At 37.4% G+C, this 43,914-nt stretch carries 36 protein-coding genes and 4 tRNA genes (1 of these 40 cut by a window edge); 21 read left to right on the plus strand and 19 right to left on the minus strand.

Annotated elements, in window-relative coordinates; genetic code table 11:
- Positions 1-380: the 3' portion of a thioredoxin family protein gene (locus tag HCX49_RS23545; RefSeq protein ID WP_168128306.1), read on the plus strand. 850 nt of this gene lie to the left of the window's left edge; only the last 380 of its 1,230 coding nucleotides appear in the window; the start codon falls outside the window, past its left edge; the stop codon is at positions 378-380.
- A gap of 79 nt (positions 381-459) precedes the next feature.
- On the opposite strand, the gene HCX49_RS23550 is transcribed toward HCX49_RS23545, so the two are convergent.
- Both HCX49_RS23550 and HCX49_RS23555 read right to left on the minus strand, forming a co-directional pair.
- On the minus strand, positions 460-1,509 hold the full coding sequence (locus tag HCX49_RS23550) for an NAD(P)-dependent alcohol dehydrogenase (protein ID WP_168128307.1): 1,050 nt from the start codon (positions 1,507-1,509) through the stop codon (positions 460-462).
- Positions 1,510-1,589: 80 nt separating this feature from the next.
- On the minus strand, positions 1,590-3,704 hold the full coding sequence (locus tag HCX49_RS23555; protein WP_168128308.1) for a prolyl oligopeptidase family serine peptidase: 2,115 nt from the start codon (positions 3,702-3,704) through the stop codon (positions 1,590-1,592).
- Positions 3,705-3,853: 149 nt separating this feature from the next.
- Between HCX49_RS23555 and HCX49_RS23560 the strand changes: the two genes are divergently transcribed.
- From HCX49_RS23560 to HCX49_RS23600, 9 genes are all read left to right on the plus strand, one after another.
- Positions 3,854-6,028 carry a M1 family aminopeptidase gene (locus HCX49_RS23560; protein ID WP_168128309.1) on the plus strand — a complete coding sequence of 725 codons (2,175 nt, stop codon included), beginning with the start codon at positions 3,854-3,856 and terminating at the stop codon, positions 6,026-6,028.
- Positions 6,029-6,129: 101 nt separating this feature from the next.
- Complete coding sequence (locus HCX49_RS23565) at positions 6,130-6,879, plus strand: UDP-2,3-diacylglucosamine diphosphatase (protein WP_132772509.1); 750 nt, start codon at positions 6,130-6,132, stop codon at positions 6,877-6,879.
- Positions 6,867-7,445, plus strand: a complete 579-nt coding sequence (locus tag HCX49_RS23570) for a Crp/Fnr family transcriptional regulator (RefSeq protein WP_168128310.1) — start codon at positions 6,867-6,869, stop codon at positions 7,443-7,445. Before HCX49_RS23565 ends, HCX49_RS23570 begins: the two co-directional genes overlap by 13 nt.
- 61 nt (positions 7,446-7,506) lie before the next feature.
- Positions 7,507-7,836 carry a DMT family transporter gene (locus tag HCX49_RS23575; RefSeq protein WP_021189301.1) on the plus strand — a complete coding sequence of 110 codons (330 nt, stop codon included), beginning with the start codon at positions 7,507-7,509 and terminating at the stop codon, positions 7,834-7,836.
- Positions 7,837-7,928: 92 nt separating this feature from the next.
- Positions 7,929-9,002, plus strand: coding sequence for a peptide chain release factor 1 (gene prfA / locus HCX49_RS23580; RefSeq protein ID WP_132772513.1), 1,074 nt, complete (start codon positions 7,929-7,931; stop codon positions 9,000-9,002).
- Between the two features lie 73 nt (positions 9,003-9,075).
- A tRNA-Asp gene (locus HCX49_RS23585) sits at positions 9,076-9,152 on the plus strand.
- A gap of 48 nt (positions 9,153-9,200) precedes the next feature.
- Positions 9,201-9,277: transfer RNA gene (locus HCX49_RS23590), tRNA-Asp, on the plus strand.
- Positions 9,278-9,303: 26 nt separating this feature from the next.
- Positions 9,304-9,380: transfer RNA gene (locus HCX49_RS23595), tRNA-Asp, on the plus strand.
- A 14-nt stretch (positions 9,381-9,394) separates the two neighbouring features.
- A tRNA-Asp gene (locus tag HCX49_RS23600) sits at positions 9,395-9,468 on the plus strand.
- A gap of 413 nt (positions 9,469-9,881) precedes the next feature.
- On the opposite strand, the gene HCX49_RS23605 is transcribed toward HCX49_RS23600, so the two are convergent.
- Positions 9,882-13,925: a glycoside hydrolase family 2 TIM barrel-domain containing protein gene (locus HCX49_RS23605; RefSeq protein ID WP_206368680.1), complete on the minus strand. Its 4,044-nt coding sequence runs from the start codon at positions 13,923-13,925 to the stop codon at positions 9,882-9,884.
- Between the two features lie 339 nt (positions 13,926-14,264).
- Here HCX49_RS23605 and HCX49_RS23610 point away from each other — a divergent pair, with 339 nt between their 5' ends.
- Together HCX49_RS23610 and HCX49_RS23615 are read left to right on the plus strand one after the other, a co-directional pair.
- Positions 14,265-14,834 (plus strand): RNA polymerase sigma factor, encoded by a 570-nt coding sequence (locus HCX49_RS23610; RefSeq protein WP_132772517.1) that lies wholly within the window; start codon positions 14,265-14,267, stop codon positions 14,832-14,834.
- 26 nt (positions 14,835-14,860) lie between these two features.
- Positions 14,861-15,973, plus strand: coding sequence for a S1C family serine protease (locus tag HCX49_RS23615; RefSeq protein WP_232789350.1), 1,113 nt, complete (start codon positions 14,861-14,863; stop codon positions 15,971-15,973).
- A 70-nt stretch (positions 15,974-16,043) separates the two neighbouring features.
- On the opposite strand, the gene HCX49_RS23620 is transcribed toward HCX49_RS23615, so the two are convergent.
- The gene (locus HCX49_RS23620; protein WP_132772521.1) at positions 16,044-16,679 is read right to left on the minus strand and encodes a peroxiredoxin; all 636 of its coding nucleotides are present in this window, start codon (positions 16,677-16,679) and stop codon (positions 16,044-16,046) included.
- A 180-nt stretch (positions 16,680-16,859) separates the two neighbouring features.
- On the opposite strand from HCX49_RS23620, the gene HCX49_RS23625 reads away from it, so the two are divergent.
- A complete protein-coding gene (locus HCX49_RS23625; protein WP_132843885.1) occupies positions 16,860-17,999 on the plus strand; it encodes an acyl-CoA dehydrogenase in 1,140 nt (379 codons plus the stop codon).
- 97 nt (positions 18,000-18,096) lie between these two features.
- Here the strand turns inward: HCX49_RS23625 and HCX49_RS23630 are convergent, their stop codons facing one another.
- From HCX49_RS23630 to proB, 3 genes are read right to left on the minus strand one after another with little or no spacing between them, the layout of a single operon-like run.
- Positions 18,097-18,495, minus strand: coding sequence for a hypothetical protein (locus HCX49_RS23630; protein WP_168128313.1), 399 nt, complete (start codon positions 18,493-18,495; stop codon positions 18,097-18,099).
- 1 nt (position 18,496) lies between these two features.
- Complete coding sequence (locus tag HCX49_RS23635; RefSeq protein ID WP_168128314.1) at positions 18,497-19,744, minus strand: glutamate-5-semialdehyde dehydrogenase; 1,248 nt, start codon at positions 19,742-19,744, stop codon at positions 18,497-18,499.
- Position 19,745: 1 nt separating this feature from the next.
- Positions 19,746-20,780: a glutamate 5-kinase gene (gene proB, locus HCX49_RS23640; protein ID WP_021192437.1), complete on the minus strand. Its 1,035-nt coding sequence runs from the start codon at positions 20,778-20,780 to the stop codon at positions 19,746-19,748.
- Positions 20,781-20,942: 162 nt separating this feature from the next.
- Here proB and HCX49_RS23645 point away from each other — a divergent pair, with 162 nt between their 5' ends.
- Positions 20,943-21,365 carry a hypothetical protein gene (locus HCX49_RS23645; protein WP_168128315.1) on the plus strand — a complete coding sequence of 141 codons (423 nt, stop codon included), beginning with the start codon at positions 20,943-20,945 and terminating at the stop codon, positions 21,363-21,365.
- Between the two features lie 22 nt (positions 21,366-21,387).
- Here the strand turns inward: HCX49_RS23645 and uvrB are convergent, their stop codons facing one another.
- Positions 21,388-23,418, minus strand: a complete 2,031-nt coding sequence (uvrB, locus tag HCX49_RS23650) for an excinuclease ABC subunit UvrB (RefSeq protein ID WP_132772531.1) — start codon at positions 23,416-23,418, stop codon at positions 21,388-21,390.
- A gap of 152 nt (positions 23,419-23,570) precedes the next feature.
- Between uvrB and upp the strand changes: the two genes are divergently transcribed.
- The 4 genes from upp (at position 23,571) to HCX49_RS23670 (ending at position 26,131) form a co-directional block, all read left to right on the plus strand.
- Positions 23,571-24,215, plus strand: coding sequence for a uracil phosphoribosyltransferase (gene upp, locus HCX49_RS23655; RefSeq protein ID WP_021190634.1), 645 nt, complete (start codon positions 23,571-23,573; stop codon positions 24,213-24,215).
- 118 nt (positions 24,216-24,333) lie between these two features.
- On the plus strand, positions 24,334-24,807 hold the full coding sequence (locus HCX49_RS23660) for a ribonuclease H-like YkuK family protein (RefSeq protein WP_021190635.1): 474 nt from the start codon (positions 24,334-24,336) through the stop codon (positions 24,805-24,807).
- Between the two features lie 153 nt (positions 24,808-24,960).
- Positions 24,961-25,566, plus strand: a complete 606-nt coding sequence (gene pnuC / locus HCX49_RS23665; RefSeq protein ID WP_168128316.1) for a nicotinamide riboside transporter PnuC — start codon at positions 24,961-24,963, stop codon at positions 25,564-25,566.
- Between the two features lie 34 nt (positions 25,567-25,600).
- Positions 25,601-26,131 (plus strand): AAA family ATPase, encoded by a 531-nt coding sequence (locus tag HCX49_RS23670; protein ID WP_168128317.1) that lies wholly within the window; start codon positions 25,601-25,603, stop codon positions 26,129-26,131.
- Positions 26,132-26,417: 286 nt separating this feature from the next.
- Here the strand turns inward: HCX49_RS23670 and ahcY are convergent, their stop codons facing one another.
- The gene (gene ahcY / locus HCX49_RS23675) at positions 26,418-27,734 is read right to left on the minus strand and encodes an adenosylhomocysteinase (RefSeq protein WP_168128318.1); all 1,317 of its coding nucleotides are present in this window, start codon (positions 27,732-27,734) and stop codon (positions 26,418-26,420) included.
- 171 nt (positions 27,735-27,905) lie between these two features.
- Here ahcY and HCX49_RS23680 point away from each other — a divergent pair, with 171 nt between their 5' ends.
- Complete coding sequence (locus tag HCX49_RS23680; RefSeq protein WP_021190642.1) at positions 27,906-28,316, plus strand: BrxA/BrxB family bacilliredoxin; 411 nt, start codon at positions 27,906-27,908, stop codon at positions 28,314-28,316.
- Between the two features lie 110 nt (positions 28,317-28,426).
- Here the strand turns inward: HCX49_RS23680 and HCX49_RS23685 are convergent, their stop codons facing one another.
- The 7 genes from HCX49_RS23685 to lipA all read right to left on the minus strand — a co-directional run bounded on the left by HCX49_RS23685 (position 28,427) and on the right by lipA (position 34,846).
- Entirely contained in the window at positions 28,427-28,996 is a 570-nt protein-coding gene (locus tag HCX49_RS23685) for a hypothetical protein (RefSeq protein WP_237682880.1), read from the minus strand.
- 182 nt (positions 28,997-29,178) lie between these two features.
- Positions 29,179-29,418 carry a hypothetical protein gene (locus HCX49_RS23690; RefSeq protein ID WP_168128320.1) on the minus strand — a complete coding sequence of 80 codons (240 nt, stop codon included), beginning with the start codon at positions 29,416-29,418 and terminating at the stop codon, positions 29,179-29,181.
- A gap of 240 nt (positions 29,419-29,658) precedes the next feature.
- Positions 29,659-30,840: an ABC transporter permease gene (locus HCX49_RS23695; protein ID WP_168128321.1), complete on the minus strand. Its 1,182-nt coding sequence runs from the start codon at positions 30,838-30,840 to the stop codon at positions 29,659-29,661.
- 5 nt (positions 30,841-30,845) lie between these two features.
- Positions 30,846-31,817, minus strand: coding sequence for an HlyD family secretion protein (locus HCX49_RS23700; RefSeq protein ID WP_168128322.1), 972 nt, complete (start codon positions 31,815-31,817; stop codon positions 30,846-30,848).
- Between the two features lie 2 nt (positions 31,818-31,819).
- Positions 31,820-33,211 carry a TolC family protein gene (locus tag HCX49_RS23705; protein ID WP_168128323.1) on the minus strand — a complete coding sequence of 464 codons (1,392 nt, stop codon included), beginning with the start codon at positions 33,209-33,211 and terminating at the stop codon, positions 31,820-31,822.
- Between the two features lie 100 nt (positions 33,212-33,311).
- Positions 33,312-33,875, minus strand: a complete 564-nt coding sequence (locus tag HCX49_RS23710) for a Crp/Fnr family transcriptional regulator (protein ID WP_132772544.1) — start codon at positions 33,873-33,875, stop codon at positions 33,312-33,314.
- A gap of 89 nt (positions 33,876-33,964) precedes the next feature.
- The gene (lipA, locus tag HCX49_RS23715; RefSeq protein ID WP_021190648.1) at positions 33,965-34,846 is read right to left on the minus strand and encodes a lipoyl synthase; all 882 of its coding nucleotides are present in this window, start codon (positions 34,844-34,846) and stop codon (positions 33,965-33,967) included.
- A 148-nt stretch (positions 34,847-34,994) separates the two neighbouring features.
- Between lipA and HCX49_RS23720 the strand changes: the two genes are divergently transcribed.
- On the plus strand, positions 34,995-37,256 hold the full coding sequence (locus tag HCX49_RS23720; protein ID WP_168128324.1) for a family 20 glycosylhydrolase: 2,262 nt from the start codon (positions 34,995-34,997) through the stop codon (positions 37,254-37,256).
- Between the two features lie 227 nt (positions 37,257-37,483).
- Entirely contained in the window at positions 37,484-40,300 is a 2,817-nt protein-coding gene (gene carB, locus HCX49_RS23725) for a carbamoyl-phosphate synthase large subunit (RefSeq protein WP_132772548.1), read from the plus strand.
- A 79-nt stretch (positions 40,301-40,379) separates the two neighbouring features.
- Here carB and HCX49_RS23730 read toward each other — a convergent pair whose 3' ends face one another.
- From HCX49_RS23730 to HCX49_RS25470, 3 genes are all read right to left on the minus strand, one after another.
- Positions 40,380-41,348: a formylglycine-generating enzyme family protein gene (locus HCX49_RS23730; protein WP_168128325.1), complete on the minus strand. Its 969-nt coding sequence runs from the start codon at positions 41,346-41,348 to the stop codon at positions 40,380-40,382.
- 242 nt (positions 41,349-41,590) lie between these two features.
- Positions 41,591-43,000 (minus strand): Gfo/Idh/MocA family protein, encoded by a 1,410-nt coding sequence (locus HCX49_RS23735; protein WP_021190651.1) that lies wholly within the window; start codon positions 42,998-43,000, stop codon positions 41,591-41,593.
- Between the two features lie 560 nt (positions 43,001-43,560).
- Positions 43,561-43,914: hypothetical protein (locus HCX49_RS25470; protein WP_206368687.1), on the minus strand; the 354-nt coding region annotated here is incomplete at its 5' end.

Raw genomic sequence — 43,914 nt, forward strand, 5'->3', positions numbered from 1 at the left:
CAATCTTCAAATTGATGAAGGCACAGTATTATGTACAATCGCGTAATTGGTCTTCTTTAACAAATATTGTTGACAGCTATTTAACATCAGAAGATCTAAATTCAAATCAATTGAATAGTTATGCTTGGGAAATTTTTGAAAACAGTACCGATGCGGCATGTTTAGACGCAGCTTTAAAATGGAGCAAAAGAGCTGTAGAACAAGATGTAAAAAGCGCATACTTAGACACCTATGCCAATCTACTGTATAAAAAAGGAGATAAGATAAATGCTATAAAATGGCAAGAAGAAGCATTATCTCTGGCGACAGAAGGTGAACAAGATAACTATCAGGATACATTAGCTAAAATGAAAAGCGATATCCCAACCTGGAATCTATAATACTCTTGAACATAATTATTAAATAGAAAAAGGGTCGAAAATAAATAATTTTCAACCCTTTTCGATATCAGAGAAACTATTAACTGTTTTTCAATGATTTCATATCGATTACAAAACGGTACTTCACATCTGATTTAATCATACGTTCGTATGCATTATTGATATCTTGAATATTGATAACCTCAACATCTGAAACGATCTGGTGTTCACCACAGAAATCTAACATTTCCTGTGTCTCTTTGATACCACCGATCAACGATCCCGCTAAGTGTCTACGCTTACCGATCAGCAAACCACCATGAACTCCTGGTAATGGCTCTACAGCTCCCACAATACACATTGTTTTATCCAATTTTAAAAGACTTAAATATGGATTAACATCGTGACCTACTGGAATCGTATTCAATAAAAAGTCAAAAGTATTCGTATGAGCCTGTAATTGTGCTGCATCTTTAGAAATCAAAACTTCATCAGCTCCTAATTGCTTTGCATCTTCACCTTTTTCTGGAGAAGTTGTAATCATGACCACATGTGCACCCATCGCTTTCGCAAATTTAACACCCATATGCCCTAATCCTCCAAGGCCAATAACACCAACTTTATCACCTTTTTTCACATTCCAGTGACGCAAAGGCGACCATGTTGTAATACCGGCACACAATAGAGGAGCAGCTGCTTTCACATCAATTGTTGTCGGGATACTCAGAACAAAATCTTCCTCTACAACGATATTCTCCGAGTAGCCACCATAAGTAATACCACCATGTTTAGATTTAGCACTGTTATAAGTGCCGATCATCCCACTTTCGCAGTACTGCTCCAACCCTTCATCACAAGGATTACAGTGCTTGCATGATTCGACCATACAGCCTACACCAACAAGGTCACCGACCTTATATTTTGTCACATTTGGCCCTACGGCCAACACACGCCCAATAATTTCATGGCCAGGAACTACTGGGTAATGTGGCTGTCCCCATTCTGCTCTTGCTGTATGAATGTCACTATGGCAAACACCACAATATTCAATATCAATAAAAACATCTTTATCCTGCAAATCCCGGCGTTGAATCTGATGTGGTTTTAAATCTTCGGCCTCCGAAAAGGCTGCATATGCTTTTGTACTCATCTTAGTTTGTTTTAAGTAAAAGTAGCTCTTTTAATAAAAAATCCACTCTTGTCGGGAGTGGATTTACTTTGAAATGATATTTATTTTAGTGCTTTAATTCCCATATTCCACAGGGTAAAAGCATATTTATCAGCTGTTTCATTAATCACCACTTCTGTAGAGCGACCTGCCCCATGACCAGCTTTTGTTTCAATCCGAATAAGAACAGGACGATCACACTTCTGTTTTGCCTGTAATTCTGAAACAAACTTATAAGAATGTGCCGGCACTACACGGTCATCATGATCTCCGGTGGTAACCAAAGTCGCAGGATAACACACACCTTCTTTAACATTATGTACAGGTGAATATCCCTTCAGATAATCAAACATCTCTTTACTGTCATTAGCAGTACCATAATCATATCCCCAACCTGCTCCAGCTGTAAATGTATGGTAACGTAACATATCCAGCACTCCTACTGCTGGTAAAGCTACTTTTGCAATAGTTGGATCTAACGTAATGGTTGCCCCAACGAGCAATCCTCCATTTGAACCTCCAGATAGTGCAGTATAATCAGGAGAAGTATAGCCATTGCTCTGTAAATACTTTGCTGCGGCAATAAAATCGTTAAACACATTCAGCTTATTAAACTGACGGCCACCATCATGCCATTTTTGACCATATTCGCCACCACCTCGTAAGTTTGCGACAGCATATACGCCGCCATTTTGAATCCAATTGGCTGTAGATACACTAAAACCAGGAGTCAAACTGATATTAAAACCACCATAACCATAAACAATAGTCGGATTTTTACCATCCAGCTTCAATCCCTTTTTGTGCGTGATGATCATTGGAACTTTTGTTCCATCTTTTGATGTGTAGAAAACCTGTTTAGATTCAAACTCATCTGAATTAAACTTCACTTTAGGTTTAATATAAACCTCAGATTGTCCATTGTCTACATTAAATGTAAAACTTGTAGATGGGGTGATGTAATTGGAAAAACCATAATAGATTGTTTTTTCCTTTTTCTTACCCGAAAAACCTGCAGCAGTTCCTACACCCGGTAATTTGATCTCACGGATTTTTTTACCTGTATAATCGTATTGTTCAATAACTGAAATGGCATCTTTAAGATAATTGGCAAATAAATAACCACCACCAGTCGAAACTTCAAAGACATTTTCCGTTTGAGGAATTACATCAATCCAGTTCTTCGATTCAGGTTGACGAATATTCATCTTCACCAATTTATTATTTGGTGCATTTAAATTTGTTTGCACATAAAAAGTATCGCCATCATTGTCAATAATACTTGTGTTACTGTCAAATCCACTTAAGATATTGATGATCTTACTTCCAGGCTTAGATAAATCCTGTACATACAATTCATTGCCGGTCGTTGTATTTGCGGCAGAAATGATTAAAAACCGCTCATCATCCGTTAAGTTGGCACCGATATAACGGCGTTGAACAGCAGCTCCACCAAAAATCATTTTATCTTTTGCCTGAGCGGTACCTAGTTGATGAAAATAAACTTTATGTTGATCTGTTTTCTCCGATAATTCTGAGCCTTTCGGTTTATCATAGCTGGAGTAATAAAATCCAGTATTCCCCTTCCAGGCAATACCTGAGAATTTGATATCAATTAACGTCTCACCAATTTGTTTTTTATCAGCAGTATTCAAAATAATTACTTTTCTCCAATCCGAGCCTCCTTCTGAAATAGAATAAGCCATCAAACTACCGTCTTTTGAAAAACTTACATCTGACAAAGAAGTTGATCCATCTTTAGAAAATGTATTTGGATCTAAAAAGACCTCTTCCTTTCCACCTTTATTTGATTTTCTATATAGAACGGCGTGTTGCTGCAAACCATCATTTTTATAAAAATAAGTATAAGCACCCTCTATAAAAGGAGTTCCAACTTTCTCATAATTCCAAATATCTGTCAATTGATGTTTCAGCTGATCGCGATATGGAATCTGAGCTAAATAATCATACGTCACTTTATTTTGCGCAACAACCCAAGATTTTGTATCCGCTGCTAAGTCATTTTCCAACCAACGGTAGGGATCTGGAACTGATTCGCCAAAGAACTGATCAACTACCTGACCTTTTTTTGTTTCTGGATATTTCAATTCTTGTGCGTTTCCAAGATGTACGGAAATAGCTATTACTGTTAAAATTAAACTCAGTTTTTTATTCATGTTTTTTTCAAATGAGGTTATAAACAAATTTAATAAATTATAACGTGTTTCAGCGCCGCTTAAATAATTAGATTAGGCAAACATTTTTTCAACAAAATTCGTTTACTACAGAAAATATCGCAAATTGCCTAAGTATAAATTAACATCGAATGATTCATAAAATATTTTTAACGCTAAGTGTACTAACTGCTGCCAGCTTAACAACAGTATTTGCACAAAATAATCAAGCGTTACCGATCAATCAATACCGGGTCACAGAAACTAAAATCAATGATTTGGTACATACTAAACTGAATGTAAAATTTGATTACGGTAAACGCTACCTATATGGAGAAGAATGGTTGACGCTAAAACCTCACTTCTATCCGACCGACTCTTTACGCTTAGATGCCAAAGGGATGGACATAAAAGAGATTGCATTACAAGAAGGTAATCAAAAAACACCACTTAAATATGATTATGATGGCGAATCGCTATTCATTAAATTAGGAAAACCATTTCAAGGGAACGAGAAATACACCATTTATATAGCCTACACCTCTAAACCAGATGAATTAAAAGCCAAAGGCAGTGCGGCAATCTCCGATGCAAAAGGATTATATTTTATCAACCCGGATGGAAAAGTTCCAAATAAACCGATCCAGATATGGACACAGGGTGAAACGGAGGCCTCTTCGGCCTGGTTTCCTACCATAGATAAACCAAATCAAAAAACCACTTCTGAAATTTCCATTAGGGTCCAGGACCACTATACAACCCTTTCTAATGGAGCGTTAACAGCACAGCATAAGAATACGGATGGTACCCGAACAGATACTTGGGAAATGACCCAAGCTCATGCTCCATACTTATTTATGATGGCCGTTGGTGATTTCAAAATAACAAATGATCACTACAAATCCATTCCGGTGGATTATTACCTTGAACCAAAATACGCTCCATATGCGAAAGATATATTCGGCAAAACACCAGCAATGATGGCTTACTACAGTCAAATTTTAGGCGTAGAATATCCTTGGAATAAATATGCCCAAGTAGTTGCGCGAGACTATGTATCGGGAGCTATGGAAAATACAACCGCAACTTTACATGGTGAACCGGTACAAAAGACAACACGGGAATTACTGGATGATAATGAGGAAGGAACTATTGCCCATGAACTATTTCATCAATGGTTCGGTGATTTAGTAACAGCCGAATCATGGTCAAATCTGACCATGAATGAATCTTTTGCAACATTCGGAGAGGTGATATGGCGCGGTCACGATGGCGGACAAGATAAAGAAGATAAATCTCGGTTTGAAAAACTGCAAAGTTATTTAAGATCGACCAAAAATGGAATAAGCCCTACCTTAGCACGCTTTCATTATAACGATAAAGAAGATATGTTCGATAATATCTCCTATTCAAAAGGATCGGTCATTCTCTATGCATTAAAAAATCAGATGGGAGATGCTGCTTTCTATAAATCGTTACAAAAATATTTAACAGACAATGCCCATAAAACAGGAGAAACGCACCAGCTTCGACTTGCTATGGAAGAAATAACAGGTAAAGATTGGAGTCCATATTTCAATCAATGGTATTATCAAGGCGGTCATCCTATTTTAAATATCCAATATACTTATGAAAACGGGACGCAGAAATTAGCAATTAAGCAGATGCAGGATGTCAGCGTACAAACGTTCACTTTACCTTTAAGCATCGATTTTTATACGGCAAATGGAAAAGAGACTAAAACTATTATTATTAATCAGCGAGCACAGGAATTTAGTTTTCCTTTTGAACAAAAGCCTGATTTTATCGATTTTGATCCTGCTAAAATATTGGTTGGTGAGGTCATCGATAATAAAACAATGTCCGACTATACGTATCAATATCAAAATGTACCGACCTATTATAACCGTATTAAAGCTATTGGATATGCCTTACACAATAAAAATACGGAAACAACAAAATTGTTAATAGAAGCATTAAACGACAAAGAAGAAGATCTTAGAGCTGCTGCAATTCAAGGATTGGATTTAACAGACCCATCCGTTAAAAATAGTGTTGAAGCAAAAATTATCTCCATGGCGCAGCAGGATACTAAAACGAAAGTAAGAGCTTCAGCATTGGTCGCATTAGGAAATAGCGGTAATCATAAATACTTGCCTATTATTGAAAAAGGTCTAAAAGAACAATCCTATGCTGTATTAAGTGCATCATTGCTGGCCATAAAAAAAATCGCTCCTTCAAAATTGAATAAATCAATTGAATCATTGGATTCCGAAGCAAAAGCATATTTAGCACCATTCATCAAACAGATCAAAGAAAAACGCTGATGGTAATTTTTAATGGATGTTATTTCCATTAAAAATTAGAATTGTAAAAAACAAATTTATCGAAGTTTGAAATCCGAAGTGATTTAGGTAGTTTTGACCACATGTCAACAGGAAAAAATATCTATTTCGCTTCGGATTTTCATTTGGGATCTTATCCACAAAGTAAATCCAAAGAAAGAGAACGTCTTATTATATCTTGGCTTGATCATATTAAAGATGATGTTGCTGAATTATATTTAGTAGGTGATATTTTTGACTTTTGGTTTGAATACAGTACTGTTGTACCAAAAGGATATATTCGTTTTCTAGGAAAACTGGCAGAATTGGTGGATAAGGGAGTCAAATTAACCATCTTTAAAGGAAATCATGACATGTGGATGTTCGATTATTTTAAAAACGAACTGCAAGCAACTATTGTCGATGACGAACTACTCATAAACCGAGATCAAAAATCTTTTTATCTCCATCATGGTGATGGCTTAGGTGCGGGAGATCGTAAATATAAAATCTTAAAAAAATTCTTCCGAAGCAAGACCTGTCAATGGCTATTTGCAAGATTGCACCCAAATTTAGGAATCGGCATTGCCACACGCTGGTCAAAACATAGTCGACTTGCTAATAATGAAGATGAGCATTTTTTAGGTGAAGATCAGGAATGGCTCATTGGTTATGCAAAAGAAATGGAAGCCAAGCAGCACCATGATTTTTACATTTTCGGACATCGTCATTTACCTTATGACATCAAACTTTCGGATCAGAGCCGAGTGATAAACTTAGGTGAATGGATGAATTACCAGACCTATGCAGTCTGGGATGGTCATAAACTAAAACTTGAAAAATGGTCGAAATAAAAAAAAGTTTACGCGATTGCCTTTTGAGTTACTACCCATTAGAAGCAGAGGACATTGAGGCTATAGAAGCTATTACGACCGAAGTCCACATCCCTCGGAATACCATCATTATACAACAGGACAAACTGCAACATGATATCTACATACTATCATCAGGATTAGCACGCGTCTATTATGAAGTTCCTAATAGAGAAATCACACTTGATTTTAATGATGCAGGCTGTATGCTGATGTCGGTCAATACCTACGCCCGAAATGAGCCTGGATATGAAAACATTGCTATTGTAGAAGATGCTACTTTATTTAAAATAAACTCTCCCGCCCTTTTCAGGTTGTATGAAGAAAATATTCGCATTGCTAACTTAGGTAGAAAAATTGCGGAGTACGAGTTTATTAAAATTGAACAGAGAGCGATGTCCAAACTTTTCAATACTGCACAAAGTAGATATATGGATCTGCTCGATAAATACCCCACTTATATCAACCGTATCAAATTAGGTTACATTGCCTCCTATTTAGGAATTTCCCAAGTCACCCTAAGCCGTATCCGCGCCAACATTCGGTAATTTTTTAACATTAGTAAAAAATAATTACGCTAATTGTATCCATCTTTGCAAAAAAAAGGCTATGAATTGGATATTATTAATTTTAGGTGGGTTATTTGAAATTGGGTTTACCACCTGCTTAGGAAAGGCAAAACAAAGCGAAGGTTCTGCCATGTATCTTTGGTATTTCGGATTTGTCCTTTCCCTGTTTTTAAGCATGGGTTTACTAATCAAAGCAACGCAAACATTACCGCTCGGTACGGCGTATGCAGTTTGGACAGGAATTGGTGCCGTAGGAACAGTTTTGATCGGAATCTTCTTCTTTAAAGAACCTGCAGATTTTTGGCGCATATTCTTCATTTTCACTCTTATCGCATCTATTGTAGGCTTGAAGGCAGTTTCTTCACATTAAGCGATAGAACTATTATTAAATCGACAAAATTTCTTTACTTTTGTAAGCTTAAAAGCTCTTGCGCATGTCGTAGAGTTTGAATAATGTGAATTATGTTAGAAAAATTACAGGCGATAAAAGAAAGATGGGAAGAAGTGGAGGCTGAATTAAGCAATCCAGAGACCATCAAAGATATGAAGCGTTTTGCCAAATTAAATAAAGAGTACAAAGATTTGGGCAAAATCGTAGATCAGTACCATATTTACAGAAATATGGTAAGCAATATCGATACCAATAAAGATATTATCAGCAATGAGAAAGATCAAGAACTTCGCGATATGGCGAAAGAAGAGCTTGATGAATTATTAGTTGCAAAAGAAGAGAAGGAAGATGAAATCCGCATGATGCTGATTCCGAAAGATCCGGAAGATGACAAAAATGCAATTTTAGAGATTCGTGGTGGTACTGGTGGTGATGAAGCAGCATTATTTGCCGGTGATTTATACCGTATGTATACCCGTTTCTTTGAAACCAAAGGCTGGAAAGTTGAGGTTATGGATGTGACGGAAGGAACTTCTGGTGGCTATAAAGAGGTAATCTTAAAAGTAATGGGTGAAGATACTTACGGGCAATTGAAATATGAATCGGGTGTACACCGTGTACAACGTGTGCCTGATACAGAAACTCAAGGTCGTGTCCATACTTCTGCGGCATCTGTTGCTGTTCTTCCAGAAGCTGAAGAGGTGGATGTTGACATCAACCCAGGAGATGTTGAGATGCATACGTCACGTTCAGGCGGTGCCGGTGGTCAGAACGTCAATAAGGTAGAAACAAAAGTACAGTTGACTCACAAACCTTCGGGTATTGTAGTGGTATGTCAAGTAGAACGTTCTCAATTAGCGAACCGTGAATTGGCAATGGAAATGCTCCGTACTAAACTTTACGAGATCGAATTGAACAAAAAGAACGGCGATATTGCTGCAAAAAGAAAAACTTTAGTCTCAACCGGTGACCGTTCTGCAAAAATTCGTACTTATAACTACCCTCAGGGAAGATTTACAGAGCACCGTATTGGAATGACAACATACAATTTACCAGCTATTTTGGACGGTGATATTCAGCCGATTATCGATGCATTACAGTTCGCTGAGAATGCAGAAAAGATGAAAGACGGAGCCGTAGACTAGTTTTTTTAAAAATAATATTAGCAAATAAAGAAATAAACGCTATATTTGCACACCTTCAAGAGAGAAGGTAAACGGTCTGGTAGTTCAGCTGGTTAGAATACATGCCTGTCACGCATGGGGTCGCGGGTTCGAGTCCCGTCCAGACCGCCAGAAATAAGAGAGTAATCTCGAATAGTTCTTTAACAACATTTAAAATTTGGTCCGGTAGTTCAGCTGGTTAGAATACATGCCTGTCACGCATGGGGTCGCGGGTTCGAGTCCCGTCCGGACCGCCAATTTTAAATAACATTTTACATTTTTCGGTCTGGTAGTTCAGCTGGTTAGAATACATGCCTGTCACGCATGGGGTCGCGGGTTCGAGTCCCGTCCAGACCGCCAAAAAAAGTAAAAACGGTCCGGTAGTTCAGCTGGTTAGAATACATGCCTGTCACGCATGGGGTCGCGGGTTCGAGTCCCGTCCGGACCGCTGGAATAAAAAAGCTTTCAATGCAAATTGAAAGCTTTTTTTGTTTATATAGGACTTCTCCCTAATTCACCTGTTCTTTTTTATTACATTTTCTATAGATAGCTTTTAGTATAGCTATACGAAATATGCATAACGTAAAACATGTTCAACATCTTGAACATCTAAATACCCTATTATTTTAACGTTTTTAATCTATTTTTCAAACTCAGAGATAGATCTAGCAGATTATTGTGGTAACTCGTCCCTAAATATCATTTTTGACTCATAATAGCGCAAGACAAGCTTATCATTGGCTAACTGTCTAAATTAAATGTACAATCTAAAATTCCTATCAATATATAGATACAGACAAAAAAAGAAGCCTTAATATGCAAGGCATAAGAAGGCTTCTCTTTTGTTTTATTATAAAGCTATTATTCTGCGCTCACAGAGAATTCCGCCGCTGCAGCAAAGTCTTGTCCATTTTGCGAACTTAATGCTGTAAAACGAATAAAACGACCTTTTACTGGCTTAGCCAAAGTTACGGTCTTCGGTTTTCCGTTATTTTCGAAATTACTTTCAGCAACTGGCTCGCTCCAATTCTTACCATCTGTACTCACTTGCAATTTATAGCCTTTAATGGTACCATTACCACCACCTTGACGTGGGGTATAGGTAAAAGCTTTAATGGTTTTAATTGCATTCGCATCAAAATCTACCCAATGCGGATATTGTGCCACAGTAACAGAATACATCGAATGCCAAATTGTACTTGGATCACCATCTAATAAATTAGAAGCTTCACCTTCCCCTGTTTCTTCACTCGAAGCAAATACAACTTGCATCGGGATACTTTCTATTTTAGGAAATTGGAAGGAAGCTTTCAATTTCTCATTGCCCTTTGCCCATGCTGTCACAATACCACCTTCACGTAAGTTAACAGGAGCTTTGTATATTTGTGGTTTTCCTTTACCAATGGTATAATATAGTTCCGCACCTACCTGCTCACTTGCGATATGCAAGTCACCGTTACGGCTTCTTGACACCGAGATCGGCACATCACCCGCTAGAGATACCTGAGACTTCTGACGATAATCCTGATTAGCAACAGGACGGATAATAAAGCCAAACGAAGTTGATTTTGCTTTCACACGATCTTGTTCCAATGGAGGTCCTTGCCCACAGCTATTTCCACCCAAACCGGTAACTGCCGCATCCACATGTAAATGTGTACCTGAGCTTTTTGGTAATTTATAGGGATGACTTGCTAAGGTAACTTCCATCTCGCTCCACGGTAATGCAGATGTCGACATATGATCTTTGGCAATAAAGACCACACCAGACCCCGACTCATCCGTTAAAGCTGTCCAACGCACCTCTTCATTATTACTCATACTTTGAGGATTGGGCCATGGAACAAATTGGTCTTTAACCGTACTCGTATGTAACTCTATATTCTGTGCAGTTTTACGGTCTGCATAGTTATTGATCGGTCCTCTTCCGTAATACGTATAGTTGCTATATTGTTCTGGTAGCTGCAAACCATAACCTAATCGGGCTAAAGCTAACGTTTCATCATTGGATGTTACATTAGCGGCTAATTCGAGCGAACCATCTTGATATACTGTCCAGACCTGATTTGTTGTAAACTTGAAGTCATTAGCGCCAAAAGGTTTGTCTTTATGTTCTTCAATCGTATATGTTCCAGAAGTACCACCATGAATAGTCGCTGCATTAGGCGCTTGCGATTCGACCATAAATGATAATATGATTGCTCCATCTTGTCTCTTGTAGATCGAGCTGGATAATGCTTTATGCTTCAGATTATGTAAGCCCTTTTGAAACCATTGCTGATAAGCCCAGTTATCATTATCTACTGGTGCACGGAAAGCATCTAATTTAGGTCCCTCACCGTCACGAATAACCTGTTTTCCAGCATAGTTTAGGCTATAAATACTACCATTTTCCGTATCAAACTTAATAATGAAATCTGAACCTTTAATTACTTTTAACTTTTGTTCATCAACGATGCTTAGTTTAGCATTTGTCTGAACAGCAGCTATAGTAGGTTTTTCACTTGCAGCTTTAACAAACAACTGTTCCTCCATCTGTAAATATCCTTTAGCTGCCCATAATTGATCTTTAGCTAATAAGAACTGTATTTTAACAAAGTATTCCGATTGTTTATTTAATTTTTGAAAGTCCAAAGGTAATGTAACCACTTTCTTCTCACGTGCTCCAACTGTTTCACCCTTTACTACTGAGACAGGCTTCTGTATCTCCACACCATTTTCATATAAAGACCAAACGATATCGTAATCTACTAAAGAAACAAAATAGTTCTTATTAAAGATTTCTATTTTACCCTGTGCAATATCAACAGCCTTAACGCCCACATTCTGGTAAACTTTCTTTACCTCATAATATTGTGGCTTTGGCTTCATATCTGCGAAAATCAAACCATTATTGACAAATGTTCCATCATTAGGTTTATCACCAAAATCACCTCCATAAGCAAAGAACTTTTCACCAGACTGTTTATCATAATAATACATGGCCTGATCGATCCAATCCCAAGTAGCTCCGCCCATAAAGAAATTTGTCGATTCAATTGCTTCCCAATAATCAATCAGGTTACCTGATGCATTCCCCATAGAGTGTGCATATTCGGAAATATGGAACGGGTATTTCATCTTAAACTGCCCTTTTACAGCTTGACGAACCCATTCGATCGAAGGGTATTGGTTCGACCCCATATCAACGATATTATTATTACGCTCGTACTGAACAGGACGTGATGTATCAAATTTTTTAATCGCATCATATGCCGCTACAAAGTTGTTTCCAGGGCCGGCCTCATTACCCAATGACCAGAGAACAATAGAAGGATGATTTACATTTGCATGAACCATCTCCAAGTTACGTGCTACGTGTGCATTCTTCCATTCCGGAGGGTGTGAAAGAGAAGCATCGCCATAGTAATATTCATGACTTTCAATATTAGCCTCATCTTCTAAATAGATTCCGTATTTATCACATAAGTAATACCAATATGGATCATCTGGATAATGTGAATTACGAACATGATTGATATTCGCTTTCTTCATCAAGATAATTTCTTGCTCCATCTGCTCATGTGTCACCACTTTTCCTTTCTCAGGATTTGATTCATGGCGATTTACCCCTTTCAATTTTACAGTTTTGCCATTTACAAAGAAATAACGTCCTGCCAAACCAAACTCATCATCAGAAGCCTTTGTATCTTTAATTTCCACTTTACGGAAACCAACGTAAAGAGAAGATGTTTCTATTGTACGGTTTTTACTATCTTTTAATTCAGCAACAAGTGTGTACCGGTATGGGCGCTCTGCTGACCATTTATTGGGGTTTTCAACTTGAAGAGAAGCTTTCACGATAGATGAGGTATTCGGATTAACATCTACCACATCACTCGATACCAAAATAGATTTTACAGCTGTATTAACATCGCTATAAAGTTCATTCGCATAAAGACTATATTTAATCTGATGACCTTTAGCAACTTTTTTATCTTTATTTAAGATTTCAGCTTTAATACTTAAAGTTCCATTTTGATACTTTTCATCCAGATATGGAATGGCGACAACATCACGAATCTGAACCTTCGGCTTTGCTGTTAAAGCGACAGTTCTAAATATCCCCGGAAGACGGAACATATCCTGAGCCTCAATAAAAGAAGCATCTGAATTCCTGTACACTTCTACGGCGACAACATTTTCACCTTTCTTATTCAAATAATCAGTGATATTAAAAGAAGCTACATTACGTGAGTTTTTTGAAAAACCGATGTACTTCCCATTGATCCATAGATAAAAAAATGAATCTACTCCATCAAAATTAATATAGATATCACGGCCGTCCCAATTGGTTGGCACCTCAAATGAGCGTCTATAAGATCCGACTTCATTTCTATAGATATACGTTGTCCAATGCTTCGGAGGAGTACGCATAACACCTCCGCGCCAGTCATCCACTTTTACCTGATGTTGAAAAATAACAGGTTGGTTAACATAGATCGGTACACCATATTTTAAAGTGCCATCTTTTTGAATGCCCGCTATATTCCAGCTCATTGGAACACCAACATTATCCCAAGCTGTTACATCTGCTTGAGGATCAAAAAAATTCTTCGGTCTTTCATCAGGAGTTTTTACCCAATTAAATTTCCAGGTACCGTTTAAAGACTTCCAATACTCACTATTTTCCGGTAATACTTTACGAGCCTTATCAGCATCTTTAAAAGAGAAAAAATAAGCATAGGGTTGCTCCTTATTGAGCGCGAGGTCTTGGGGAGACTCCCACTCTTTACCTGTTGGAATCGTTTCGACCCCATAACGAAAGCCCGCAATCGGATCTCCGATTTGTGCGTTCACCTGAAAGGCCGATGCTAATAAAACTGCCATGACACAGCTTATTCGCATAGATAATGATTTGATCATATTCATTTATTAAATAGAGGTTGTCCACAAAAATATAAGCAATATAATGAAATACAAGTAGCTACAATTAATCATTCGATTGCGTAAAATTTATATATATAAAGATGGATAAGTTCCATTCTGTTCAAAAAGTTAATTAGGAAAGCTTCATAAACGGCTGAGTGCCCAAAATCAAAAATAAACTTGATGCACACGAAACCGCTATTTTTTTCGTTTAAAAAATTTACGCTTATCAAAAAAAAAGAGTAGGTTTGGCCCTACGTAGAATGGGTTTTTCTACCAAACAACACAAATATTAAACTCGTTGGGTTACTATTAGTTATATTAAGGTATTAATAGGTGAGTAAGATCAGTAAATCAAATAAGCTCGAGAATGATGAGCAAATCATAGCCGGTATTAAATCGGGTAGTAGTATTGCATTGGATGCAATATATGAATTATACTATCCATCTATTGCCCATATGATTTCTCAAAATAACGGAAGCGAAGATGAGGCAAAAGATATCTTCCAAGAGGCCGTGATTGTTCTTTATGACAAGGTTTCTAAAGGTAATTTTGAATTAAGCAGTAAACTTAAAACCTATCTATATTCGATTTGCCGAAGACTTTGGCTTAAGCAGTTAAATCGTGCAGGTTTTGGATCAGTAGATATCCGAGGTTATGAAGATTCGTTACCGGATAACGATGATATCGAGCGACATCAGGAGCTTGACAAAAAATTTGACCAAATGGAACACGCAATGTCTCTTTTAGGAGAACCTTGTAAAACCATTCTCCACGATTTCTATATCCAGAACCATTCCATGCAGGAGATCTGCGAGAAGTTTGGATATACCAATACTGACAATGCCAAAACTCAAAAATACAAATGCCTGCAAAGATTGAAAAAACTATTTTTCATGCAGTAAAAAAATTAGTATAACAAACAATGAGTATGATGAGCCAACAAGAGTTTTTTGAATTAGCAGATCGCTATCTCAGGGATGAAATGATAAAAGAAGAGCGTGCTTCTTTCGAATCTTTCTGTGCAGAAAACCCTTCTTTCTCGGCACAGCTAACGCAACACCGTCAATTTCTTGACAATCTTAAAGATACACAGTCACGTATTGATTTTAAACAGCAACTCGCACAGTCCGCTAAAAGTTATCACCAGTCGCATCAGCAGGCGAAAGTGCTTCCGATGAAGCAAACAAAAGTAATCTCTTTATGGGAAAAATTGAAAGCAAGTTCATTAGTAGCTGCTTCGGTAGCCGTAGTTGCGGTATTTTCCACATTATGGATTTCAGGATATTATAAGAATATTGATAAAGCAAATACAGATTACAGTGCATTGAAGCGTGACATGAATAATGTGAAGAAAGATGTCAATGAACATAATGCTGCGCTGAAAAGTATTAATAATAAGTCAACCAAAGCAAGTGAATCTTCTGTCAGTCAATATGGAGCTACAGGGTTTATGGTTTCAAATAATGGTTATGTCGTGACCAACTACCATGTTGTAAGCGGTGCAGATTCAATATACCTGCAAAATAATAAAGGGGAATCATACAAAGCACAGGTAATCCATTCGGACGCCAGCAATGATTTAGCGATACTACTAATTGAAGATGCTAACTTTAAAAGAGGCAAAACTTTACCATACACCTTTAAAACCGCAGCATCAGATTTAGGGGAAGATATTTATACGATAGGTTTCCCACGGGATGAGGCCGTGTACGGGCAAGGATATTTGAGTTCATCGACAGGATATGCCGGTGATACAATCGCTTATCAAATTTCAATCCCTGTTAACCCAGGAAACAGCGGTGGTCCAGTAATGGACACCAAAGGAAATGTTATCGGTATTATCTCCGGTAAACAAAGAGGGATTGATGGTGCCGGTTTTGCAATCAAAACAAAATCGATATTGAAAGCATTAGATGAAATACCTGCCGATTCATTGCAAGGGCAAGTAAAATTAAATAAGAAAAATATGCTCTCTGGTCTTTCAAGAACAGAGCAAATAAAAAGAATGCAAGATTATATATACATGGTGAAAGTATATTAATCATTTAAGACCCATAAAAAAAGGCATCAATTCAAATTGATGCCTTTTTTTATGAATAATATACTCCTAATTATAAATTAGGCTGTGGAGTTGTTCTTAAGTAAGGTTTGATTTCTTTAAAGCCTTTCGGGAACTTTGCAGGGATGTCCTCTGTTTTGATAGCAGGAACCACAATCACATCCTCTCCATGTTTCCAGTCCGCAGGTGTAGCTACAGAATAATCGGCAGTCAACTGTAAAGAATCAATAACACGTAATATTTCATCAAAATTACGACCGGTAGATGCAGGGTACGTTAGTGTTAATTTAATTTTTTTATCTGGCCCTATAATAAATACCGAACGTACTGTTACCGTTGCAGAAGCATTGGGGTGAATCATATCATACAATTCGGATACATGACGATCTTCGTCAGCAATAATCGGAAAATTAACAGTCGTATTCTGGGTTTCGTTGATATCCTGTATCCAATCCAAATGATCTTGAACAGGATCAACACTTAGCGCAATTGCTTTCACACCCCTTTTATCAAACTCCGATTTTAATTTCGCTGTCCGTCCAAGTTCAGTTGTACAAACAGGTGTATAATCAGAAGGGTGCGAAAAAAACACAACCCAGCTATCTTTAATAAACTCATGGAAATCAATATCTCCTATTGTCGTCTGCGCTTTAAAATTTGGCGCTTCATCTCCTAATCTTAAACTCATATCTTTCTTTTTTAAATTCGTAATACACTATATACTCTACAAATATAGTAGATTTTTATTCATAACAAAATCTAAGCTTTGTTTTTTACAAAAACCTGTTAAAAATTATTAAACTTTATTATGCAAGCATAATAATAAAATAAGTATATTTACTTACAAACCATTACCAATGTACACATTATGAATTTTGAATTAAACGAAGAATATAGCATGATTCAGGAAGCTGCTCGAGATTTCGCGCAGCAGGATTTAAAACCGGGTGTCATAGAACGGGATGAGAAAGCACTATTCCCTTACGACCAGGTGAAGAAAATGGGTGAATTAGGATTTATGGGCATGATGGTCGACAGTAAGTATGGAGGTGCAGGGCTTGATGCATTAGCTTATACCTTGGTCTTGGAAGAAATTGCTAAAATCGACGCATCAGCTGCAGTGATCATGTCTGTTAATAATTCTCTCGTATGCTACGGCTTAGAAGCTTTCGGCACCGAAGAGCAAAAAGAAAAGTATTTAAGACCTTTAGCTTCTGGAGAAAAGCTAGGTGCTTTTGCCCTATCCGAACCTGAAGCGGGTTCAGATGCAACATCTCAGCACACAACAGCAATAGATCAAGGAGATCATTACCTTTTAAATGGCACTAAAAACTGGATCACAAATGGCGGTAATGCCGATATTTGCCTCATCATTGCACAGACGCATCCCGAAAAAGCACATCGTGGCATAAATGTACTGATTGTAGAAAAAGGGATGCCTGGTTTTACAATCGGACCAAAAGAGAATAAACTTGGCATCAGAAGCTCAGATACCCACTCACTCTTATTTACTGATGTTAAAGTCCCTAAAGAAAACCGCATAGGTGAAGATGGATTTGGATTCAAATTTGCCATGAAAACATTAGATGGAGGTAGAATTGGTATTGCGGCCCAAGCATTAGGTATCGCCGCAGGTGCTTATGAATTCGCTCTTGCTTATGCAAAAGAGCGAAAAACCTTTGGAAAACCAATTGCAGAGCATCAGGCTATTCAATTTAAACTCGCAGATATGGAAGTTGAAATAGAAGCCGCAAGACTATTGACATATAAAGCAGCATGGACAAAAGATCAAGGGTTGCCCTACAGCAAAGAAGCGGCAATGGCCAAACTACATGCTTCCGAAGTTGCGATGAAAACAAGTATTGAAGCCGTTCAGATCCATGGTGGATATGGCTATGTAAAAGAGTACCATGTAGAAAGATTGATGCGTGACGCAAAGATCACACAGATTTATGAAGGAACTTCTGAGATACAGCGATTAGTCATCGCTAGAGAGATACTAAAATAAAAAGATTCACAGGGCAACCGATCATGCCCTGTGAATCTTTTTATTTTCCTCTATTTTAAGGATAGCAGATTAAAAAGTGATCAAATTTTATCTGCCATTAAACAAGCTTACCATCTATTGTTGCTAAATAGCCATAATCTTCAAATGCAAAGCTAGAGGTTTCTTTCATTACATAATTTAATAACAACTTAGATCTTAGAAGTAAGATTTGCTGTTCTTGAACGTCCTTACTTTTCAAACCATCGTGCATCAGTACCAATGCTAATGGTCTTATCTGCTCCACTTCCAGATCTTCTTTCGCGTAGCTTAATAAAGCTTCATCAGTTACCGTCAAGAAAAATTGACGGCTTTTTTTAAAAAACTCATCGTAAGCTTTATCAAATACAATGGATGAAGGCTCATCAAAAACATGCTGTTCATCGACAAGTAATCTCAAAAACTTACCCATTTCATTTGTCCAATTCAACAATGAATTACTTTCAAATCTAATTCCCATACTATCTTATTTGTCCATTACCCGTTACATACCATTTTTCAGTCACTAATTTTTCTAAGGCAAAAGGTCCTCTAGCGTGAAGCTTTTGTGTAGAAATACCGATCTCAGCTCCTAAACCAAATTCTCCACCATCTGTAAATCGCGTGGAGGCATTGGCATACACTGCAGCGGCATCCACAGCATTCATAAATCGTTCCAATTTTTCCGAATCATTGGAGACAATACATTCTGAATGACGGGAGGAATAAGTAGCAATGTGCGTCAAAGCCTGTTCCAGTCCGTTTAATATTTTAATTGAACATTTAAGATCTAAAAATTCACGCCCAAAATCAACTTCATTTGCTTGTTGCAAATAAGGATATCCCAATCGCTCTAAAATAGCATAACTCCGTTCATCAGCAAAAACTTCCACCCGCTCCTTTTCAAAGGGAACGATAATTCCATCTAAAAATGAATCAGCAATCTCTTCATCTAATAATATCGTATCCAATGCATTGCAAACAGAAGGTCTGGATATTTTTGCGTTAGCAACAATAGCAACAGCCTTATCGATTGTTGCTGATTGCTCTACATAGGTATGACACACCCCAGCACCTGTTTCAATAACGGGAACTTTAGCATGCGCACGAACAAAATCAATCAATGATTGCGAGCCTCGGGGGATAATAATATCCACAAATTTTGTTGCCGTAAGTAATTCTTGTACAAATTTCCGGTCTGTTGGCAGTAATTGAACAATATTTGGGTTTAAATGATGCTGAATCAAAACTTTTTGAATGATCTCAACCAATATCTGATTTGTATGAAAAGCATCCGTGCCACCCCGCAACAGACAAACATTGCCCGAGCGAATACATAATGCAGCCACATCAATAGTCACATTCGGTCTAGACTCATATATAACCGCGACTACCCCCAAAGGAACTGCTTTCTTTTCCAACAATAAACCATTATCCAAAACCTGCTGGTTTAATAACTTTCCGGAAGGATCAGGAAGTTTAGCAACATCCAACACACTTTTTGCCAAAGCCTCTATCCTTTCGGCATTCAAAACCAACCGATCCCTTTTCGGATCATCTGCATCTAATAATTTCAGATCTTTTTCATTTTCAAATAGAATAGCAGTAACCCGTGCTCGCAATATCTCTGCCAGATCAGTTAAAATATGTGCTTTTGTATCTGAATCCAATTGATTTATATCCCTTGTTGCAGCCAATGCTGCTTCTAATTGCTCTGTGATATTTTCCATATTATAACAATACGATATCATCAGCATGTGCTAAGATAATATCTTTACGTTTTACATTCTTCATTAAATCGCCCATATCCCACTTAGATTTAGCAACAGCAATGATTTGATCATCTTCGTCAAAAATATGGAACACTTCACCTTCCTCAAACTGTTCAACACAGGTTTTAACACCAACAAGTAAGAGACTTTTTCGTTGCAAAAGTGCCTCTACAGCACCTCTATCAATAATTACTTTACCCTTAATTAAACTTCCACTTGCTAACCATTTATTGCGGGAAGAAACCTTTTTAGGTTGTGCCATGCAGATCGTACCCGTTTGACCTTCGATCGCTTTCAGCAAGGCATTTTCAGTTTGCATGCTAAAAATAACAGCCCGTATCCCCATCTGATTAGCCAACCGTGCAAAATTTAATTTTGACGTCATACCACCAAGACCGACAGAAGACTTATCTGTTCTTGCTAAAGAAAGTGCCGCCTTATCGATCACTTTTAATTCGGGGATAACTATTCCTTCCGAATCCATAACTCCGGGTACCGAAGTTGTAAATAAAATTTGCTCAGCACCAAAGCCAACTGCAATCAAAGTCGCCAACTCATCATTATCAGAAAATTTCAATTCTTTATTACTCACCACATCATTTTCATTGGCAATAGGAATAATGTTATTTTTCCATAAAGTTTCGTAAGTATTTTTCAATTGCACAAATTGATTCCTATTTGCAAAATGCTGACGCTCACATAAACTTTGAGCTAAAGCAATTTTAAAGGGTCGAAAATAAGTACTATAAATTTGCAATAACAAAGGATTACCAATAGCTGCTGCAGCCTTTCTTTCTGACAAAGTCCCCGAATACCGTGTCAAAAACTTTTTTCCTGCCGCAACTGCTCCTGAAGAAACCAGAACGACATTATATTTCTGTTGTATTTGAGCAACCTGTCTTGCAATCTCCAATACGATCCGTTCATCTACCTCCCCGTCCGCTGTCGTAATAGAAGCTGAGCCAAACTTGATAACAACAATTGGCTTTTTCATATATTTTTTTGTGTTTATTTTGTTTAGGTAATTACTTATTCTTATAAAAATAAAGAAGCGTTTTGACAAAAGAAAGGTTTATGAAAAATTATCTACCAAAAAGGTATATTTTATATGGTACAATTTGTGTAGGAATACTCTCAATTCAAAACACCATCATATATGAATCGTTTACTTAACAGTATCATGGTTGCTTCGCTTTTGTTCGTTTCATGCCAACAAAAGAACAAGGAGGCTGCCCAATCCAAAGAAACAGCGACAGTGGGCGGTGATAAAGACAAGCACGGCTGTATCGCCAGTGCAGGATACAATTGGTCAACTTTAAAAGATAGCTGTGTTAGGCCTTTTGAACAGATACAATTGGATATCGTTAATAATTCAGATAGCTATGAAACAGCGGCATTTCTGATTATTGATGATAAGAAACATGCCGCAGAGGTTTTTCTAAAAGAAAGCCCAGAAAGCATTGTCTTAAAACACGTCAAAGAATATGAATATGAAAATCAGGATTACAAGTTAATTCAGGATCAGCATTGCTGGACATTAATTAAAGGCGACAAAACTTTATATAAAAAAAAAGAATAAAAAAAGGGCTTAAGCCCTTTTTTTATTTAAATCGTTCATCAAATATTTTCTCTAGGGAGAACATCTCATCTCTAAGTTTAGCGGCTTCTAAGAAGTCCATTTCTTTGGCTGCCTTTTCCATTTTCTTACGAACTGTATCGATCGCTTTTTTAAGCTCTTTCTCACCTAGGTATTGTAACACCGGATCTGCGGCAATGGCTACCGAAGGATCTGGCTCAACATATATCTTTGGCTCCAGTCCATTGAAATCAGCGACCGAGGTTTGCTCCATAATCTCCTCTTTAGTTTTTCCGACAGTTCGAGGCGTAATATGATGTTCTTCGTTATATTTCATTTGTTTCTCACGACGGCGGGTAGTCTCATCAATAGTAGCAGCCATACTATCCGTCATCCGATCTGCATACATGATCACACGCCCTTTGTCATTACGCGCAGCACGACCGATTGTCTGAATCAATGATCTCTGAGAACGCAAAAAACCTTCCTTATCAGCATCCAATATCGCGACTAATGTTACTTCAGGTAAATCAAGACCTTCCCTCAATAAGTTGACCCCTACCAGAACATCAAATTCACCAAGACGCAATCCTCTTAAAATTTCGACCCGTTCCAATGTCTTTACCTCAGAGTGAATATACCTAACTTTTATATGCAGCTTAGTCATATATTTGGTTAACTCTTCTGCCATACGCTTCGTCAACGTTGTCGCTAACACACGTCCACCGGCTTTAATGGCCTTATCTGCTTCCTCAAGGAAATCATCCACCTGATTAATCGCTGGATGAACTTCAATAATCGGATCTAACAACCCTGTCGGCCGTATAACTTGCTCAACAAAAACACCTTCCGTCTGCTGTAACTCGTAATCTCCCGGTGTTGCAGAAACATAAATCGTCTGATTCGTCAAAGATTCAAATTCAGGGAAATTCAAAGGCCTATTGTCAAGCGCTGCCGGTAACCTAAAACCATGTTCTACCAAAGCAATTTTTCTGGAACGGTCTCCACCATACATGGCCCGTAATTGCGGAATCGTTACATGACTTTCGTCTATAACAAGTAAATAATCTTCGGGAAAATAATCCAGTAAACAGAAAGGACGCATCCCAGGCTCACGACCATCAAAAAACCGCGAATAATTTTCAATTCCGGAACAATAGCCAAGCTCTCGCATCATCTCCAGATCGTAATTAACACGTTCTTCCAGACGTTTCGCTTCCAGCATCTTACCTTCCTCTTCCAACTGTGTTCTACGTTGCACCATCTCTTCTTGAATTGCCCAGATCGTTGAAGTAAACTTTTCCTTTGGTGTTACAAAGAGTGTTGCAGGAAAAAGAGCTAGATCTTCCATTCTACTTAAGGTCTTTCCTGTTACCGGATCGATTTCACTCAACTCATCAATCTCATCACCAAAAAATGATACGCGAATGGCAAAATCCAAATAGGCTGGGAAAATATCTACTGTATCTCCCTTTACACGAAAAGTACCTCTCTTAAATTCAGTCGTCGTACGCGCATACAAGATCTCAACCAAGCGATGCAAAAATGCGTTACGGGAAATCACTGTCCCAACAGCAAATCGAAAAATCGACTTGGAGAAATCTTCAGGATTACCCATACCATAAATACAGGAAACAGAAGATACAACAATAACATCACGCCTTCCCGACATCAGTGCCGTTGTAGTAGCAAGACGTAATTTCTCAATCTCTTCATTGATCGCTAAATCTTTCTCAATATACGTATTCGATGACGCGATAAAAGCTTCCGGCTGATAGTAGTCGTAGTAAGAGACAAAATAATTGACAGCATTGTCAGGAAAAAACTGCTTAAACTCTCCGTAAAGCTGAGCTGCTAATGTTTTATTATGGCTGAGTATTAAAGTCGGTTTCTGTGTTTGCTGAATCACATTCGCCACTGTAAACGTTTTTCCAGATCCAGTCACCCCTAAGAGGGTTTGGTATTGTTCTCCTTCGTTTAAACCCTGCACCAATTCTTTGATTGCAGTAGGTTGATCTCCAGTAGGCTTATATTCAGACGTAAGTTGGAACTTCATAAAATCTTATTCAAGTAATACAAATTTAATCAAAATAAATGAGGCATTTATATTATTCAATGAGTCTGCTATTCACAACTATTTTTCCGTTTAAACAAACAATAAGTAATAATATTTGTGTAAATTGGTATAATCACTAAAATCTACACGATATGCTCAATATCCTCAGCACACAGAACAGCATCGCAAATCAATACATTGCCGAACTACGTGATGTCAACATTCAGAAAGACCGCATGCGCTTCCGGCGCAATCTAGAACGCCTTGGGGAAATATTTGCCTATGAAATCAGTAAAACACTGACTTATGCACCTGTAGATGTAGAAACTCCATTGGGTGTTGCAAATACGCAGATGCTCCTTGATCAACCCGTTTTGGCAACTATTCTGCGAGCAGGATTACCCTTACATCAAGGTTTGTTGAATGTTTTCGATCACTCGGACAGTGCATTTATTGCGGCCTATCGTCACACCAAGAAAAGTGGTGAATTTGAAATCCATAAAGAATATGTAAACACCCCAAATCTGGATAACAAAATTGTCATTGTTGCCGATCCGATGCTAGCCACCGGAAAAAGCGCAGTACTATGCTGTAAGGATCTTTTAAATGATTATGCAATTAGAGAATTACATATTGTTATTGCCATCGCTTCCGAAGAAGGTATTAGACATGTGCAGGCATTCTTACCCAAAGCGACAATATGGGTCGGAGCAGTAGATAATGAACTGACAAGCAAAGCGTACATTGTACCCGGTTTAGGCGATGCGGGAGACCTTGCTTTTGGAAATAAGCATTAGTCTTTTAATAATTTAGTAGTAAAAACTTAATACAGAGCATCGCTCTTAACACATTATATATCAGTAAATTTAAACAACAAAATGAAATACGCACATACACAAACTAACTTATCTTTATATGACTTGGCAAAAATACAATGGCGAAAGCATCAAGACATCCATATGGGATGCTGTTGAAACCAACATCTTAAAAGAAATAGATCTAGGCAATAAGCTCAAAGTCTATATCGGGACAGATTCACAGATTAAAAGAGGAACTATTGATTTTGCAACCGTTATTGTTTTCCTCCGAGAACACCGAGGCGGATTTATGTTCGTACATAAAGATAAAAGAAATCACCTGATGGGCATTAAAGAACGGATGCTCCTCGAAGTTCAAAAATCCATCGACGTTGCTTATGCACTTTGTCCACTCCTAGAGCAATACCAAGTCGATTTGGAAGTCCATGCAGACATTAATACCAACCCTAATTTTCAATCTAATGTCGCATTAAAAGAAGCCATGGGTTACATTATGGGAATGGGTTTTGTGTTCAAGGCAAAACCAGAATCATTTGCCAGTACGACTTGTGCAAACAAGCAAGTACAATAAATGAAAATAGTGACTGAGCACCTTAAAGATCGTTCGATACGATAGCTCTAATAGTTCGCAATTCATCTTAAAGTGTTGATGTCCTAAAATTACTTTTGGACAAATGAACGGTTTTGCTAAATTCGTATCTTTACTTCTAAAGACATGAGAGCTATGCCAGCAATTATACAGCAGATTATACAACAATTTGCCCAGACGACCATGCTTGAATGGATCGGTACCATCACCGGTTTTTTATGTGTCTATCTCGCCGCTAAACAACATATCCTTAATTGGCCCATCAGCGTAATCAGTGTGGTGACCTATGGCTATATTTTCTATCATAGTAAATTATATGGGGACGCCGTATTACAACTCTATTTTTTAGTTACAGCCATTTATGGCTGGTATTATTGGTCAAAGAAAATCAGAGAAAACGATAAGCCTATTGTCTCCTTTACAAAACGTGAAATGCTGTTCACGATAATTACTATCGGAATCCTGACTGCTTTGCTTGGCACTTTTCTACAAAAGCTGACTGATTCAGACGTTCCATATGCAGATGGTTTTTGCACTGCCGTAAGCTTTGTTGCACAATTTTTAATGACACGAAAAGTACTGCAAAACTGGCTACTGTGGGTTTTTGTAGATATCTGTTATATTCCACTTTACTTACATAAAGGTTTATTGCTAACGGCGATTCTATATTTTGTATTTGCCGTGATTGCTTGGGGAGGCTATAGAGACTGGAAGTCCACTTATCGTACTTTTATGCAATAATGTCCAAACAAGATGCCTAACTTTATGCGCACAAATGAGTACATCAAATCCAGAATTAATGAAGATAGCTGTCGTTGGACCTGAATCAACAGGTAAATCAACGATTGCTCAGGCTATAGCAAGACATTTCAACACGGTTTGCGTTCCTGAATTTGCACGTGAATATTGTAAAAACTTGCATAATGAATACACCCTGCAAGATGAAGTTAATATGTATTATGGACAAATCGCGCTTGAAGACACTTTAATACCTTTAGCCTATAATAATATGTTGCTATGTGATACAACGATATTGACTGTCAAAATCTGGTGTGATCATCTCTTTGGTGATACACCTCAGGAAGTAAAAAACGAAATACAACAACGACCATATGACCTTTTCTTACTCATGGATATCGACCTACCATGGGAGGAAGATCCATTACGCGATTTCCCGGAGCAACGTGAACACTTTATGGAAGTGTGGAAACAGGAATTAAATCAACTCAATGCGCGATATGCCATTATTTCCGGATTAGGAGCTGAACGTTTTGAAAATGCACTTAAGGCGATTAAAAGCAAATAACTTTTTTGCCATTTGTATTAAACTGATATCGAAGCTCGTTTATAATTCATAGACTCCGGTTATAGAAATGTCAAAAGTAATATTGATCATAAAAAAGATTTTATCTTGGTAGCACCGCAAAATAAATCGTATTGTAACCTACAATAGGCTAGAGAAGAGCTACAAAAATCAATAGTTATCCATCCTCATGTCACAAAAGCTTTGGAATGGCAAAAAGAAATGAGATAAAAATAAGAAAGGCGATCTCTAATCAAGATCGCCTTTCTTATTTTTAACAAAGTGAATACTAGTAACGGTAAGCTTCCGCTTTAAACGGACCGTCAACTGTAACACCAATATAAGAAGCCTGCTCTTCAGTCAACACATCCAGTTCAACACCGATATGCGCTAAATGTAAACGAGCAACTTTCTCATCCAAATATTTTGGAAGTGTGTACACTTTATTCTCATAAGCAGCCGTATTCGTCCATAATTCCAATTGCGCTAACGTTTGGTTTGTGAACGAATTTGACATTACGAATGAAGGATGTCCCGTAGCACAGCCTAAATTCACTAATCTACCTTCTGCTAATAAAATGATATCAACACCGTCAATCGTATATTTATCAACCTGAGGTTTAATTTCAATTTTTGTATTACCATAGTTTTCATTTAACCAAGCAACATCAATTTCATTATCAAAGTGACCGATATTACAAACAACCGTTTTGTCTTTCATTGATTTGAAATGCTCAGGACGAACAATATCTTTATTACCTGTAGTCGTAACAACGATATTAGCTTCTTTAACAGCATCAGCAAATTTTTTCACTTCAAATCCTTCCATAGCTGCCTGTAAAGCACAGATAGGATCGATTTCAGTAACGATAACACGAACACCAGCAGAACGTAAAGACTCTGCAGAACCTTTTCCTACATCACCGTAACCCGCTACAACAGCAACTTTACCTGCCAACATCAAATCTGTTGCACGACGGATAGCATCCACTAAAGATTCGCGGCAACCATATTTATTATCAAATTTAGATTTTGTAACAGAATCATTAACATTGATAGCTGGTAAATGTAATGTCCCGTTCTTCATACGTTCGTATAAACGGTGAACACCAGTAGTTGTTTCTTCAGACAAACCTTTGATTTCAGCGATCAATTCTGGATATTTATCAAACACCATATTTGTTAAATCACCACCATCGTCTAAGATCATATTCAACGGTTGACGCTCTTCACCAAAGAATAATGTTTGCTCAATACACCAATTGAATTCTTCTTCGTTCATACCTTTCCAAGCATATACGGGAATCCCAGCAGCGGCAATGGCAGCAGCGGCGTGGTCTTGTGTAGAAAAGATATTACAAGATGACCAAGTCACATCAGCACCCAGTTCAACCAAAGTTTCAATTAAAACAGCTGTCTGAATAGTCATGTGAAGACAACCCGCAATACGCGCACCTTTTAAAGGTTTTGCGGCACCAAACTCAGCACGAAGGCTCATTAAACCCGGCATTTCAGCTTCCGCTAATTCTATTTCTTTACGGCCCCATTCAGCAAGGGTGATTTCCTTAACTTTGTATGGTACGTACGTACTTTCTACTGATGACATATATTATTCTTTTTAAGTTTTAAATTTATTAGCAAAAATACCATTCAATACCTTTAAATCAAAACGTTGAATTTGAAAGCTGTAAAATTCTGACATTGTTTTGAGACTAACGTCTTGACTTAGCTCCTAACAACACTTATATTTGTATGATTAAATTTAAAAAAGAAGATTATGTATCCAGAATATTTAGTAGAACCAATGCGTAAAGAGCTTACAGATGTAGGTTTCGAAGAATTAAAAACTGCTGAGCAAGTTGATGCGGCTATTGCTACAGAAGGAACTGTATTTGTGGTTGTAAACTCAGTATGTGGTTGTGCAGCGGCAAATGCTCGTCCTGCTGCTAAAGCGGCAGTAAAAAATGAAAAACATCCAACTAAATTTGTTACTGTTTTTGCTGGTATGGAAAAAGAAGCTGTTGATAAAGCTAGAAACTATATGTTGCCTTATCCTCCGTCTTCCCCTGCTATGGCATTATTCAAAGATGGCAAATTAGTTCATATGATAGAAAGACATATGATTGAAGGTCGCTCTGCCCAAATGATCGCTGATAATTTAGCAGCTGCATTTGACGAGTACTGTTAATCATTTATTTTGATTTTTGAAAAAGAAAAAGGCTGTTCGAGTTATTCGAATAGCCTTTTTTGATATTATCAAATCATTTGCTTTGCTCAAATGAGCCCTGCAGATTCAAATTAATTTCTTGGAATATAAGTCTTATTACCATTACTATTGATATAGTATTTGCCACCTTCTGGGCCAATATATACATCATGACCATTATACTTCTCTGAAGATAACTTGCCTGCAGTTGCTTTAGTAGGAGTTGCAGTCGATTTTTTCACCTTATTTGTTGAAGCTGTCACATTACTTTTAGCTTTCTCAGTTGATTTAATCGCTTTTTCAGATTCCGCTTTTGATAAAGCGCTTTCGTTCTTAACTGACTGCTTATTTACTTCCTTCGCTTTTATTGCTTCATCCTTCGCTTTTCCGGCAGCTTTAGTAGCTTTAACGGCATCTGATTTAGCGACCTTACTTTCTTTTTCAGCGACCTGTTTTGTACTTGCAGCATTCTCCTTTACTTTTTCCGAAGCTTTTACCGTTTTAATTGCGGAAACCTTCTCCTTTTTAGCTGTCTCTTTTGCTTTTACGGTATTATCCTTCACCGCTTTCTCTGTTTTTTTAACAGCCTTGTTTGGAGTAGTTTCTTGTGCAGTACTCATGGTAATACCAAACACAGAAACAAATGCAGCTAATGCTGCCATTTTTTTAAAATAATTTAAGGTATTCATAACCCAATATATTTAAGTGTAAAACTAGTTTTAAAAATCAAAACAAATGCCAAAACTCCTTAACAACAAGCACGTTAACAGATATTTAACGTTACTAATGGTTAATAAAAAAAGGGTTTTATGAGATCAGTCATAAAACCCTTTAATCTGGTTCTTTATTTACCTGGTGGCTTAGCTTTAGGCATCATTTTATTACCCTTTCTGTCAGGAGTCTTTTTTCCTGCAGTTGAATCCTTTGCCGCCTCAGGATTTTCTTTAACCGGTGCTGCTGGCTTCACCTTTGGTTCCGATTTTTTCACAGGATGCGTCTGTTGCGCAGATACTGAGGCTGCTCCATAAACCAATAAAAAGGCAACGATAGCTGCAGTTATTCCTGAAAATTTTATTGCTTTCATAATAGAAGATAGCGTTAGTTTATTTTGATAAGAATCGCTCAAACCAAGTGCCACAAAACAATCCCAAAATTATTTAACACACTTACTTACAATAAATTAAAATCAAAAATCATTTATTATTGTATTATAATAATTATGATTACAGGTAATGAAATTATTTTTAAACAGAAATCTGTAAAATATTAAAACTGTATGTTTTAACCTCCATACTTCATGCACATATCCTTATATTCATACACATCATTCAATCTCCTTAACAACTGGTGTATTCTCCTTCTTTATTTTTCGAACTTTTAAATACAATAGAACAAATGAAAGAATAAAACAAACAACAGTTGTCAAAGCCAGCGCTAAGATCGAGGACTTCACATTTGCAACTGCCCCCTGTTCTATCACTAACACCCGGAAGATCTCTAAATAATGTGTCAGCGGAATCAATTTAGAGATATAGACTACCCAATCAGGCATCTGGCTCAAAGGCCACGTAAAGCCGCTCAAGATAAAGCTTGGTGTAGCGATAACCATGAGTATCTCGGTTGCTTTAAGTTGACTCGGAATAATAATACTCACCAGTATACCGATAAAACTAACTGCGAGTAAGAAGAATACAGTTCCTAATAAAAACGGACCAATTGGTATTTCAAGAGGCATTCTATAAAAAAGTGAAAAACCATAATAAAGAAAATAAATACCTACGGACATGATCAAAAAAGGAGCTATTTTCACTAAAATCAGCAGTAGCACATTAGACGATTTAGTTACTAACTCCTTAAATGTTCCCTTTTCAAACTCTGATGCAAAACTTAATGCCAAAGCTAACATCATCACTTGTTGTAATACAGTTAATAGCACGCCCGGAAGCATGAAATATAAATAGTTTCCGCTTTTAATATGCTGTTTAATGATTGTAGTTTTAAAAGGTTCATATTGCTGATTGGCTACGTACCCCGGGACACCTTTCTTCTGCTGTGCTTTAATCTGAATCCCGGCTTTTAATGTTGCTGCACAGACATTCGCCGCCATGCTCGCATAATTAGAAGTTAATGTATTGGCTGCATTGACAAAGAGCGTCAACTCCGTAGAACGGTTATAGTTCACATCCGAATCAAAATTCTTTGGAATCTGTACCACAACGGTTGCTTCATGTTTCAATGCCTCTTGTTTTGCATTAAAAGCATCTGGCAAAACTGCTGCAACATAAATCACCTCACTCTCATTAAACATTGTGATCAGTTGCTTGCTTAGCGGACTTCTGTCTTGATCTACAACGATAATAGGTAGATGAGTCACTTTACCCTTTTGATAAACTGCACCAATTAACACCCCATATAAAATAGGTGCGCCCACAAAAAGCATCAATAACACTTTATTTTGAAAAAAGAGCCTAAATTCTCGTTTTAATAAGGATAAGAATGTGCGCATAATACTTATTTTGTGTTATCAAGATGAAGAATAAACGTCGCCTTAGTCAATAATTTATCCGAACCAACTTTTTGCACAGGTTTCAATTTTACCTCAAACAAAGATTCCTGCTGTTCAAAATCGGGATAAGCCGTAGCAATATTCGCATAAGAACTCAATGTTTTAATGGAAACCACCTCAGCTTCTATTTTTTTATTATCTAAATATGGAAATGAAAGCTGCTGCTTACTTCCTACTATCAGGTTATGTAACTGCTTTTCAGGAATTGTAACCCGGAAATAGGTACCATCCACCAAGTAACCAGAAATTAAGCTATATCCCGCCAAAGCAAGTTCCCCGACTTTTAAATTTATGGTTTCAATTGTCATATTTTGAGGCGCGATGATAAAACGTTCCTTCGTTGCAACATCCACTTCGGATACCGCCCCTATTGCTCTCTCCTTTTGCCCCAAAGCCATTTTCTGCTGTTCTATTCGTGCACCGTTTTCAGCATCCGCAAGTTCGGCCTGAACAGCTAAATATTGATTCTTTGCCCCTTGAAATTTCATATAAACTTCATCGTACTGCTGTTGAGCAACCAAAGAGTCCTTAATGAGGTTTTGCATTCTATTCAGTGATTTTTGTGCAAATTCATATTGCTCACGCAACCCATCACGCTTCGCTCGCAATTGCTTCAACTGATTATCTGTTGCTCCTTTTACAGCCATTTTGTATTGCGCTTCAGCAGACTCAAGAGCCCCTTTAGCTTGAATAGATTTGGCTTCAACCTCTGGAAACTCCAAAATCATTAAGGTGTCGCCAGCCTGCACAACATCGCCCTCACTCACTAAAATCTGATGTATTTTTCCAGGAATCTTGGTCGTTACAGCAATCTGATCCCGCTCAATCTTTCCCTCAAAAGTTTTTTTAAGAGGAGCTTCATTGCTACAGCTTTGCATTAATGCCGCGATTCCAAGTATAGATATATATTTTCTCATAATTATTTCACTAATGATTGATAAAGACTTCCTTGTGATTTTAATAATTCTAAAACAGCAGTACGCTGTAATAAAAGTTGATTATAAAAACTAAGTGACTGCTTGTAAAGCTCATTTTCTGCACTTAACCTTTCCGTTACATCTATTAATCCAGCTTCAAATTGCTTTGATGCCAATGAAAGATTATTATTTGCAATTTTTATCTGCTGTTCATGCACCGCCATTTTTTTCATCGACAACTGGTAATCCGAATTTGTCTTACGTTGCAGCAACATTAATTTATCCCGCGTATCATTCCATTTATTCTGATTCATAACCAGATCCAGATTTGCTTTTTTGATATTATTTCGATGTTGATTTCCATCAAATACATCCCACTTAACACCAACCCCTACAGCAAAACCCGGTGCCATCTGAAAATGATTAGCACTTAAATTAAGATCACCGGCAAGCGGTACATCTTTGAATTTGAACTTTGTGTCAAAGGCGTTGAAATAAAAAGCACTACCAAAAGCAAAAATCTGTGGTAATTTTGCTCCCTTTTCTTTTTTCAGTACATACTCGTACGCACGTTGAGAACTTGCCAAAGCTTGCATTTCCTTCCTGTTCTCTACAGCAGGTTGTACCGGATCTACAATCGCTAGTTCCAATGGATAACTCACTGTCTTAAGACTATCTAGAGGCATTTTAGTCAATTCCTCCAATTTAAAATATAAGAGTTCACGACTATTGGTCGATTCGGCTTTCTTACTTTCTAACTCCAGCATAGCCAATTTAATTTTATCACGATCGTAAGGTATAGCCAAACCATTCTCGATCGCTTTTACTACTTTAAGATGCTCCTTATTCAATCTTTTCTCCGAATCAGCAATCAAAGCATCAACTTCTTTCAATAACATGATCTGGTCGAAAGTCTGCACCACTTCCTGAGCAAGCCCCTCATAACCGGCTTCGGTCATCAGCTGCTGTGCTTTATACTTTTCATCCAAAGCTTTTTTCCCATTCGTAATCTGTAGACCACTAAAGATAACCTGTGTCGCATTTACACCTGCAAAGCCAACCTGAGAAGAGGTATTAAATTTTTGTGCACCTTCAAAAAGATTCAGTCCCAAGATCGGAAGGGTTTTTGTCGGAAGATCTAATTCTCCACTAGCATTGAGATATCCATACATACCCATAGCAGATATGTGGGGTAATAACTTTCCGCTCACAGAATTCTTATCTAAAAGGGTTTTCTGATTTTCTAAATAACTATTCTTAATATCGCTATTATTCTGTATTGCCTTTTGAATAAATTCTTTTAGCTGGGGACTAATACCTTGCTGTCCAAACGTTGTATTTTGAAACAGAAAAGGCATTAAAAACATAAAGCATGAAATCTTTTTAACTAACATATTCATAACTCGCATAAGGGTCGATTAGTATATTAAGTAACAATACAAAGATGCGTATGTTTTACGATTTAATTTTTAAGATATCTTAAAAAGGAAAAAATTAATCAAGTTGTCCTCTTATTACCGATAAAGTCTGTTGCGACATCCCTAAATATGAGGCAATATGTCCTAGAGAAGCATTTTTAAGAAGTTCCGAATTTTCTGTTAATAGTAATTGGTATCGTTCCATAGCCGTTTGAAACTGCATATTATAAAACCGATTGGAGAAACTGATCACCGAATCGAGTAAAACTTTTTGAATGATCTGATTCACAACAATGTGAGTCTTTGCTAATTCCAAAATATGTTGAAAAGGTATGAATGAAATTTTACATGTGGTCAAGGCCTGAAAACCAAATAAAGAAGGTTTTTGATAGAAAACACTCTCTATACCTGTACTAAATGTATTGGGTCCAAAGAAATAATGTGTAATATCCTTACCATTCTTATAGTAGAAGATCCGTGTTAAGCCAGATTCTACAAAATAAATATATTTTAAGTAGCTATCAGGTTCAAAAATTATATCTCCTTTATAAAATTCCTTTGTTTCAATAATCTGAGAAAACAACAACATTAAGTCGTCATCAATAAGATATAAGGTTTTGAAATGTTCCAATGCAGTCATAACTTAAATATGCCAATTTTAAATCAAAAAACCACAAAAAAAGCCCTTACTATTTATAGTAAAGGCTTTTCTAACATATATTTTTTCTTCTATTGCATATCAAACAAATGTTTTTCTGCATGATAAGAAGATCTCACTAATGGACCTGATTCAACATATTTGAATCCCATTTTTAAACCAATTTCTTTATATTTATCAAACTGCGCAGGTGTAACCCACTCCACTACAGGGTGATGAGCCTTAGTCGGCTGTAAGTATTGACCTATTGTTAAAATATCAACCCCTACATTAAATAAATCTTGCATTGTCTCAATAACATCTTCCTCAGTCTCTCCAAAACCAAGCATTATACCCGATTTGGTACGCAGACCAGCTTCAGAAATACGACGAAGACATTCTAATGAACGATCATATTTTGCTTGAATACGCACTTCACGAGTCAAACGTCTTACGGTTTCAATATTATGAGATACAACCTCTGGACGAACAGCAAGCACGCGATCAAGATTTTCCCATTGTCCTTTAAAATCAGGAATCAAAGTCTCTAAAGTAGTTGTAGGACTTTCTTGACGAATAGCATTGATTGTTTCTGCCCAAATGATAGAACCCCCATCTTTCAAGTCATCACGATCGACAGAAGTAATGACACAATGTTTCACCTGCATCAGTTTAACCGAATTAGCAACTCGCGCTGGTTCATCCAGTTCAACAGCTTTGGGACGCCCCGTTGATACAGCGCAAAACGAACACGAACGTGTACAAATATTGCCTAAAATCATGAATGTAGCAGTTCCTGCACCCCAACACTCACCCATATTAGGACAGTTTCCACTCTCACAGATCGTATGTAGCTTATGCTCGTCTACTAGTCCTCTTACATGTCTATATTCTTTACCAACTGGCAATTTTACACGCAACCAATCTGGCTTACGCTGTGTTTGTGTTGCAGGGATAACTGGAAGTTCAATCATGATGCAAAGTTAATGATTATAAATGTAATTTTTTATCGACATTTTGTTTGAATACTATCATAATAACCATTGTCACCACATATCATACAGTTGAACGTATTGTTTTTTTTATGATATTTGTAAAACATCATATTAAATACCAATTCACATGCGATTTAGCCATTCAGTAACTTTGGTACTTTTAGCGGGACTTTTACCCCTAAAAATATTTGCTCAGCAAAATTTTGACTTAATACCGAAACCCAGCAGTCTTACACTAGCAGTTGGTTCTTATCAAATTCCAGCTTTTCCAAAAGTTTATGTTTCAGAAGAATTCATAAATGCCAGTCAGTTACTAACGGAACATCCGGCTATAACATCTATTACGACCGAAATTGTAAAAAAGATTAAGAAAGCACCCAAAGAAGGAATTCGCATCTTAAAAGCTGAGGAAACAGATAAACTAGATAAAGCAGCCTATCGCATCGGTATTACTGATAAAGGAATTGTTATCCTAGCTCATGAAGTTGCCCCTGTCATCAATGCCATTTACACACTTGTTCAACTCGGCTACTTACAGGACGATCCTGCTCAGATAAATGCTGTGGATATCGAAGATCAACCAAGTTTTTTATATCGCGGATTACATTTAGATCCTTCACGTCATTTTATTCCTTTCCCTATTATGAAGAAATTTGTAGATGTTATGGCTCTCTACAAATTGAATAATCTGCACTGGCATTTGACTGATGGAGCGGGATGGAGATTAGAGATTAAGAAATACCCAGAATTAACCAATAAAGCGGCGTGGCGCACACATGTAAAATGGAAAGACTGGTGGAACAATGGCCGTCAATATGTGGATGCAGGAACTCCAAATGCAAGTGGTGGATTCTATACACAGGATCAAGCCCGAGAACTCGTAGCCTATGCCGCGCAACGGGGGATTAATGTCATTCCTGAAGTTGAAATGCCTGGACACTCTGAAGAAGTTTTAGCCATTTACCCCGAATTATCCTGCTCCGGTAAACCGTATACACAATCTGAATTCTGTGTCGGTAATGAGAAAACTTATGAGTTTTTAAAAAATGTACTGGATGAAGTTATTGCCATATTTCCTTCACCTTACATTCATATTGGAGGAGATGAGGCCGATAAGAAACATTGGAAAACCTGTCCTAAATGTCAAGCTTTAAAAGCAAAAGAAGGTTTAAAATCTGAAGAAGAACTTCAAAGTTACTTGATTAAACAGATGGATGAATATGTCCAATCTAAAGGTCGTAAAATTATCGGCTGGGACGAAATCTTAGAAGGAGGATTGACAAAAGGTGCTACTGTGATGAGCTGGAGAGGCGAATCAGGAGGTATCAATTCGGCCAATGCGGGACACGATGTCATCATGACCCCAGGATCCCACCTTTATTTTGATTCATACCAAACGGACCCTAGAACGCAACCTGAAACAATTGGCGGATACCTTCCTATCAGTAAAGTCTATGAATACAACCCTATTCCAGCTGCTATTCAGCAAGATAAAATTAAGCATGTTTTAGGTGCTCAGGCAAATTTATGGGCAGAATATATGCCTAATTATCAACAACTAGAATATATGGCTTTTCCAAGAACATTAGCTTTAGCTGAAGTTGTCTGGACAAAAGCTGATCTAAAAAATTGGCCGAACTTCCATAAAAGACTGCAATCACACTATAAAATTTTACAGCACTTCGATATCAATTATTATCGACCATCGTACAATGTAAAAGCTTCCGTAGATTTTGATGCAAAGAAGGCCTCAAATACGGTAACATTAACGACCGAACAATTACATGCAGATAATATCCGATTTACGATAGATGGATCAAAACCCACTTATCAAGCAACCCCTTATAACAATTCATTTGATCTCTCTGTTCCTACGATTGTTAAAGCAGCTTACTTTTTAGATTCAACTCAGGTCGGACCCATCGAAACGATCCAACTGGATGTTCATAAAGCAATAGGAAAAGCTGTTTCTTATACAAATAAATGGGACGATGGATATCCTGCACAGAAAGAACTGACATTAACAAACGGTGTTAAAGGCGGGTTAACATACCAAGATGGGCAATGGCAAGGATTTTTAAAAGATCTTGATGTTGTTGTTGATTTCGAGCGACGTGAAGAGATCAATAGTGTTGCCATGAATTTCATGCAGATTACAGGTCCTGGCGTATATATGCCTGGAGAATTTAAAGTTTTATTATCCGAAAATGGTCGAACTTTCAGAGAGGTCGGTATCGTACAGAACGACGTTTCTGATCAAGACCCAACCTTAACTTTCAAACGGTTTGAATTGAAATTAGCGAAGCCTCAACAAGCACGTTTTGTACGTGTCGTAGCAACAAATCCGAAAAAAGGATTTCTATTTGCGGATGAGCTGATTGTCTATTAAATAATGCATTCTTTACAGAGAGCAGCGGTATTAAAAAAATGTGCTGCTGCTCTCTTTTTGACTATCCTCCCGTACATAAATGATTTATCTGAAAATAAATATCGGAAAATCAAATAAAATAATGTAATTTTGCACTCCGACAAAGCGGTCGGAATATACTCTTCTCGAAGCGCATTTTTGATTGTCTTTGTTCATACTTTGAAATTTTATTTTTTGAACTAGATATAATGCCAAGAAACACCTCCATTAAATCGGTTTTAATCATTGGATCAGGTCCAATTGTAATTGGTCAAGCCTGTGAATTTGATTATTCGGGATCTCAAGCAGCCCTTTCTCTAAAAGAAGAAGGCATTGAAGTTTCCATCATCAACTCGAACCCTGCAACGATTATGACTGATAAAGTCATTGCAGACCACGTTTATTTACTTCCTTTAACTGTAGAAAGTATTGAAGAAATTCTTAAAGAACAAAAGATTGACGCCGTTCTACCTACTATGGGTGGCCAAACAGCGTTAAACTTATGTATCGAAGCTTCAAACATCGGACTATGGGAAAAATACGACGTTAAAGTTATCGGTGTTGATGTTGCTGCAATTGAAAAAACAGAAAACCGTGAAGAGTTCCGTCAATTAATGATTGATATCGGTGTAGGTGTAGCACCTTCGAAAATCGCTAACTCTTTCTTAGAAGGTAAAGAAGCAGCGCAAGAAATTGGTTATCCATTAGTGATTCGTCCTTCTTATACCTTAGCTGGTACTGGTGGCGGATTTGTACACTCGAAAGATGAATTCGACGCAGCTCTTAGTAGAGGTTTAAGTGCTTCTCCTACTCACGAAGTATTAGTTGAAAAAGCAGTATTAGGCTGGAAAGAATTCGAATTAGAGTTATTACGTGATACCAATGATAACGTAATTATCATCTGTACTATTGAGAACTTTGATCCGATGGGAATCCATACAGGTGACTCAATCACGGTTGCTCCAGGGATGACTTTATCCGACAAATGCTACCAAGACATGCGTAATCAAGCAATCCTGATGATGCGTTCTATTGGTAACTTTGCAGGAGGTTGTAACGTACAGTTCTCTGTTAATCCGGAGGATGAAGACATCATCGCAATCGAAATCAACCCTCGTGTATCTCGCTCTTCAGCATTAGCATCTAAAGCAACGGGTTACCCCATTGCAAAAATTGCTGCTAAATTAGCGATTGGTTACAATTTGGATGAATTACAAAACCAAATCACAAAAACTACGTCAGCTTACTTCGAGCCAACTTTAGATTATGTAATCGTAAAAGTACCTCGTTTCAACTTTGATAAATTCAAAGGAGCAAATACAGAATTAGGTTTGCAGATGAAAGCGGTAGGTGAAGTAATGGCAATCGGCCGTACTTTTATCGAAGCACTTCAAAAAGCATGTCAATCATTAGAAACAAACCGCGCAGGTTTAGGAGCTGATGGTCGTCAATTACGCAATTTAGAAGAGATCATGCATAGCCTTGAGCATCCAAGTGGTGATCGTCTGTTTCATATCAAAGATGCGTTTGAATTGGGGGTACCATTGGAATCTATCCGCAAAGCAACCCGTATCGATAAATGGTACTTAGTACAAATCCAAGAATTAGTAGCCTTAGAAACAGAACTTCGCCGCTACCAATTGAACAATATTCCAAAAGACTTCTTCATGACCTTGAAACAAAAAGGTTATTCAGATATCCAAATCTCTTGGTTATTAGGAAATGTAACGGAAGATGAAGTATACGACCGCCGTAAGGCATTAGGTATTAGCCGTGTTTACAAAATGGTTGATACTTGTGCTGCGGAATTCCCTGCGCAAACACCATACTACTACTCTACTTTTGAAGAAGAAAACGAATCAGTAGCTTCTGATAAGAAAAAAATCGTTGTATTAGGCTCAGGTCCTAACCGTATCGGTCAAGGTATCGAATTTGATTACTCTTGTGTACACGGTTTATTGGCCGCTAAAGAAGCAGGATTCGAAGCAATCATGGTTAACTGTAACCCAGAGACAGTTTCAACGGACTTCAACATGGCTGATAAATTATACTTTGAGCCAGTATTCTGGGAACATGTTCGCGAAATTATTGAATTAGAGAAACCAGTAGGTGTTATCGTTCAATTAGGTGGTCAGACAGCTCTTAAAATGGCTGATCAATTAGAAGCACTTGGTGTTAAGATCATCGGAACAGATTTCCAAAATATGGATTTAGCTGAAGATCGCGGTCGTTTCTCAGATCTATTGAAATCTTTGGATATTCCTTATCCTAAGTATGGTGTAGCTGAGTCGGCAGAAGAAGCAATCAAAGTTGCGAACGAAGTTGGATATCCAGTTCTTGTTCGTCCATCATATGTACTAGGTGGTCAAGGAATGAGCATCGTGATCAACGATGATGACTTAGAGAAAGCAGTCGTTAACTTATTGAAAAACCTTCCTGGAAACCGTGTCCTAATTGACCACTTCTTGGATCGTGCTGAAGAAGCAGAATCTGATTCCATCTGTGATGGTGAAGATGTACACATCATTGGTATGATGGAACACATCGAACCTGCAGGTATCCACTCTGGTGACTCTTACGCAGTACTACCTCCATTTAGCTTATCACAAGCTGTACAAGATAAAATGGCAGAGTATTCGATCAAATTAGCGAAAGCATTAGATGTAAGGGGGCTATTAAATATTCAATTCGCCGTGAAAGGTGAAAATGTCTATGTAATCGAAGCAAACCCACGTGCATCTCGTACAGTTCCTTTTATCGCTAAAGCATACGATGTACCTTACATCAACATCGCAACAAAAATCATGTTAGGCGTAAACAAATTGAAAGATTTCAAAATCGAGCGCAAATTACAAGGTTGGGCAATCAAAGAACCTGTATTCTCGTTCTCTAAATTCCCTGAAGTTGATAAACAGTTAGGTCCAGAAATGAAGTCTACAGGTGAAGCTATCCGTTTCATCAAAGATTTAAATGACCCTTACTTTAGAGATTTAGTTGCTAAAAAATCGATGTTCTTATCGAAATAAGCTTAAACTCTTATTGCATAAAAAAGCCTTCTTATTTATTTAAGAAGGCTTTTTTTATAGGATCATATTTGTTCACGAGTTAAATGTCTTTAACGCATCTAAATCCTACATTGTTTGTCGGACTATTAATCTCACCCTTTCCCCGGCTACCTGCTTTATAACGCTCACAATATTGATCATTGCAGAGAAACGATCCACCCCGTTGTACTCGTTTTACAGCCCCCGGTTCATCGGGATCATATGCATCAGTTGGACCTTTAGGATTATCGGCATTACTTTTTGCATAATAATCAGGACGATAAAAGTCAGCGCACCATTCCCAAACATTCCCTTCCATATCATACAGACCGATTGAATTTGCAGGAAAAGCTTTAACTGGCGACGTACCGATGTAACCATCTAACTTCGTATTGAGAACAGGAAACTGTCCTTGAAAAATATTAGCCAAATAACGATCATTATCCAACAATTCATTTCCCCAATAATAGGTCATCGGATTTGATGTACGAGCACGTGCTGCGTATTCCCATTCGGCTTCTGTTGGTAAACGTTTTCCTGCCCACTTTGCATAGGCTTCAGCATCTTGATAAGCAATGTGTACAACAGGAAAGTCCTCTTTACCCTCAATACTGGTATTTGGACCTTCAGGATGCTTCCAATTAGCCCCTACGACATAAGACCACCACTGCAGATGATTGGTTAAACCTTGAACCTCTTTTGGTGGTGAAAAAATAGCAGAACCTGGCTTTAACATCGCCGGATCTACACCTGGAAATTCCTTTGGATCTAACGGTCTTTCAGCCACAGTTACATAACCGGTCGCTTTTACAAATGCTTCAAATTGACCATTTGTTACTTCATGTTCATCAATTAAAAAATCATTGATTTTAACTTCATGAACTGGTTTAGCATCAACAAACTGATCCGAACCCATCATAAAATATCCACCTGTAACCTTGACCATTTTAACTTGATCAATACCAGCCCCTTCAACAATATGATGCGCAGTATCTAAATTCGAGAATCGAGAGGGAATATTTGTTGCCATATAACAGCGGGAAGAATCCTGCGAAACAAAGAGATCGGCAGTATTACCTTTCGGCTTACTGTTACTGAAGCATGAAGTCAATAAGACAAAACATGGGACACAAAAGAATATATTCCTGTACATAGGTCGGTCGATAACAAATAAAGTTACAATTTAGATATTTTTAAACAAGAAGTGAAACGATCGTCAATAAAAAAGGGAGAACAATAACCGCTCTCCCTTTCTAATAGTTAACAAAAAGATTATACGTCTAATTGAACACCGCTTACTTTACCTTCTTTTGAACGTATTTTCGTTGTACCACCACCATTTAAAGTGATATCTACAGGCTTATTCGTTTTCCATGCACCTTTAGTAAAATCAGGAATATTGACCGTTCTAGAGTTGTTTTTTACAGAATCAAAACTTAAAGGAACGATACAACTCCAAGAAGCTGCATCATAAACATCTTGATCCAATGGTAAACCATTGCGCAAACAATCTATTAATCTCCAGTCCATCATGAAATCCATTCCACCATGACCACCTACCTGTTTTGCCTGCTCACCAATAAATTTCACTAGTTCAGGTGTATATTTAGCATACAGTTCTTTCATTTTATCTTTGGAGATAAATTCATGTCCAAACGCAATATTTTCATCAGGATATTTCTGCGCATAACCTTTTGTACCGCTTAATGTATGTAATCTAGAATATGGTCTTGGCGAAGTCACATCATGTTGCAACATAATTGTCTTACCCAATTCTGTACGGATTAAAGTTGTATTCATATTACCACGGAAGTTCTTACCAACAAATTCTTGATAAAAAGAATCTTTTGCTGCCAATTCTTTCGCTTTAGCGCCCATTTGGAAATCATTTGTAGACATAGCAACTAAATGATTCATTTTATCACCACGGTTTATATTCATACATTGCGCAACCGGACCTAAACCATGTGTTGGATATAAGTTACCATTTAACTTAATATTTTCACGCAATCTCCACATATTATCGTAACCATTTTTCGCAAAATTTAAGTCCAATAAATCGTGAATATATGCTCCTTCGCCATGTAACAGCTCACCAAATAGACCTTGACGCGTCATGTTTAATGTTAGCATTTCAAAGAAATCATAGCAACAGTTCTCCAACATCATACAATGTTTTTTCGTTTCTTCTGATACGCGAACCACTTCCCAACAGTCTTTAAGAGTTAAGGCAATCGGCACTTCACACGCAACATGCGCACCAGCTTTCATTGCGCCGATACTCATGGGAGTATGATAGTCCCATGGAGAACAGATATAAACTAAATCCAATTTCTCATTTTTCAGCATGTCTTTCCATCCGTCTTCACCAGAATAAGATTTTGCATCTTTCAGCGATTTCTTACGCAGGATACCTTGAGCCCGTTCTACACGGTCTGCATGTTTATCACATAACGCAACGATCTCAACACCATCAATGTAAGACAAACGATCCACAGCACCAGGACCACGCATTCCTAAACCAATAACTGCTGCACGCACTTTATCAATCTTAGGGGCCGCATGACCGGACATGTTGAATTTTGTTGCAGCCAATACATTGGAATTTAAAGTTGGTAATGTCACCGCTACAGATGATAAGATACCCGCTTTCTTTAAGAAATCTCTTCTATTAGAATTCATATTTTGATAGATTAATTTACATACAAAATTAAAGGGGCCATAGAAAGCCCCTCTAAAATCACCTATTTTAAAACAAACTAAACAGTCTTTGAAATGATTATCAAACTTAATGATAACAGTCGTTCAATAATTAGTTATAGAATCAGCCGTAGACCTTTTCTATAACAAGAATACACTAGAAAATCGGTAATTAAAAATAAAAAAACAAAGCAATCGTTTGCTTAAAATAAACAACCGTTTGCAAAGTGACATCCAGCATTCAGATATTTCTCAAATTCTAGTAACCAATTAGTTACATCTAATAATCTTGTTCATAATTAAATGAAGAAACTTCTGAATTATAATTTATAGCATCCTGAATTCTCTTATCATGAAACGCAGAGACATGTATCTGTTATTAAAATAAAAATCATTTCTGAAGTCCTTCTTTTGGATTAATAAACATCAATCTGAAGAGCTCGTTAGCATATCTTATGAATTATTAAAATATACTATGAAATAATAATGTGTTATCAAACTGAACACAATCCTAGTAATATGTTGAAGAATCAATCAACATATTAAGAGAATCTAATGCCACTATGAGGAGCAATCAATAAGTAATTATGGATTCTGAAACTAATGGGGTTATAAGCATGGGTATGTATAGCATAAAAGCAGAAGCTGCCATTATGCTTGTCCGATAGGAAGAGGATATAGAAGCTGAATAGGTTAAATGATGAGCATGAAGGGCCTGCAGAAGCTACCGGAAGAACAGGAATAGCCCTGTTCACAGCATAAAAAGGTATAAACACAAAAAAGCCTCTGCTGTATAGCAAAGGCTTCTGTATAAAAAAAGGCACCGACCTACTCTCCCACCTGTTACGGCAATACCATCGGCTCTGGCGGGCTTGACTTCTCTGTTCGGAATGGGA

The organism is Sphingobacterium sp. B16(2022), from assembly GCF_012030425.1.
Classification (GTDB): domain Bacteria; phylum Bacteroidota; class Bacteroidia; order Sphingobacteriales; family Sphingobacteriaceae; genus Sphingobacterium; species Sphingobacterium anhuiense.

Excerpts from the sequence above, each read along its gene's own strand:
- HCX49_RS23625 (WP_132843885.1), top strand. The coding sequence starts at position 16,860 with ATGAATTTTGAATTAAACGAAGAATATAGCATGATTCAGGAAGCTGCT.
- HCX49_RS23615 (WP_232789350.1), top strand. The coding sequence starts at position 14,861 with ATGATGAGCCAACAAGAGTTTTTTGAATTAGCAGATCGCTATCTCAGG.
- HCX49_RS23705 (WP_168128323.1), bottom strand. The coding sequence starts at position 33,211 with ATGTTAGTTAAAAAGATTTCATGCTTTATGTTTTTAATGCCTTTTCTG.
- proB (WP_021192437.1), bottom strand. The coding sequence starts at position 20,780 with ATGAAAAAGCCAATTGTTGTTATCAAGTTTGGCTCAGCTTCTATTACG.
- HCX49_RS23605 (WP_206368680.1), bottom strand. The coding sequence starts at position 13,925 with ATGATCAAATCATTATCTATGCGAATAAGCTGTGTCATGGCAGTTTTA.
- HCX49_RS23735 (WP_021190651.1), bottom strand. The coding sequence starts at position 43,000 with ATGAATTCTAATAGAAGAGATTTCTTAAAGAAAGCGGGTATCTTATCA.
- HCX49_RS23570 (WP_168128310.1), top strand. The coding sequence starts at position 6,867 with ATGGTCGAAATAAAAAAAAGTTTACGCGATTGCCTTTTGAGTTACTAC.
- HCX49_RS23550 (WP_168128307.1), bottom strand. The coding sequence starts at position 1,509 with ATGAGTACAAAAGCATATGCAGCCTTTTCGGAGGCCGAAGATTTAAAA.
- HCX49_RS23685 (WP_237682880.1), bottom strand. The coding sequence starts at position 28,996 with ATGGCAGCATTAGCTGCATTTGTTTCTGTGTTTGGTATTACCATGAGT.
- HCX49_RS23660 (WP_021190635.1), top strand. The coding sequence starts at position 24,334 with ATGACTTGGCAAAAATACAATGGCGAAAGCATCAAGACATCCATATGG.
- HCX49_RS23645 (WP_168128315.1), top strand. The coding sequence starts at position 20,943 with ATGAATCGTTTACTTAACAGTATCATGGTTGCTTCGCTTTTGTTCGTT.
- HCX49_RS23560 (WP_168128309.1), top strand. The coding sequence starts at position 3,854 with ATGATTCATAAAATATTTTTAACGCTAAGTGTACTAACTGCTGCCAGC.
- HCX49_RS23720 (WP_168128324.1), top strand. The coding sequence starts at position 34,995 with ATGCGATTTAGCCATTCAGTAACTTTGGTACTTTTAGCGGGACTTTTA.
- HCX49_RS23690 (WP_168128320.1), bottom strand. The coding sequence starts at position 29,418 with ATGAAAGCAATAAAATTTTCAGGAATAACTGCAGCTATCGTTGCCTTT.
- HCX49_RS23710 (WP_132772544.1), bottom strand. The coding sequence starts at position 33,875 with ATGACTGCATTGGAACATTTCAAAACCTTATATCTTATTGATGACGAC.
- prfA (WP_132772513.1), top strand. The coding sequence starts at position 7,929 with ATGTTAGAAAAATTACAGGCGATAAAAGAAAGATGGGAAGAAGTGGAG.
- HCX49_RS23555 (WP_168128308.1), bottom strand. The coding sequence starts at position 3,704 with ATGAATAAAAAACTGAGTTTAATTTTAACAGTAATAGCTATTTCCGTA.
- ahcY (WP_168128318.1), bottom strand. The coding sequence starts at position 27,734 with ATGTCATCAGTAGAAAGTACGTACGTACCATACAAAGTTAAGGAAATC.
- pnuC (WP_168128316.1), top strand. The coding sequence starts at position 24,961 with ATGCCAGCAATTATACAGCAGATTATACAACAATTTGCCCAGACGACC.
- HCX49_RS23700 (WP_168128322.1), bottom strand. The coding sequence starts at position 31,817 with ATGAGAAAATATATATCTATACTTGGAATCGCGGCATTAATGCAAAGC.
- HCX49_RS23695 (WP_168128321.1), bottom strand. The coding sequence starts at position 30,840 with ATGCGCACATTCTTATCCTTATTAAAACGAGAATTTAGGCTCTTTTTT.
- HCX49_RS23635 (WP_168128314.1), bottom strand. The coding sequence starts at position 19,744 with ATGGAAAATATCACAGAGCAATTAGAAGCAGCATTGGCTGCAACAAGG.
- HCX49_RS23730 (WP_168128325.1), bottom strand. The coding sequence starts at position 41,348 with ATGGCAACAAATATTCCCTCTCGATTCTCGAATTTAGATACTGCGCAT.
- uvrB (WP_132772531.1), bottom strand. The coding sequence starts at position 23,418 with ATGAAGTTCCAACTTACGTCTGAATATAAGCCTACTGGAGATCAACCT.
- HCX49_RS23575 (WP_021189301.1), top strand. The coding sequence starts at position 7,507 with ATGAATTGGATATTATTAATTTTAGGTGGGTTATTTGAAATTGGGTTT.
- HCX49_RS23620 (WP_132772521.1), bottom strand. The coding sequence starts at position 16,679 with ATGAGTTTAAGATTAGGAGATGAAGCGCCAAATTTTAAAGCGCAGACG.
- lipA (WP_021190648.1), bottom strand. The coding sequence starts at position 34,846 with ATGATTGAACTTCCAGTTATCCCTGCAACACAAACACAGCGTAAGCCA.
- HCX49_RS23670 (WP_168128317.1), top strand. The coding sequence starts at position 25,601 with ATGAGTACATCAAATCCAGAATTAATGAAGATAGCTGTCGTTGGACCT.
- HCX49_RS23565 (WP_132772509.1), top strand. The coding sequence starts at position 6,130 with ATGTCAACAGGAAAAAATATCTATTTCGCTTCGGATTTTCATTTGGGA.
- carB (WP_132772548.1), top strand. The coding sequence starts at position 37,484 with ATGCCAAGAAACACCTCCATTAAATCGGTTTTAATCATTGGATCAGGT.
- HCX49_RS23630 (WP_168128313.1), bottom strand. The coding sequence starts at position 18,495 with ATGGGAATTAGATTTGAAAGTAATTCATTGTTGAATTGGACAAATGAA.
- upp (WP_021190634.1), top strand. The coding sequence starts at position 23,571 with ATGCTCAATATCCTCAGCACACAGAACAGCATCGCAAATCAATACATT.
- HCX49_RS23680 (WP_021190642.1), top strand. The coding sequence starts at position 27,906 with ATGTATCCAGAATATTTAGTAGAACCAATGCGTAAAGAGCTTACAGAT.